General features: G+C 66.4%; 51 protein-coding genes, 4 pseudogenes and 1 riboswitch (2 of these 56 only partly in view). Of the genes and pseudogenes, 23 read left to right on the top strand and 32 right to left on the bottom strand.

Annotated features, from left to right (window positions below; all coding sequences use genetic code 11):
- The 4 genes from AC0LPE_RS21465 to AC0LPE_RS21480 all read right to left on the bottom strand — a co-directional run.
- A protein-coding gene (locus AC0LPE_RS21465; RefSeq protein WP_490605193.1) for a uracil-xanthine permease family protein crosses the window boundary here: on the bottom strand, positions 1–1224 show its 5' portion. 225 nt of this gene lie to the left of the window's left edge; the window shows 1224 of its 1449 coding nt (coding positions 1–1224); it begins with the start codon at positions 1222–1224; its stop codon lies off the left edge, out of view.
- Between the two features lie 177 nt (positions 1225–1401).
- Positions 1402–3105, bottom strand: a complete 1704-nt coding sequence (locus tag AC0LPE_RS21470) for a helix-turn-helix domain-containing protein (protein WP_490605194.1) — start codon at positions 3103–3105, stop codon at positions 1402–1404.
- Positions 3106–3159: 54 nt separating this feature from the next.
- Positions 3160–4260 (bottom strand): XdhC family protein, encoded by a 1101-nt coding sequence (locus AC0LPE_RS21475; RefSeq protein ID WP_490605195.1) that lies wholly within the window; start codon positions 4258–4260, stop codon positions 3160–3162.
- 21 nt (positions 4261–4281) lie between these two features.
- Complete coding sequence (locus AC0LPE_RS21480) at positions 4282–5679, bottom strand: amidase (protein WP_490605196.1); 1398 nt, start codon at positions 5677–5679, stop codon at positions 4282–4284.
- Positions 5680–5820: 141 nt separating this feature from the next.
- Here AC0LPE_RS21480 and AC0LPE_RS21485 point away from each other — a divergent pair, with 141 nt between their 5' ends.
- Positions 5821–6996 (top strand): MFS transporter, encoded by a 1176-nt coding sequence (locus AC0LPE_RS21485; protein WP_085470107.1) that lies wholly within the window; start codon positions 5821–5823, stop codon positions 6994–6996.
- On the opposite strand, the gene AC0LPE_RS21490 is transcribed toward AC0LPE_RS21485, so the two are convergent.
- Both AC0LPE_RS21490 and AC0LPE_RS21495 read right to left on the bottom strand, forming a co-directional pair.
- Positions 6966–7904 (bottom strand): alpha/beta fold hydrolase, encoded by a 939-nt coding sequence (locus AC0LPE_RS21490; RefSeq protein ID WP_088898665.1) that lies wholly within the window; start codon positions 7902–7904, stop codon positions 6966–6968. The genes AC0LPE_RS21485 and AC0LPE_RS21490 overlap by 31 nt on opposite strands.
- Positions 7905–7992: 88 nt before the next feature.
- Positions 7993–8964, bottom strand: coding sequence for an LLM class F420-dependent oxidoreductase (locus AC0LPE_RS21495; protein ID WP_016692502.1), 972 nt, complete (start codon positions 8962–8964; stop codon positions 7993–7995).
- Positions 8965–10305: 1341 nt separating this feature from the next.
- Here AC0LPE_RS21495 and AC0LPE_RS21500 point away from each other — a divergent pair.
- Both AC0LPE_RS21500 and AC0LPE_RS21505 read left to right on the top strand, forming a co-directional pair.
- Positions 10306–11520, top strand: coding sequence for a cytochrome P450 (locus tag AC0LPE_RS21500; RefSeq protein WP_490605197.1), 1215 nt, complete (start codon positions 10306–10308; stop codon positions 11518–11520).
- Positions 11521–11617: 97 nt separating this feature from the next.
- A complete protein-coding gene (locus AC0LPE_RS21505) occupies positions 11618–12658 on the top strand; it encodes an NADH:ubiquinone reductase (Na(+)-transporting) subunit F (protein WP_186455069.1) in 1041 nt (346 codons plus the stop codon).
- Between the two features lie 656 nt (positions 12659–13314).
- Here the strand turns inward: AC0LPE_RS21505 and AC0LPE_RS21510 are convergent.
- Both AC0LPE_RS21510 and AC0LPE_RS21515 read right to left on the bottom strand, forming a co-directional pair.
- A protein-coding gene (locus tag AC0LPE_RS21510; RefSeq protein ID WP_490605198.1) for an IS3 family transposase occupies positions 13315–14735 on the bottom strand; the annotation gives its coding sequence in 2 pieces (ribosomal slippage) (positions 13315–14372 and positions 14372–14735; 1422 coding nt in all).
- A 119-nt stretch (positions 14736–14854) separates the two neighbouring features.
- Positions 14855–15295, bottom strand: a pseudogene (locus tag AC0LPE_RS21515) (IclR family transcriptional regulator); the annotation flags it as partial.
- Between the two features lie 364 nt (positions 15296–15659).
- On the opposite strand from AC0LPE_RS21515, the gene AC0LPE_RS21520 reads away from it, so the two are divergent.
- The 11 genes and pseudogenes from AC0LPE_RS21520 (at position 15660) to AC0LPE_RS21570 (ending at position 25302) form a co-directional block, all read left to right on the top strand.
- On the top strand, positions 15660–15968 hold the full coding sequence (locus tag AC0LPE_RS21520; protein ID WP_490606406.1) for a hypothetical protein: 309 nt from the start codon (positions 15660–15662) through the stop codon (positions 15966–15968).
- A pseudogene (locus AC0LPE_RS21525) lies at positions 15923–16030 on the top strand (ATP-binding protein); the annotation flags it as partial. The gene AC0LPE_RS21520 and the pseudogene AC0LPE_RS21525, both read left to right, overlap by 46 nt.
- 441 nt (positions 16031–16471) lie before the next feature.
- Positions 16472–16992: pseudogene (locus AC0LPE_RS21530) on the top strand (general stress protein).
- Between the two features lie 3 nt (positions 16993–16995).
- Positions 16996–18876: a molecular chaperone DnaK gene (gene dnaK, locus AC0LPE_RS21535; protein WP_039584650.1), complete on the top strand. Its 1881-nt coding sequence runs from the start codon at positions 16996–16998 to the stop codon at positions 18874–18876.
- 8 nt (positions 18877–18884) lie between these two features.
- Positions 18885–19409 (top strand): nucleotide exchange factor GrpE, encoded by a 525-nt coding sequence (locus AC0LPE_RS21540; protein ID WP_064851695.1) that lies wholly within the window; start codon positions 18885–18887, stop codon positions 19407–19409.
- Between the two features lie 5 nt (positions 19410–19414).
- The gene (locus tag AC0LPE_RS21545) at positions 19415–20335 is read left to right on the top strand and encodes a DnaJ C-terminal domain-containing protein (protein WP_006930779.1); all 921 of its coding nucleotides are present in this window, start codon (positions 19415–19417) and stop codon (positions 20333–20335) included.
- On the top strand, positions 20332–20661 hold the full coding sequence (locus AC0LPE_RS21550) for a chaperone modulator CbpM (RefSeq protein WP_006930777.1): 330 nt from the start codon (positions 20332–20334) through the stop codon (positions 20659–20661). Before AC0LPE_RS21545 ends, AC0LPE_RS21550 begins: the two co-directional genes overlap by 4 nt.
- Complete coding sequence (gene clpB / locus AC0LPE_RS21555) at positions 20643–23273, top strand: ATP-dependent chaperone ClpB (RefSeq protein ID WP_006930774.1); 2631 nt, start codon at positions 20643–20645, stop codon at positions 23271–23273. The genes AC0LPE_RS21550 and clpB overlap by 19 nt, the downstream gene beginning before the upstream one ends.
- A gap of 14 nt (positions 23274–23287) precedes the next feature.
- Positions 23288–23740, top strand: coding sequence for a thioredoxin (trxA, locus tag AC0LPE_RS21560; RefSeq protein WP_029540149.1), 453 nt, complete (start codon positions 23288–23290; stop codon positions 23738–23740).
- Positions 23737–23913: pseudogene (locus AC0LPE_RS21565) on the top strand (UBP-type zinc finger domain-containing protein); the annotation flags it as partial. The gene trxA and the pseudogene AC0LPE_RS21565, both read left to right, overlap by 4 nt.
- Positions 23914–24048: 135 nt before the next feature.
- A complete protein-coding gene (locus AC0LPE_RS21570; protein WP_430715646.1) occupies positions 24049–25302 on the top strand; it encodes an IS256 family transposase in 1254 nt (417 codons plus the stop codon).
- Between the two features lie 261 nt (positions 25303–25563).
- On the opposite strand, the gene AC0LPE_RS21575 is transcribed toward AC0LPE_RS21570, so the two are convergent.
- The 3 genes from AC0LPE_RS21575 to AC0LPE_RS21585 all read right to left on the bottom strand — a co-directional run bounded on the left by AC0LPE_RS21575 (position 25564) and on the right by AC0LPE_RS21585 (position 30342).
- A protein-coding gene (locus tag AC0LPE_RS21575; RefSeq protein WP_490605199.1) for an IS3 family transposase occupies positions 25564–26783 on the bottom strand; the annotation gives its coding sequence in 2 pieces (ribosomal slippage) (positions 25564–26474 and positions 26474–26783; 1221 coding nt in all).
- 604 nt (positions 26784–27387) lie between these two features.
- A complete protein-coding gene (gene thiC, locus AC0LPE_RS21580) occupies positions 27388–29172 on the bottom strand; it encodes a phosphomethylpyrimidine synthase ThiC (protein WP_145690714.1) in 1785 nt (594 codons plus the stop codon).
- Positions 29171–29280: riboswitch (TPP riboswitch) on the bottom strand. (Overlaps the previous gene by 2 nt.)
- Positions 29281–29802: 522 nt before the next feature.
- Positions 29803–30342 carry an ATP-dependent DNA helicase RecG gene (locus tag AC0LPE_RS21585; protein ID WP_143533417.1) on the bottom strand — a complete coding sequence of 180 codons (540 nt, stop codon included), beginning with the start codon at positions 30340–30342 and terminating at the stop codon, positions 29803–29805.
- Positions 30343–30537: 195 nt separating this feature from the next.
- Between AC0LPE_RS21585 and AC0LPE_RS21590 the strand changes: the two genes are divergently transcribed.
- Positions 30538–31266, top strand: coding sequence for an MOSC domain-containing protein (locus AC0LPE_RS21590; protein WP_473242884.1), 729 nt, complete (start codon positions 30538–30540; stop codon positions 31264–31266).
- Positions 31267–31272: 6 nt separating this feature from the next.
- Here the strand turns inward: AC0LPE_RS21590 and AC0LPE_RS21595 are convergent, their stop codons facing one another.
- Positions 31273–32703, bottom strand: coding sequence for an acyl-CoA synthetase (locus AC0LPE_RS21595; RefSeq protein ID WP_490605200.1), 1431 nt, complete (start codon positions 32701–32703; stop codon positions 31273–31275).
- A 138-nt stretch (positions 32704–32841) separates the two neighbouring features.
- Between AC0LPE_RS21595 and AC0LPE_RS21600 the strand changes: the two genes are divergently transcribed.
- The 3 genes from AC0LPE_RS21600 to AC0LPE_RS21610 all read left to right on the top strand — a co-directional run bounded on the left by AC0LPE_RS21600 (position 32842) and on the right by AC0LPE_RS21610 (position 34596).
- A complete protein-coding gene (locus AC0LPE_RS21600; RefSeq protein WP_490605201.1) occupies positions 32842–33579 on the top strand; it encodes an IclR family transcriptional regulator in 738 nt (245 codons plus the stop codon).
- Between the two features lie 124 nt (positions 33580–33703).
- On the top strand, positions 33704–34378 hold the full coding sequence (locus AC0LPE_RS21605; protein ID WP_443209345.1) for a hypothetical protein: 675 nt from the start codon (positions 33704–33706) through the stop codon (positions 34376–34378).
- Entirely contained in the window at positions 34378–34596 is a 219-nt protein-coding gene (locus AC0LPE_RS21610) for a helix-turn-helix domain-containing protein (RefSeq protein WP_016932798.1), read from the top strand. The genes AC0LPE_RS21605 and AC0LPE_RS21610 overlap by 1 nt, the downstream gene beginning before the upstream one ends.
- A 98-nt stretch (positions 34597–34694) precedes the next feature.
- On the opposite strand, the gene fahA is transcribed toward AC0LPE_RS21610, so the two are convergent.
- From fahA to AC0LPE_RS21660, 10 genes are all read right to left on the bottom strand, one after another.
- The gene (gene fahA, locus AC0LPE_RS21615) at positions 34695–35879 is read right to left on the bottom strand and encodes a fumarylacetoacetase (RefSeq protein WP_490605202.1); all 1185 of its coding nucleotides are present in this window, start codon (positions 35877–35879) and stop codon (positions 34695–34697) included.
- Complete coding sequence (locus AC0LPE_RS21620) at positions 35876–36757, bottom strand: hypothetical protein (RefSeq protein WP_230824990.1); 882 nt, start codon at positions 36755–36757, stop codon at positions 35876–35878. Before AC0LPE_RS21620 ends, fahA begins: the two co-directional genes overlap by 4 nt.
- Positions 36754–37956, bottom strand: a complete 1203-nt coding sequence (locus tag AC0LPE_RS21625; RefSeq protein ID WP_490605203.1) for a homogentisate 1,2-dioxygenase — start codon at positions 37954–37956, stop codon at positions 36754–36756. Before AC0LPE_RS21625 ends, AC0LPE_RS21620 begins: the two co-directional genes overlap by 4 nt.
- 116 nt (positions 37957–38072) lie before the next feature.
- Positions 38073–38600, bottom strand: coding sequence for a MarR family winged helix-turn-helix transcriptional regulator (locus AC0LPE_RS21630; RefSeq protein ID WP_016692512.1), 528 nt, complete (start codon positions 38598–38600; stop codon positions 38073–38075).
- A gap of 52 nt (positions 38601–38652) precedes the next feature.
- Entirely contained in the window at positions 38653–39057 is a 405-nt protein-coding gene (locus tag AC0LPE_RS21635; protein WP_145690707.1) for a hypothetical protein, read from the bottom strand.
- Between the two features lie 132 nt (positions 39058–39189).
- On the bottom strand, positions 39190–40521 hold the full coding sequence (locus AC0LPE_RS21640) for an MFS transporter (protein ID WP_490605204.1): 1332 nt from the start codon (positions 40519–40521) through the stop codon (positions 39190–39192).
- Between the two features lie 35 nt (positions 40522–40556).
- Positions 40557–42017, bottom strand: coding sequence for an FAD-dependent oxidoreductase (locus AC0LPE_RS21645; protein ID WP_490605205.1), 1461 nt, complete (start codon positions 42015–42017; stop codon positions 40557–40559).
- The gene (locus tag AC0LPE_RS21650) at positions 42014–42811 is read right to left on the bottom strand and encodes an SDR family NAD(P)-dependent oxidoreductase (RefSeq protein ID WP_026061203.1); all 798 of its coding nucleotides are present in this window, start codon (positions 42809–42811) and stop codon (positions 42014–42016) included. The genes AC0LPE_RS21645 and AC0LPE_RS21650 overlap by 4 nt, the downstream gene beginning before the upstream one ends.
- Positions 42804–43634 carry an SDR family NAD(P)-dependent oxidoreductase gene (locus AC0LPE_RS21655; protein ID WP_490605206.1) on the bottom strand — a complete coding sequence of 277 codons (831 nt, stop codon included), beginning with the start codon at positions 43632–43634 and terminating at the stop codon, positions 42804–42806. The genes AC0LPE_RS21650 and AC0LPE_RS21655 overlap by 8 nt, the downstream gene beginning before the upstream one ends.
- A gap of 48 nt (positions 43635–43682) precedes the next feature.
- Positions 43683–44111: a nuclear transport factor 2 family protein gene (locus AC0LPE_RS21660; protein ID WP_016692518.1), complete on the bottom strand. Its 429-nt coding sequence runs from the start codon at positions 44109–44111 to the stop codon at positions 43683–43685.
- 179 nt (positions 44112–44290) lie between these two features.
- On the opposite strand from AC0LPE_RS21660, the gene AC0LPE_RS21665 reads away from it, so the two are divergent.
- From AC0LPE_RS21665 to AC0LPE_RS21675, 3 genes are all read left to right on the top strand, one after another.
- A complete protein-coding gene (locus AC0LPE_RS21665) occupies positions 44291–44953 on the top strand; it encodes an IclR family transcriptional regulator (protein ID WP_172414985.1) in 663 nt (220 codons plus the stop codon).
- A 109-nt stretch (positions 44954–45062) separates the two neighbouring features.
- Positions 45063–46568 (top strand): YhgE/Pip domain-containing protein, encoded by a 1506-nt coding sequence (locus AC0LPE_RS21670; protein WP_006554660.1) that lies wholly within the window; start codon positions 45063–45065, stop codon positions 46566–46568.
- A 132-nt stretch (positions 46569–46700) separates the two neighbouring features.
- On the top strand, positions 46701–48266 hold the full coding sequence (locus tag AC0LPE_RS21675; protein ID WP_172414984.1) for a bifunctional 3'-5' exonuclease/DNA polymerase: 1566 nt from the start codon (positions 46701–46703) through the stop codon (positions 48264–48266).
- On the opposite strand, the gene AC0LPE_RS21680 is transcribed toward AC0LPE_RS21675, so the two are convergent.
- From AC0LPE_RS21680 to AC0LPE_RS21695, 4 genes are read right to left on the bottom strand one after another with little or no spacing between them, the layout of a single operon-like run.
- A complete protein-coding gene (locus AC0LPE_RS21680; RefSeq protein ID WP_490605207.1) occupies positions 48239–49135 on the bottom strand; it encodes a DNA-3-methyladenine glycosylase 2 in 897 nt (298 codons plus the stop codon). The two genes, AC0LPE_RS21675 and AC0LPE_RS21680, sit on opposite strands and share 28 nt — an antisense overlap.
- The gene (locus AC0LPE_RS21685) at positions 49132–49728 is read right to left on the bottom strand and encodes a methylated-DNA--[protein]-cysteine S-methyltransferase (protein ID WP_006554657.1); all 597 of its coding nucleotides are present in this window, start codon (positions 49726–49728) and stop codon (positions 49132–49134) included. The genes AC0LPE_RS21680 and AC0LPE_RS21685 overlap by 4 nt, the downstream gene beginning before the upstream one ends.
- A complete protein-coding gene (locus AC0LPE_RS21690; RefSeq protein WP_490605208.1) occupies positions 49716–50231 on the bottom strand; it encodes an RNA polymerase sigma factor in 516 nt (171 codons plus the stop codon). The genes AC0LPE_RS21685 and AC0LPE_RS21690 overlap by 13 nt, the downstream gene beginning before the upstream one ends.
- Complete coding sequence (locus AC0LPE_RS21695; protein WP_088898651.1) at positions 50218–50748, bottom strand: methylated-DNA--[protein]-cysteine S-methyltransferase; 531 nt, start codon at positions 50746–50748, stop codon at positions 50218–50220. Before AC0LPE_RS21695 ends, AC0LPE_RS21690 begins: the two co-directional genes overlap by 14 nt.
- A 108-nt stretch (positions 50749–50856) precedes the next feature.
- Between AC0LPE_RS21695 and AC0LPE_RS21700 the strand changes: the two genes are divergently transcribed.
- Positions 50857–51579, top strand: a complete 723-nt coding sequence (locus AC0LPE_RS21700; RefSeq protein WP_088898650.1) for a ribulose 1,5-bisphosphate carboxylase large subunit — start codon at positions 50857–50859, stop codon at positions 51577–51579.
- Positions 51580–51621: 42 nt separating this feature from the next.
- Here the strand turns inward: AC0LPE_RS21700 and AC0LPE_RS21705 are convergent, their stop codons facing one another.
- Entirely contained in the window at positions 51622–52242 is a 621-nt protein-coding gene (locus tag AC0LPE_RS21705) for a TetR/AcrR family transcriptional regulator (RefSeq protein ID WP_490605209.1), read from the bottom strand.
- A gap of 95 nt (positions 52243–52337) precedes the next feature.
- Here AC0LPE_RS21705 and AC0LPE_RS21710 point away from each other — a divergent pair, with 95 nt between their 5' ends.
- Entirely contained in the window at positions 52338–53717 is a 1380-nt protein-coding gene (locus AC0LPE_RS21710) for a cytochrome P450 (RefSeq protein WP_490605210.1), read from the top strand.
- A gap of 4 nt (positions 53718–53721) precedes the next feature.
- Here AC0LPE_RS21710 and AC0LPE_RS21715 read toward each other — a convergent pair whose 3' ends face one another.
- From AC0LPE_RS21715 to AC0LPE_RS21735, 5 genes are all read right to left on the bottom strand, one after another.
- A complete protein-coding gene (locus AC0LPE_RS21715) occupies positions 53722–54456 on the bottom strand; it encodes an SDR family NAD(P)-dependent oxidoreductase (RefSeq protein ID WP_088898648.1) in 735 nt (244 codons plus the stop codon).
- Entirely contained in the window at positions 54453–55481 is a 1029-nt protein-coding gene (locus tag AC0LPE_RS21720; protein ID WP_490605211.1) for a phosphotransferase family protein, read from the bottom strand. Before AC0LPE_RS21720 ends, AC0LPE_RS21715 begins: the two co-directional genes overlap by 4 nt.
- Positions 55478–56689, bottom strand: a complete 1212-nt coding sequence (locus AC0LPE_RS21725; RefSeq protein WP_088898706.1) for an acyl-CoA dehydrogenase family protein — start codon at positions 56687–56689, stop codon at positions 55478–55480. Before AC0LPE_RS21725 ends, AC0LPE_RS21720 begins: the two co-directional genes overlap by 4 nt.
- Positions 56690–56782: 93 nt before the next feature.
- Positions 56783–57409 carry a TetR/AcrR family transcriptional regulator gene (locus AC0LPE_RS21730; protein ID WP_088898646.1) on the bottom strand — a complete coding sequence of 209 codons (627 nt, stop codon included), beginning with the start codon at positions 57407–57409 and terminating at the stop codon, positions 56783–56785.
- A gap of 66 nt (positions 57410–57475) precedes the next feature.
- Positions 57476–57671: the final stretch of an NDMA-dependent alcohol dehydrogenase gene (locus AC0LPE_RS21735; RefSeq protein WP_006554686.1), read on the bottom strand. 932 nt of this gene lie beyond the right edge of the window; only the last 196 of its 1128 coding nucleotides appear in the window; its start codon lies beyond the right edge, outside the window; it ends in the stop codon at positions 57476–57478.

The raw sequence follows: 57671 nt of genomic DNA on the forward strand, positions 1-57671 counted from the left end.
GATGATCAGACCGGCAGCGACGGGCATGAGGTTGCGCGGGTCGCCGAAGTCGACGCCGTTCTCCTTCCAGATCTTGGCGCCGAGCAGGCCGATGATGCCGTAGAGGACCACGGTGATGCCGCCGAGCACGCCGCCCGGAGTCGCGGAGATGACCGCGCCGAACTTCGGGGAGAAACCGAGGAGCATCGCGATGACACCGGCCGAGGCATAGGCGGCCGTCGAGTACACGCGGGTCGCGGCCATGACGCCGATGTTCTCCGCGTAGGTCGTCGTCGGGGAGCCGCCGACGCTCGTGGCGAGGGCCGTGGCGAGACCGTCACCGGCCAACGCGCGTCCCATCATCGGATCGAGGTCGGTCTTGGTGATCTCGGCGACGGCCTTGACGTGTCCGGCGTTCTCCGCGATCAGGGCGATGACGCCGGGCAGCACGAGCACGATGAAGGTGAGGCTGAACGACGGGGCGTGGATGCCGACGACACCGGCCGCTTCGTCCGTGAACGGCGGCAGACCGAACCACGGAGCGGAGACAACGCCGTCCCAGTTCACTCGGAAGTGTTCGGTGACGGCGTCGGCACCGGCGTCGTAGGAGGTGATCGGTCCGCTGATGCGGTCGAGGACCCAGGACAGGGCGTAGCCGAACAGCAGCGCCAGGAAGATGGCGACGCGACCGAGGAAGCCGCGCAGCACGACACTGCCCACGATCAGCGCGATCATCACCGTCAGCGCGACCCACTGGTCCTGCGGCCAGTAGGTGCCGGCCACCACCGGTGCCAGGTTGAAGCCGATGAGCATGACCACCGCGCCGGTGACGACCGGCGGCAGGATCTTGAAGACCAGCGAACCGCCGAGGAAGTGGATCACCACGCCGATCGCGGCGAGCACGAGCCCGGAGACCATGATCGCGCCGGTGACCTCCGACGGCGAACCGCCCTGGGCGTAGATCGCGGCGATGCCGCCGACGAAGGCCGCGGAGGTTCCCAGGTAGCTGGGGATCCGGCCCTTGACGACCGCGAGGAAGAAGAGAGTGCAGAAGCCCGAGAGCATCACTGCCAGTTGCGGGTTGAGACCCATGATGATCGGGAAGACGAAGGTGGCGCCGAACATCGACACCACGTGCTGGCCGCCCAGACCGATCGTGCGGCCCCAACTCAGGCGCTCCATCGGCGCCACGACCTGACCCGGTTCTATGTTCTTACCGTCTCCGTGCACTGTCCAGATGGGCATATCGGACCTTTCAGCAGGGTGTGGGTGCCGATAGAGTTCACGTGGATTGTTACGCCTGTGTTGCCGATCACACGTGTACTTCGGTAGCCGCAAACGCTAACGGAGCAGCTCCGGCCCGGCGTGGGAGGAATCTGCCAGGAGCGACCCGCCGAAATTGGCAAGATCGGTGGTTGATCGTCAGGAATCGATTCCGCGCATCGCGATGATCTTGAGCGCGAGCGAAAGGTCCAACCGCAGTTCGGGCTGCTCGGTGAAGGGACCGAGGATCTTTTCGAGTTTCGCCACACGATAGCGCAGAGTGTTGTAATGAAAATGTAACTGGCGCGCGGCTTCTGCGATGTTGATGTTGGTGGCGAGGAGCACCTCGAGGGTACGGCACATGTCCTGCGCCTCAGCCGTGCCGTCGGTCAGTTCCTTGAGTGTCTCGCGCGCGAACGATTCGAGTTCCTCGGTGTCCTCGACGAGGCTCAGCAACCGGTACACACCCAGATCGTCGAAATGGGTCACCGCCCACGGACCGGATATCTTGCGTCCCACCTCGAGTGCCGTGCGCGCCTGGGCGTAGAGCGCCGGCAGGTCGTCGGTGGACGACGACGCACGCGAGACCCCCACACCGAACGGGCGACGCCCTCCCCCACCGGCGCCGCGCACCTGGGCGACGAGCTCGTGCACGAGGGTCATCGTGTCGCTGCCCTCCCCCATGAGCACGACGGTCTCGGTCGCCAGAGCCGTGACGGACGCACCCGAATCACGGCCGGCCAACGCACCCGCGAACGCGCGGGCCTGCCGTTCCACGACGGGCAGTCGCGCCGGTGCCGCCGAGGAATCGTCGTCGACTCGATCGGGTTCGACGGCGACCACCACCACCGGGCGGTCGAGATTCCAGCCGAACATCTGCGCGTGCACGATCACCTGTTCGGGTTCACCGGCGCGGCCGCGCAACAGGTCCCGGACGAAGTTGGCCCGGTGCTTCTCCTCGACCGCCGACACCGCGAGCTCACGGCTGACGACGAGCGCGCACACCGTCGCTGCCTGCTCCACGAGATACAGATCCGGTGCGGAGAGATCGCGTGCGGGACAGAAGAATACGAGACGACCGTGGTCGATGCCGTTGGCGGATATCGCGGCGATCGCCACGTACTCGTCGCCGAAGCGGTGCAGACCGAGCCCGCCCTCGATCGAATCGGTCCGCACCCGGCCCGTCGGGTCGACCGCCGCCGTCGAGGACAGCCAGGCGAAGTCGGATTCCCTTCCGGCCCTGTAGGTCTGGCGTCCGTCGGGGGTGGTGATGAGGACCGCTCCACCGAGCCGGCGCGAGATGCCCTCGGCCAGCGCCCTGTGTCCACCGCCCGCCATGACGATCTCGAGCAGCCCGCGACGGAGGTGATCCGCCTCGAAGACGGCTTCCACCTGAGCGACGGCCATGTCGCGGAGACCCCGCGCGAGACGGTGATCCGCGACGACCTCCTCCGGCGTCGTCAGCACCGGGAGGGGAACGTCGTCCGTGAGGCCCTGCGGCAGCGAGTGTCCGGTGTCGAGCCGGACCACGAGCGCCGAGACCTCGCTCCGGTCCAGCCGCGCCAGGAAGGCGGCGATCGGCACGGCGAGTCGCGCGAGCACGGTGGTGGAGGTGACGAGCAGCAGCCCCGGACGCAGCCAGGGACCGATCTCGGGGAGCATCATCACCGCGACCCCGGTGACGGACCGCGCCGTGGAGACGTCGCCGGCGAGCACCGTCGGTGCGCCGAGCAGGCCCGAGGAGACGACGTCTGCGAGCGGGCAGGGTTCGGATACGACCGCTGCGCTGTCCTCCGGATCGGCTGCGCTGCGTTCCGGTTCGGCTGCGCTGGGCCCCGGTTTCTCAGCCTTGCGCACCGTCACAGCAATACCCGTCCACCTGCCAGTCGTTCACCCCCGCATGGGAGACACGTGACATTAGAGGGCTGCGGCAACACCGTCAATCGCAGGCGGACAAGCCGCAGGTCGGGCAGCACGTCCCGCCGGGACCCGATGGATGGGTCCGCGCAGTGCCGCGAGGCTGCGCCCGGTGGCGCCGCGCGTGCTCACGAGGATCTCGGCGAGGATCGACACGGCCGTCTCCTCCGGAGTGCGCGCCGCGAGGTCGAGTCCGATCGGCGAGTGCAGCCGTCCCAATTCGTCGGCCGACAGACCGGCCTCGCGCAACAGGGCGACCCGGCGCTCGTGAGTGGAGCGGCTGCCCATCGCCCCGATGTATCCGGCCTCGCAGCGGAGGGCGCGTTCGAGCAGTGGGATGTCGAACTTCTCGTCGTGGGTGAGCACCGCGACGACCGTGGTGGGGTCGATCGGCGCCGACTCGAGGAAGACGTGCGGCCACGCCACCACGACCTCGTCGGCGTCGGGGAACCGGGCGGGGGTCGCGAAGACGGGCCGGGCGTCGATCACCGTCACGCGGTAACCGGCGAACTTCCCCAGCGTGCACAGGGCGGACGCGAAGTCGATGGCGCCGAAGACGTACATCCGTGGGCGCGGCGCGAAGATCTCCACGATCTGCGCACGCTCCTCGTCGACGTAGACCTCCGAATCGCCGTAGGACAGGCGCAGTCGCACCTCGTCCTCGAGGTCGGTGTCGTCCCCGTCGAGGGTGACCACACGATGGCCGGCGGACTCCCGGTCGGTGACGACAGCGACCGGCTCTCCCGCCCCGATCCGCCGTGCCACCTCGGTGAACTCGGGGTAGGTCGCGGCATCGACCCGCTGCACGAACACCTCGATGGTGCCGCCGCAGGTCAGGCCCACGCCGAAGGCATCGTCGTCGGTGACACGGAAGACCTCGGTCCGCGCATGGCCATCGGCGAGCACGTCCCCCGCGATGTCGTACAGGGCGCCTTCGATGCACCCTCCGGACACACTGCCCACCACCTCGCCCGACCGCGAGACGGCCATCGTGGCGCCGGGTTCGCGCGGCGACGACTTCCAGGTGCGCACGACGGTCGCGAGCGCGAACGTCTCACCGTCGTCGAACCATCGCGACAGTTCGTCGAGAATGTCCCGCACAGTGACCTCCTTACCGGTGTGTCACAGACGCGCGGCGACGGCCAGCGCGACGTGGTCGTGGAAGGGGCGCGCGACGATCTGCACGCCGATGGGCATGCCGTCGCTCGTCCGCCCGACGGGGACGACGACGGACGGGAAACCGGTGACACTGATCGTGCGGCAACTCGCCAGCGCCTCCTGCCAGGTGAGCAGCCGATCGTCGACAGCGAAACGATCGTCGCCGAGCGGAGGCGCCCCGATGGACGCGACCGGCAGCACCAGCACGTCGCCCATTTCGTCGAGCAGCCGATGGATCAGCGCGGTGCGCCACGCCCAGAGGCCCTCCACCTCCCGGTGCTCGGCGCGACCGGCCGTGGACAGCAGGTCGCGGATGACAGCACCGAAGCGGTCGGTCCTCGCCAGCGCGTCGATGTCGGCGTGGGTCTGGGTGGCCCGCAACCGGCCGAACAGTTCGTTCCCTTCGACCAGCGCCGACCCGCGATAGGGGCGGGCACCGAGGCGCCGCGCGCTCTCGCGGACGACGTCCACGATCTCGTCGTCGACGGGCACCGTGCCGTCCCCGTCCGCCCAGGTGATCGTCAGCGCATCGACGTCGACACTCGCCGGATCGGTCCACGCGACGTGCGGTTCGGAGATCACGCGCAGGGCGAGGACGAGGTCGTCGAGGTTCCGTGCCATGGGTCCGACGGTCTGCAGCGCGCCGTGCACCGTCGTGGGGTTGGCCCGCACGTGGTCGCCGACGAGCACCCCCGGGTACTGGCCGTCCGCGGACACCCGGCCGACGGTGGGGCGGATGGAGCACAGGCCGGTGCAGTGTGCGGGCCAGCGCACGGACCCGCCGAAGTCGGTGCCCAGTCCGAGGACGCTCATGCCCGACGCGATGGACGCGGCTTCGCCGCCGCTGGATCCGCCGGGTGATCGCGGCGACTCGGGGCTGCCGAGGGGATTGACGGCCGGTCCGAACATCTCGTTGTCGGTGAGCCCTGAGGTTCCGAATTCGGGCGTGTTGGTCTTGCCGACGAGGATCGCGTCGGCCGCCTTCATCGCGGCGACGGCGGGTGCGTCGACGACGGGGACGTTGTCGGCCAGCGCCCTCGAGGCAGCCGTCGTGCGCACGCCTGCGGTGGCGATGAGGTCCTTGACGGTGAATGGCACCCCGGCGAGCGGACCGGCCGTCTCACCGCGGGCGAGACGCCGGTCGAGGGCGTCGGCCTCGGCGAGGGCATGGTCCGCCGCGACGGTGACGATCGCGTTGAGGCGCGTGTTCTGCTCGGCGATCAGGGCGAGGTGGTCCTCGACGACGCGACGGGCGGTGACCTCGCGGCTGCGGACCACGGCGGCGATCGACCGCGCGTCGGCGCCGGTCCACGTTCCGGTGCGCTCGGTGTCGAGCGTCGGGGATCGACCTTCTACCGCCACTGGCCCTCCTCGGTCTGCGTTCGACGAGAACGCTATGGCCGGCTCCGGGCCTCTCCTACGTCCACACTCCACAGGAAGCCGGTCGCCGCGGTGTGAAGAGTTGATACTTTCCCGCCGGAGCGGGCCTGAGAGGATCGGGGAATGATTCCGTCCTGGGCTCGTCTTGCGTTCGCCGTGTTCGCGGTGAGCTGGGGCGCCAATCAGTTCGCTCCGATGCAGCTCGTCTACCGCGATCACCTGGGACTCGGCAGCGACTCGTTCACCGCCATGCTCGGCTCCTACATCCTCGGGTTGATTCCCGCGCTGCTCTACTTCGGGCGCGTAGCCGACCGGATCGGCCGCCGTCCGGTGATCCGGGCGATGATCCCGGTGAGCATCGTGTCGTCGATCGTCCTGCTGCTGGGCGCCGACATCCACGCGCTGTTGTATCTCGGTCGGGTCCTCGCCGGATTGGCATCCGGGATGGCGTTCGGAGCCGGCACCGCCTGGATGAAGGAACTCAGCGAAGGGCCGGGTGTGGGAGCGCGCCGGGCCGCCGTGTCGTTGTCGGCGGGATTCGGCAGCGGTGCCCTGTTCGCCGGTCTCATCGCGCAGTGGCTGCCCGCCCCCGACCGTCTGCCTTATCTCGTGCACATCGCTCTGATGGTGGTCGCGGTGGTGTTGGTGTGGGCCGTCCCCGACGCGCACCGGCCCCGCACCGTGCAGGGCTCGTGGCGCCTGTCGACCCTGTCCACCCGACGCTTCCGGTGGGGTGTCGTGCCGTGGGCTCCGTGGGTCTTCGGATGCGCGACCGTCTCGTTCGCGACGATGCCGCCCATCGTGTCGGATCGCGTGGACAGCGTGGCCGTCGCGTTCACCGGGGTGGTCGCCGCCCTGACCCTGCTCACCGGTGCGTTGATACAGCCCGTGGCCCGGCGCATCACCCGGCACGGCGAGGACCGTGGCGTCTGGACGGGGGTGGGTCTCGGTGTGCTGGGCTTCGTGACCGCCGGCGTCGCGGTAGTCGTGGACGGCCCGGTATCGGTTCTCGCCGTCCTCGTCACCGCCGTCTTCCTGGGTGGCGGCTACGGCATGCTGCTCGTCTCCGGCCTCGTCACCGTCGAGCACATCGCTCCACCGGAGGAGCTGGCACAGACCGTCGCCGTCTTCTACTGCCTGATCTATCTGGGCTTCGCGGTGCCGTTCGTCATCTCGCTCGCCGCGCCGCACGTCGGGTTCGTCGCATGCTTCGCGGTCGCCGTGGCCCTGCTCGTGCTCGCGCTCGTCCCCCGGAAGTTGCTCGCCGATCAGGAAGCAACGCTCGTCGGTACGCGCTGAGCGGGACCCGGGGCGCGGACCTGCCCGAGCAGATCCGAGAGCGCGCGGGCGACCTCCTCGGGACGGTCGGCGAGCACGCGGTGACCGGCGCCGACGAACCGCACGAGGTTCGCGTGCGGCAGTCGCGCCGCCATCGCCTCCGACAACGGCAAGGGCACGAAGACGTCCTCCGTGCCCGCCGCGACGACCACCGGCACTCTCGCGAGCACGTCGAGGGCGGCGGACTCGTCGAGCACCGCGAAGTCGGCGAGCAGCCGCGACCAGGTGACGACGGAGGTCTCGTTCGACAGCGCCGATCCGACCATCCGCAACCACGATTCCTCCGTGCGCCTGCGGGCAGCGACCGTGCACACGCGACCTCCGGCGCGCTTCGACAGCTCCATCACGCGCGGCGCACGCGACACCGCCCGGTGCACGATCGAGGCGGCCGGGTGACGCAGATAGCGTCCGATACCGCCGTCCGCGAGTCCCGATGCAGCGGTGGCGATCAGACCGACACCCACGATGCGGTCGCCGACGGCGTCGGGGTGACGACGGGCGTAGGACAGCGCGACCATGCCGCCCATCGAATATCCCGCCAGCACCACCGGTCCGTCCGGCGCGAGGGTCCGGAGCACCGCATCGAGATCGTCCGACATCCCGGAGACCGTGCACGCGGTGGCGTCGCCGGTCCCGGAACGACCGTGTCCTCGCTGGTCGTAGCGGACGATGCGCAGACCCGGCAGGTCCACCGATTCGCAGACGGCATCCCAGCTCGCGGCGTCCTGGCAGTGGCCGTGCAGGCACACGAGCGTCAGATCCGCATCCCGCGGTCCGGTCACCGTGGCGGCCAACGGCACTCCGTCGTCGGCAACCACGATCACACGAGCGATCGTGTTCGGGTCCGTACTCGACGTCGGCTCGGCCATCTCGCCTCCTGCACAGCGCATCTGCAGGAGTTGTCGCGTCACCGTCGGGCGTCGTTAACCGCCGACATCGAATCGTGACGTCCGGCGGTCAGCGCGGAGCGAGCGCCCGGATCATCGGTGCGGGATCGCCCGAGGGCACCAGGGCGATGGCCGGGGTGGTCACACCCGCCTCGACGTAGCGCTCCACGTGCTCGCGGCACGCCTCCGGTTCGCCGTGGATCACGAGGGCGTCCACGACGTGGTCCGGGATCGCTTCGAGGGCGGCCTTGCGGTCGCCTTCCGCCCACGCCTTCCACATACCGGCGAAATCGTCCGACCGGCCGAGGAATTCGTGGAAGGCCCGATAGACGGGCACGTTCATGTAGGCGGCGATCATGCGACGGCCGATGGCGCGGGCGGTCTCGGTGTCGAAACCGGGGAGCACGAAGATCCGCGCGACGATCTCCTTGTTCTCGCCGCCCTCGTGGACGTAGGGCGCCACGGTGCGGACGTCGTCGGCGGACAGCCAGTTGATGATGGCGCCGTCGGCCTCACGTCCGGCCAGACGCAGCATGCCCGGTCGCAGTGCCGCCAGCAGCACCGGCGGCGTCGGGTCGGGTACGACGCCGGCCCGGAAGCCGTCGACGGCGAAGGTGTCGTACTTCTCGGAGACCTTCTCCCCCGACAGGGCGGCGCGCAGGAACCGCAGGGTGTCGCGGGCGCGCTTGAACGGTTCCTCGAAGGGGATGCCGTTCCACTTCTCCACGATGACGTCGGAGGAGGTGCCCACCCCGAGCACGAAGCGGCCGGGTGCGGCGGCGGCGAGGCTCGCGGCCGACATGGCCAGCGTCGCGGGGCCGCGGGTGTAGACGGGGACGATCGCGGTACCCAGGCGCAGGCTGGGAGCCCACACGCTCGCGAGGGTGAGCGGGGTGAACGCATCGGCGGCGCCGGCCTCGGACGACCACACGTCCGTGTACCCGAGGTCGGGGAGCTCTTCGATGATGCGTCGCTGGTCGGGCAGGGGGATGCCGTCGAGCGGGACGGTCAGGCCCCATCGTCGTGTCGTGTTCTCCGTCATGACCGTCACCCTAGCCACACTGTGGTTCAGGTCATATCCGGGCGTGTCCCGCCCCGGGCGATCGAGCCCGCCCCGCGCCCACTCCGGTCCTCGGTGTCCGGTCAGCTGTGTCCAGACTCTGTCCGAAGGTGCGCAAAGGAAGTCACGACGACCGCATCAGCCGATCGGTGCATTGAGGCTAAATCCTGTTGACGGCGCTCGGAAGTCGGACAGTTCCGACCACGCTGATGCCGTCCCGACGGAGGTCCGCGATCTGGATCCGCTAGTCTTCGGGCAGACAGAGGGAACTGATCTCGCGGACGACGAGGCGGTCGAGTGGGGCGACGGTCGTGATCGATCTGCCGTCCCGCTCGAGAATATAGCCGCCGGCCCAACTCCCCGGCGGCAGGTCGGGCTCCAACCTGTCGAGCGACGGTGCGTACGCCCTATCGGCGGGCACACAGCTCGAGGAATCGTCGGGGTTTGGCAGACAGTGGGCGCCGCCCCGCGCCCTATTGACATCTCGAGTCGACGGCACAGCCTCCAGATGTGCAGGTGCGTGTCGCACACGATGGAGTGCGACCACCTCGGGGCCAGCTGCTCACTTTTCGACCGGACCCAACAACGAAGCTCAGGGATGCTCCCCGAATCATCCCTGACACGTCTCATTTCCGGTGCAGCCGAAAATGTCCCGACGATTCACCCTTTCCGTTCGGCTATCCCGAACAGTGCGACGCACAGCCGACGATTCCGACCATCCTCGTGACATCAGACACAAACCGACGCGGTTCGGTGAAGTTGGGAAGCCGGATCCTGCGGGCTCATGCCCGACGCTATTCGTGTGCGCGCCGCCACCCGCCGGCCGCCACACCACCTCTCACTCCGCCGCAGGTGACGAAGGAGAACGACGCATGAGTGACCGCCGCGACCGGTTCGATATCCAATCTCTGGCGCACGCGAAACCACTGAGCCTCCAACCCCGGGGAACTGAGATCGTCTTTACGCGGTTTCTAGGCGTGGACGGGGACTCATAGTGAGGTCCGAGCAGCTTGTCTGCGCTGCTACGAAGATCCGCGCCAGTGGCGTCCGAGGATGAACGAGGCCCCTGACACACGACTCAACCGTGCAGCACTTCGTACCAGCTCTCTCGACGCTCTCGAGCGCAGCACACGCTAGCGATCAGGTCCCATCAGACATCCCGATAATCGGCACATCCAACTGACGTTTGTCGCGGCCAGCTCACACAGACATTTACCAGCGCTTCGCTGACCCGACGATCACCTCCGCCTGGTCAACCGAAGCAGCTCACAGCCGCCTCAGCCCGCCTCCCGGCTCAAAGCACCCGAAATCAGAAGGAGCATGATGACTTCCACCCGCAGCTTCATCGACGAAATCACCATCGAGGAGCTCGAGGCCGATCCATACCCGTTCTACGAGCGCCTCCGCAAAGAGGCACCCATTGCCTACGTTCCCGCCCTCGGCATGCACATCGTCTCGACGAAAGAACTGTGTGCTGAGATCTCCAAAGACGACACAACCTGGCCTGCGGTGATCTCCGCTGCCGGCGGCCGCACCTTCGGCCCTCAGGCATTGCTGAATACCAACGGAGACGAGCACCGCAACCTGAGGGACATGGTCGAACCACACCTGCAGCCCTCAGCCGTCGACAAGTACATCGACGATCTCGTCCGACCGTTTGCGCGACAGCGCATTGCCGAGTTCGAGAACGACGGGCACGCGGATATCGTCGCCGCCTACTGCGAGCCGGTGAGTGTCCGCGCACTGGGCGACCTGCTCGGTCTCGGGGATGTCAGCACCGAAAAACTGCGCGAGTGGTTCCACAATCTGAGCGTGTCGTTCACCAATGCGGCAGTCGACGAAAACGGTGAGTTCGCCAACCCCGAAGGGTTCGCCCCCGGCGACCGCGCCAAAGCGGAAATCATCGCGCATGTCGACCCGAAGATCGACAAATGGATCGTCGAACCGGACCATTCAGCCATCTCGCACTGGCTGCACGACGGGATGCCGGAGGGCCAGACCCGCAGTCGCGACGTCATCTACCCCAACCTGTATGTCTTCCTGCTCGGAGCAATGCAGGAGCCCGGTCATGCCATGGCCACGACCTTGGCCGGACTGTTCAGCCGACCGGACCAGCTCGAACGTGTCATCGACGATCCGACTCTGATCCCCCGCGCCGCATCCGAGGGCATGCGCTGGGTTGCCCCGATCTGGTCCGCCGCGGTCAAGCGTGCCGCGAGAGAAGTTTCCGTGGGCGGGGTCACGCTTCCTGAGGGTTCAATCGTGATGCTGTCGTACGGTTCGGCCAATCAGGACGAAAACGCGTACAACGCCCCCACCGAATACGACCTCGATCGTGCCCTGGTGCCGAACATGACCTTCGGCGGCGGAAAACACGCATGCGCCGGAACCTATTTCGCCAATGCAGTCGTCCGAATCGGACTCGAAGAATTGCTCGAGGCAATTCCGAACATCGAACGAGACGAAACCCACGAGGTGGACTTTTGGGGATGGGGTTTCCGCGGCCCCAAGCAGCTGTTTGTCGAATGGGAAGTGTAGGCGACCTCGACCTCACCCCTCCTGAATCATCTGCACAGATACGGCGAGCATCGGGAACACCCGAGGTTATCGATATTGAATTGGAGCGCTACCGGAAATGTCTGATCAATATTTGGTCCGTATAGAGGGAAAGAACACGGACATTGCCGTTGAAGAAACCCAATCCATTCTCGATGCTGCCCTGCGGGCCAACGAGTGGCTGCCCCACTCGTGCACTCAGGGAACCTGCGGGACATGCAAACTCAAGGTGCTGCGCGGTGAGGTCGACCACCGTCAGACTCCGGAGTACACCCTGACCGTCGAGGAAAGGGCCGAAGGACTGGCTCTGGGGTGTATGGCCACTCCCCGCTCGGACTTGACCGTCGAGCCGCTCGGCAACGTCAGCGATGACGGCGTGCCTCGTCATCCTCTACGCGACTATGAAGGCACCGTCGTCGTGTTGGACGACATCGCTGCCAACACGCGCAGACTGGTGATCGAGTTGGACACTCCGATGCAGTTCAATGCCGGTCAGTACGCCGAACTCATCGTTCCTGAGCACGCAGGGGCGCGGCAGTACTCGATGGCTAATCCTCCGACCGAGACTCGGCGGCTGGAGTTTCACATCAAGCTCACCGCGGGCGGGTTGTCGACCGATGGGTGGATCTTCCGCTCAATGACGCTCGGGGAACGAGTCTCGCTGCGCGGCCCCCTCGGGCAGTTCAATCTCGTCGCGAAACAGGATGAACCGGCGATCTTGATCGGCGGTGGGACGGGGTTGGCTCCACTGAAATCGATCGTCCAACACGCCCTCGTCGAGGACCTCGTCCCAGAACTGTTCCTCTACCACGGCGGCCGCCGGCGGGAAGACCTCTACGATGTCGAATTCTTCCGCGATCTCGAACACCGGCACCCGCATTTCCACTACCGACCCGTTCTCAGCGAGGAGCAGTGGGAAGGGGCAACCGGGCTGGTCACCGATGTCGTGGTCAGCGACTTTCCCTCGTGCAAGGGGATGAGCGCATTCCTGTGCGGCCCACCCGCGATGGTCGATGCGGCAGTCAAGGCACTCAAGCGCAGGCGTATGGCTCCTCGATTGATCTTCCGTGAGGAGTTCACCATCACGCCCGCAACCAGCACAGCGCCGGCAGTGCTCTGACCTTCAGGATCCACCACGACAAGAGTCTGGGGCAGCGCGTATGTACTCGCTGCCCCAGACTTTGTTCGTTGCCAGTTCATTCGCCCGGGGACGTAACCCGCAGATCTTCCGCAAAGCTGGACCCGAAGGCCGTTCTGTAACCCCGCCCCCGTGAACCGCCGAGCATGCAAGAACCCCAATTGCGCGACTTCAGTGACGTCGGCGGATGCACGGTCCTGCGCGGTTAGGCGTCACCGTATCCAGCTCGCGTCCTCGGATGTTCCGAGTCCCGATTTATCGAGCATGGCAAGTGGCGGGAAATATTGCTTTCAGCCCGAGTAATCCGAGGAGGCTGGCTCGCCCGGCAGCTCGCTCTGCGCTCTGCTGCAGTTCACCAACGGTATCGGTCCATCAGTCTTGACCACCGTGTTCACAGGCAATCGCCCCTCCGAACCAGGGGCGGCCATCACCTCGGCCTTCGTCACAATCCTTGGTATCGCGACTGCCGGCCTTTTTCGCATTCCTACCCCTGCCCGCCACAGCTCTAGGCGAGCACAAGCATCTCGTACAGGCCAGTTCTACTGTGCACCAGAGCAATGCACCATCGAATTCGACAGTATGTCTTCACAACTGATGCGGGATACGGAATGTGTCAAGGGGTTTGAGTCCAGTGGGTGTCAGGCGGCTATCGTGGCGTCCTCCACGGTGGCCTCGGGATCATCGCCTGGCCGGTTGATGTAGACGGTGTCGGGCAGGTCGAGGATCTTCGGCGCTGCCGTGGTGCCGAAGCGATGCGGATGCCGGGCACGAGCAGTATCGAGTACCTCTCGGCGTTCGGCCGCCTTGCCGGCGGCCAGACCGAAGTGGACATCGGCGGGTGTGTGCAACCCGATTCCGGTGTGGCGATGTTCGTGGTTGTACCATTCGGTGAACTCGATCATGAACCCCCTTGCCTGACTGAGGGATCCGAAACATTCAGGAAACCCGGGCCCGTACTCGAGGGTCTTGAACACCGATTCGGAGTACGGATTGTCGTTCGACACCCGCGGCCGCGAATGCGAACGGGTGACCTCGAGATCAGCCAGCAACGTGGCGACGGACTTGCTGGTCATCGACGTACCACGGTCGGCGTGCACGACCTGTGGAATGCCGTGTACGGCGAAGATCTGCTCCATCAACTCCCGCGCCAGCACACCCGATTCGTGCGCGTGAACATGGACTCCGACGATGTACCGCGAGTAGATGTCGATCATCACGTACGCATCGAAGTAGCGGCCCTTCTCCGGCCCGGCGAGCTTCGTGATGTCCCACGAGTACACCTGCCGCGGCGCGGTGGCGACCAGCTCCGGGCAGGTCCTCGCCGGGTGCCTCGCGAGCCGGCGACGCTCGCTGACCTGCGCGTTCTCACGCAGCACGCGATACATCGTGGACACCGAACACAGGTAGATACCCTCGTCGAGCAGTTGCGCATAGATCTCGAGCGGTGCCCGATCGACAAACCGATCGCTGTTGAGCACCTCGAGGATGCGACGGCGTTCGAGGTCGGTGAGCTTGTTCGCCGGCGGGGTCGGCGGCACCGACACCACCGGCGGTGTCGGTGCGGTCGCTACGGTACGCCGCCGGACTGCGGTCGAACGCACCACACCGGTCAACGCACTCGCGGTTCTCGTCGACACCCCGGCCGCGGTCAAGTCGCACCACACGGCGGTCAGCGCTTGTTCGGCTTGCCGTCGACATCCGCTCTCTCGGAGAGAGATTCCAAGAGAGCGTGCGCTTTTCCCATGATGCCCAGGGCGGCCTCGGTGGTGGTCAGTCTTTTGTTCGCGCGGGCGAGCTCTTGCTTGAGGCGGGCGATCTCGGCCTGCTCGGCGGTGAGCTTGCCGATCTTCGTGCCGGGTTGCTTGCCGTCGAGCACACCGGCGTCACGTTGTTTGCGCCACTCGCTGATCAGCGACGAGTAGAGGCCTTCACGGCGTAGGTACGCGCCGCCTTCATTCGTCGCGCAGGCCTGCTCGTACGCGACCAGGTGGGCGAGCTTGTCGGCGGGGCTGAACACGCGCCGGCGGGGTCCGTCGGCTCGGGGGTGAGTAGAGGCCATGCGGTCATTGTCCTCGACCGCCGTAGGGGTGGACATCGTCATCGTTGGGTTGATCCGTATCTCGCCCTGCAGGCGGAGTTGCTGTGAACCGCTGGCCTCAACTCAGCCTGACACGCAGGGAGTTGCGCGAGCAGGACCTTGCCCACAGCTGTGGAGTGGGCCTCGAGCCGGGTGCCCACTCGAGCCCCCTGCACGGTGATGTTGTGCGTACCGATCACCTTGTCGACGTAGAGGACACTCCAGCGTTCCATGATGGCCAAGTGTGTCGTTTCTCCATAGTTTTCGACCAGCTCTTCCAACACAGGAGCGGAACAGGACCGTACGTCCACAGTGCTGCGGAGTGTTTCCCCCAATTCGACGATGCGCCAGCCGAGCCGGTATCGGCCGCGATTCCGGCACTGCAACAACCCGGTGTCGACGAGACTGGCCAGCAATGCATGAGCACTCGACCGGGGCACGTCGATGGCCGCTGCAACTTCGGAAACACCCCATTCCGGACGCTGAACTGTGAACAGATCGAGCACCGGACCAATCTTTTGCACTGTTTGCAGACCAGCCACGCCGACAGCCACCTTTCAAAGTTCAATCTGGATGACGGTTGAGCAACCCCGTCGCATCGCTGTGAGGTGGAACACTAGGTGGCCGAGCAGAGAACGAACATGTCCTGAAGCGCACGAATGAATGACCTCGAGCGCACGAGTTCACGACCGACAGCCACCAACCGCGACCTTCGATCCCCCGAGGCGCACAGATATCTCGGCCCGCGTGTCGCTTCCCTCGTCTCCGCTGACCGGATCGAACCATGCGGTTCCTGCGGTTGTCAGCGGTCATGAAATTCCCCATCCGCAAGTACCTGGCCCCTGCGCTGGAGGCGGGGCTGCCCCCGGCGACGGCTACAGATTCGACGAGAACCTGTGGCGCGAGTTGATCGCGGTCTGGTTCCCCGAAGTGGTGGACCCGACGGCGCGGGCGGTGACCTGGCCGGCGATCGCCGCCCACCACACCTGGATCGAAGGCCAGCTCGACGAGTCGGTGACCGTAGCAACGATCGCGCAACGACTGCGCGACGACCACGGTGTCCCGGTATCGGAATCAACTGTGCGTCGCTATATTTCGGCGCGATTCGCCGATCGGGTCGCGGCGTCGAAAGCCACGATGCCCCGCGGAGCGGTCCCGCCGGGCGACGAAGGTCAGGTCGAGTCTTCGGCGATCAGGCCGTCGCCGCCGCGATGATCGACCGGATCGTCCATCACGCCGACGTGTTGACGCTCGAAGGTGCCGGCTACCGCCTTTGAGGACGCGGGATCGACAGTCTTCCCAGGATCAGAATGGAGAATTAGGCAGACTAGCCACACACCGACACGGTGCTCTCGTTCTCCACCGTCGCATCGGCCTCGAATTCGAGCGTTGTCGACACTCGACTCCCGTCTTGCTCTCTTCGTCCCATCCGCACACTTCTCTCCAATCAGCAGGGTTACGACCAATACTTGAACCCGCTGCGTCGATTCCCCCATTCCATGACGGTAGGCACCGTTCTGGGCGATACTGAGAAGTGCCCCGGAGCGAGTAGAGGCCAGGTATATGCAGGACTCACGCAATCCTGACGCGACAATTCTCACTGCGGCCGAACCGCATCGGATGACACTGGGACTGCCCCTACGCAAAACCCCAGGCATCCGCGGCAGCGGCACCACACGGAGATATTCTGGCCGGCCAACCCATCAGGCAGGGAGGTGATGTCAGAGTCCAGTGGCGGGACTACCACGGTACGTCCGCACCGATCTGCCCCTCAAATATAGTAACGTTCGCCAACTTCGCCGAAACTGAGAACGCCGTCGACGACCTCTCCGGCCAGCATTTCGCAGTAGGCAAACTAGCCATCGCGCGCCAGGACATCGAGCCGGTCGAATAGGTCATCGGCACACTGAACTACCGCTGGACCGCGCCCGCGCCGCCGCGGGCGCGTGGACAGCTACACCATTAGGCTGGATCTTTGGATTACTCCACCGAGGCCGGCCGCCGTGTACCCGCCTCGATCTCAGCTTCTACGCGCCGATCTTCGGTGCCGTTGTCGGCGCTCCGTTCGGCCTGCTCATGCACGCATCACAGGACAGGGCAGCCAGCGCGACTTCACCTCGTTCCCAGTCCTTACGACCATGTCCCTACACAACCACGGCACTCCGAAGTCCTCGCCGACGTCGAAGTCGCGGACCGAGCCGTCCGCCGACTCACCGGCCGGACCAATCGAAAGGAATGAATCATGGCAACTGCGGTAGGCATCGACTTGGGCACCACCAACTCGGTCATCGCAAGCTGGCAAGGCGGCGAACCGGTGGTGATCTCCAATGTCGAGGGTGCGCGGACGACGCCGTCGGTGGTGGCATTCACCGATAGCGGCGAGCGCCTGGTGGGTCAGCTGGCCCGACGACAGGCGATCCTGAACCCGAAGGGCACGATCTACTCGGCGAAACGCTTCATCGGACGTCATTTCGACGAGATCTCCGAGGAGGCCAAAGCGGTCAGCTTCGACGTCGTACCGGGCGACAACGGTGAGGCACGATTCGACGTGCGAGGTAAGAAGTACGCACCAGAGGAGATCAGTGCCCTGGTGCTGCGCAAACTCGTCGACGACGCCAGCAAGTTCCTTGGCGAGAAGGTCAAGGAAGCGGTCATCACCGTTCCGGCCTACTTCAACGACGCGCAGCGCAACGCCACCAAGGACGCCGGCCGGATCGCGGGCCTCGAGGTCCTGCGGATCATCAACGAGCCGACCGCGGCGGCATTGGCGTACGGCATGGACAAACAGACCCACGAGACCGTACTGGTCTTCGACCTCGGCGGCGGCACGTTCGATGTGAGCCTGCTCGATGTCGGCGAGGGAGTAGTCGAGGTTCGCTCGACGGCCGGCGACTCCCACCTCGGCGGAGACGATTTCGACCGGCGCCTGGTGGACTACCTCGCCGACGAGTTCCAGAGCGCGGAGAACATCGATCTACGCAAGGATCCACAAGCGCTGCAACGACTCTTCGAGGCGGCAGAGAAGGCCAAGGTCGAGTTGTCCTCGGTAACTCAAGCCCAGGTCAACCTGCCCTTCGTCACCGCAGACGCGAACGGCCCCAAACACCTCACCACCACGATCATGCGATCGAAGTTCGAGGATCTGACGGCAGATCTGGTGGAACGCTGCCTCGGTCCGGTAAAGCAGGCAATGAGTGACGCCAAGATCACCGCCAACGACATCCACGAGGTGATCCTGGTCGGTGGTTCGACACGCATTCCGGCGGTACAGGCACTCGTTCGCCGGCTCACCGGCGGTAAGGATCCCCACATGGGCGTCAACCCGGACGAGGTCGTGGCGCTCGGTGCCGCGGTCCAGGCAGGCGTGCTCAAAGGTGAGGTCTCCGACGTACTGTTGCTCGACGTCACCCCACTGTCCCTCGGCGTCGAGACGCAGGGCGGGGTAATGACCAAGATCATCGAGCGCAACACGACGATCCCCGCCCGACGCAGCGAAGTGTTCTCCACAGCGGAAGACAATCAGTCCGCCGTGGACGTCGTAGTCCTGCAGGGCGAACGCGAACGCGCCGCCGACAACCGGGTGCTGGGCCGGTTCCGGCTGGAAGACATCCGACCTGCGCCACGCGGCGAGGCGCAGGTCGAAGTCACATTCGATATCGATGCCAACGGCATTCTCAACGTCACCGCCCGTGACAAAGACACCGGCAAGGAGCAGAGCATCACGATCAGCGAACAGGGCAACCTCGACCAGAGCGAGGTCGAGCGCATGCTCGCCGAGGCCGAACGGAACCGGCGTGAGGACGAGGAGCTGCGCAAGGCGGTCGACGCACGTAACGCCCTCGATTCGGTTGCCTACCAGGTGGAACGGCGACTTGCCGAACTGGGTGACAGTGCGCCACCGCACGAGAAAGCGCGTGCCGAGATGTTGATCGCCGACGCGAGGAAGGCTGTAGAAGACGGTGCTCCACCCTCGGAGGTAGAGCCACTGACCTCGGAGCTGCAGCAGTTGCTCTACGGGCTTGCAGCGGTTCAAAACGGCGGCGAGGGATACCAGACCGGCGGAAGAGACGCTGCGTCGTCGGATGACGACGACGTGATCGACGCCGAGTTCGATCGGAGCTGAGGCACCTGATGGACAGATCTGCTGATCATTCGACGACCGAGCAGGCTACCGACCGTACTGACACGGACCAGACCGAGACGAGGCCTGATCACACCGATACCGAAGCCAAGCTGGCTCGACTCGAGGACCGCTGGCGCAGAGCACTCGCAGATCTGGACAACCTGCGCAAGCGGTATGCCAAAGATCTCGACCGTGAACGCGCCGCGGAGACAGCGAGGGTATCGGCGGCGTGGCTGCCTGTCCTGGACAACTTGGAGCTCGCGCTGGCCCATGCGGATAGCGATCCTCAGGCCGTCGTCGAGGGTGTGAAGGCAATCCGGGACCAAGCGGTGCAGATACTGTCACGGCTCGGCTTCGAGCGCCACGACGAGGTCGGTGTGCCGTTCACCCCGGAACTCCACGAAGTAGTCAGTGTGGTGACCCAACCCGACCTTCCCTCCGGAACCGTGATCGAGGTCTTGCGGCCAGGTTACGGAGAAAACGGACAGCAGTTGCGTCCCGCCACCGTGGTCGTCAGCCGACCTGAGGAGTGAGCGCCATGGCGCGTGACTATTACGAAGCGCTCGGGGTCCCGCGCAGCGCCGACACCGACGAAATCCAGCAGGCCTACCGCCGACTTGCCCGCAAATATCACCCCGACATCAACAAAGACCCCACTGCGGAAGACAAGTTCAAAGAGATCAATGAGGCCTACCAAGTGTTATCCGACCCAGACACCCGGAAACGCTACGACCGATTCGGGGACGACTTCCGTCGGGTACCCGAGGACTACGACGAACGGGTCCGGGCAAGCGCCGGCGGGTACGGCGGCGGAAGGTACAGCGGTGGGGGCCGGAGGGTGCACTTCGGACACGGCACAGACGGCGAGGGGGGCGTCGACTTCGAGGACCTCTTCGGACAGATGTTCGGCGGCGGTGGCGCGTACGGCCCGATTCCCGGCGCCGATCAGGAAGCGGAACTGGAACTGACCCTGGAAGAGGCGTACCGGGGCGGCAAACGCACTCTCCGTCTGGACGGACGACGATACGACGTCAACATTCCGGTCGGTGTCCTCGACGGCCAAAGAATCCGGCTGGCCGGGCAAGGGGGCCGAGGCAACGGCGGCGCACCGCCCGGGGATCTGTACCTCGTGGTCCGGATCAAACCGCATTCCCGGTTCCGCGTACAGGGCCGGGACATCTACGTCGACCTTCCCGTCTCCCCCTGGGAAGCAGCACTCGGCGCGACGGTCGCCGTTCCCACTCCCGGCGGTGAGGCGAAAGTCAAAGTCGTACCGGGCTCGTCGACAGGTAGGAAGCTGCGCCTGCGCGGAGAAGGCATGCCCAACCCGCGAGGCTCCAACGGCAACCTCTACGCCGAAATCAAGGTGATGGTGCCATCGAAACCGACAGCACGTGAACGCGAGCTGTTCGAACAGTTGGCCGCCGAATCGAACTTCGACCCGAGGAAACAGCCATGAGCACCCCGACCCCGGGCACCCAGTACATATTGGTTCGCCGTACCGGAATGTCGCTGGATGTCTTCGCCGAACGTACCGGGCTGCACCCCGACCTGGCAAGAAAACTCGTGGCTCTCGGCCTGATCGACGCACGCCGCGACCCCGGCGGCGAAATATTGTTCGAACCGTCAGCAGTGGCCCACGCTGCCCGCATCCAACGGTTGCGGACGGGTCTAGGCCTGAACTACTCGGCAATCGGGCTCGTGCTCGATCTGCTGGATCGAATCGAGAAACTCGAAGCAGCGTCCCACGGAAGGAAGACACCCCCATGGACACCGGCAGTCTGACTGAAAGGTCACGAGAAGCCCTGCAGGAGGCCCAGAACATCGCGACCAGAATGGGCCACACCGAGGTCGACGGAGAGCACCTGCTGCTCGCGTTGGTCGATCAGCAGGAAGGGCTCGTACCGCGACTGCTCGAGCAGGCCGGTGCGAACGTCGACGCCCTACGCTCCGATCTGGAACAGGCACTCATGCGTAGGCCGAAGGTCAGCGGCCCCGGTGCGACGCCCGGTCAGGTGATGATCACCCAGCGCCTGGCCAAACTGCTCGACGCCGCCGAACGAGAGGCAAAGCGACTCAAGGATTCCTACGTGTCGGTGGAGCATCTCGTGATGGCCCTCTCCGAGGAGGGGTCGACCAGTGCGGCCGGACGGGTTCTCACCAGCCATGGGGTCACACGAGAGACCTTCCTCGCCGCCTTGACCACAGTGCGCGGCAACCAGCGCGTCACCTCGGCCACCCCGGAGGGGGCGTACGAGGCGCTCGAGAAGTACGGACGCGACCTCGTCTCCGAGGGCCGAGCAGGCAAACTCGATCCGGTCATCGGGCGAGACGCCGAAATCCGCAGGGTAACGCAGATCCTGAGCCGGAAAACGAAGAACAATCCGGTGCTGATCGGCGACCCCGGCGTCGGCAAGACCGCGATCGTCGAGGGACTCGCCCAGCGGATCGTCCGCGGCGACGTGCCCGAGGGCCTACGCGACAAAACGATCTTCTCGCTCGACATGGGTTCCCTGGTGGCCGGCGCGAAGTACCGCGGCGAGTTCGAGGAACGGCTGCAGGCGGTGCTGTCCGAGGTGAAAGCGGCCGAGGGGCGCATCCTGTTGTTCGTCGACGAGTTACACACCGTCGTCGGCGCAGGATCGGTCGGCGGCGAGGGATCTCTCGACGCCGGCAACATGCTCAAACCGATGCTCGCCCGCGGCGAACTGCACATGATCGGTGCCACCACTCTCGACGAGTATCGCAAGCACATCGAATCCGATGCAGCATTGGAGCGTCGATTCCAGACCGTTCTCGTCGACGAGCCCAGTGCCGAGGATGCAATCTCGATTCTGCGCGGACTTCGAGAACGCCTCGAGGTGTTTCACGGCGTGAAGATCCAGGACGGCGCACTGGTGGCCGCCGTGACCCTCTCGCACCGGTACATCACCGACCGTTTCCTTCCGGACAAGGCGATCGACCTGGTAGATGAAGCGTGCGCCCGGCTACGAACCGAAATCGACTCGATGCCCGCCGAACTCGACGAACTCACCCGGAAAGTGACCCGGCTGGAGATCGAAGAGGCCGCCCTGTCCAAGGAAACGGACGCCGCCAGCAAGACACGCCTCGAGGAGTTGCGTAAGGAACTGGCCGATCTGCGGGCCGAGACCGACGCCCGGCACGCTCAGTGGGAGGCAGAGCGCCAAGCGATCCGTCGGGTGCAGGAGCTACGGGGAGAGCTGGAACGATTGCGACACGAAGCCGAGGAGGCCGAACGCAATTACGACCTCAATCGGGCCGCCGAGCTGCGATACGGCGAGATCACCGAACTCGAACGCAAACTCAAGGCGGCGGAGGAGCAATTGGCCACCAGGCAAGGCCGCAATCCGTTGCTGCGCGAGGTGGTCACCGAAGACGAGATCGCAGAAATCGTGGCCGCATGGACGGGTATCCCGGTCGCTCGACTGCAGGAAGGCGAGCGGGAGAAACTGTTGAAGCTCGACGAGATCCTGCACGAGAGAGTCATCGGTCAGGACGAGGCGGTACAACTAGTCGCAGACGCGGTAATCAGAGCAAGGTCGGGTATCCGCGATCCGCGCCGGCCGATCGGTTCGTTCATCTTCCTGGGCCCGACAGGTGTGGGGAAGACCGAACTCGCAAAGACGCTGGCCAGTGCCCTCTTCGACAGCGAAGACAACATGGTGCGCCTGGATATGAGCGAGTACCAGGAACGGCACACGGTGAGCAGACTCATCGGTGCACCCCCCGGGTACGTCGGGTATGACGAGGGGGGTCAGCTCACTGAGGCGGTGCGTCGCAAGCCGTACTCCGTGGTGCTCTTCGACGAGATCGAGAAGGCCCATGCCGACGTCTTCAATACCCTTCTACAGGTGCTCGACGACGGCCGGATCACCGATTCTCAAGGCAGGCAGGTCGATTTCCGGAACACGGTGATCATCATGACCTCGAACATCGGATCCCAGCATCTCCTCGACGGAGTCACAGCGGACGGCGAGATCAAGCCGGACGCCCGGGCGCGGGTGCTGGCGGAACTGCGCGGGCACTTCCGTCCCGAGTTCCTCAACCGGATCGACGACATCGTGTTGTTCACCCCGCTCACGCTGCCCCAGATCGAACATATCGTCGAGCTACAACTCACCGATCTTCGGAACAGATTGTCAGAGAGACAGATACACTTGAATATCACACCGGAAGCACGCCGGCTCATCGCCGAACACGGTTTCGACCCGGTCTACGGTGCACGACCCCTGCGCAGGTATATCGCCCATGAGGTCGAAACCAGGATAGGTCGTGCGCTGTTGCGCGGCGAAATCGAACCGGGCGGCACCATCGATGTCACGGTCGATGACGGCGAACTGTCCGTCGCATATACGGAACCCGCCATCGCGGCCTGAGAAGGGGTGTCGTCATGGGATCCGACAAGGTGAAGTGCCCACACTGCGGCAAGGTCAACAGGGTACCGGCGGCCGGGAACGGGAGACCCCGCTGCGGAAATTGCCACGAGCCGCTGCCCTGGATCGCCTCGGCAGGGGATGGCGACTTCGCGGAGGTCGCCGAGAAATCCTCGGTGCCTGTACTCGTTGACCTCTGGGCGACGTGGTGCGCTCCGTGCCGAATGGTCAGCCCCGCGCTCGAGCAGCTCGCCACAGAACGCGCAGGTCAGATCAAGCTCGTCAAGGTTGACGTGGATGCTGCACCCCAGACGGCCGAACGTTTCACCGTCCGTGCCGTTCCGACGCTGCTGGTGATGGACCGAGGTGAGGTACTCGCTCGTCAGGCGGGCGCCGCTCCGGTACCGGTGTTGCGCACATGGCTCGATCAGGCGCTCTCGGAAAAAGCAGGCAAGGAGGCGAACTCATGACTTTTGCCCACGCGGACCCACATGTGATCGCGATCCGGGCCGTGGCGCCCCGCACTCCACAAGGTTGCGAGGAATGTCTTCGCCTCGGCACCCCGTGGGTACATCTGAGGCTGTGTCTGTCGTGCGGACACGTCGGTTGCTGCGACTCCTCGCCGGGCAAGCACGCGAGCGCACAGTAGTGCCCCATAGAGTGGTGTAACCCGGTGACCAGCAACACAACCGGCAGCGTGTCGCTGCTGGACGTGAAACGGTCACCGCGTGATCCTTCGAGTCAACCTTCCACAGAATCCTCGAACGGAGTCATCACGATGACCGCACCCCACATTGTCGACCCTGCAGGCGTATTGCACCAAGCCCTGACCGACGCGTCGCCCGATCTGATGCGCGAACTGCTGCAAACCATGATCAACGCCCTGCTGTCCGCCGAGGCCGACGCGGTCTGCGGCGCCGAATGGGGCCGACAGTCCACCGAACGAGTCAATCAGCGCAACGGATACCGGCACCGTCCCCTCGACACCCGCGTCGGCACCATCGACGTCGCGGTCCCCAAACTCCGATCCGGAACGTATTTCCCCGAATGGCTCCTCGAACGCCGTAAACGCGCCGAGGCGGCATTGATCACCGTGGTCGCCGACTGCTACCTGGCCGGGGTCTCCACCCGCCGGATGGACAAGCTGGTCAAAACCCTCGGCATCAACGCACTGTCGAAATCCCAGGTCTCACGCATGGCCGAGGACCTCGACGAGCAGGTCGCCGCGTTCCGGCAACGCCGCCTCGATCACGCGGGCCCGTTCACGTTCGTCGCCGCCGACGCATTGACGATGAAAGTCCGCGAGAACAAGCAGGTCGTGAACGCAGTCGCGATGGTCGCCACCGGAGTCAACGCCGATGGGCACCGCGAAGTGCTGGGCTTGCATGTGGCCACCAGCGAGACCGGGCCGGCATGGAACACCTTCTTCGCTGACCTGGTCGCTCGAGGTCTGAGCGGGGTCCGGTTGGTCACCTCCGATGCGCACCGTGGTCTGGTCGATGCGATCGCGGCGAACCTGCCCGGTGCTGCGTGGCAGCGGTGCCGGACCCACTACGCGGCGAACCTGATGAGTGCGTGTCCGAAGAGCATGTGGCCGGCGGTCAAGGCGATGTTGCATTCGGTCTACGACCAGCCGACGGCCGATGCGGTCGATGCTCAGTTCGATCGTCTCGTCGAGTACACCGAGGACCGGCTCCCGGCGGTGGCTGAGCACCTGGGTAATGCTCGCCCGGATCTGTTGTCGTTCAGTGCTTTTCCGAAGGATGTGTGGACTCAGGTGTGGTCGAACAATCCGGCCGAGCGGCTCAATCGAGAAATCCGGCGTCGGACCGATGCGGTGGGGATCTTCCCGAACCGCGACGCGGTCGTCAGGCTGGTCGGTGCTGTTCTGGCTGAGCAGACCGATGAATGGGCGGAGGGTCGGCGGTATCTCGGGCTCGAGGTGCTGGCTCGTTGTCGTGCCGTTGGTGCGGAGCCGGAGTCCTGCGGGGAGGTGGTTACAGAGCCTGCCGCCGCGATTCCTGCTGCATAGTCAGGACAGGAGAAAGGATCACCGTCCTACACCACCTATCGGGGCTTGACCGAGCGCACACGCTCACGCCCTTGGCCATCCGATCGTCCAGTCGATGGAACCCGGTGAAGATTGGCGTTGGTGTTATGTCGACCAGAATTTCGTCTGAGGACGCCCCACGCCTCGGCGACGGTCAGCTCGTCGACGACGAGACTCCGGATGCAGTCGGGGCATTCCCGCGGTTGACGGAGGGCGTTCCCCCCGAGATGTGGACACCAATACCTATGCGGCGGAAGCCATCATAGTCGATCTCTGCTCGAACTCGATAGGACAGATCTGACCGAGAGCGGAATGCCTCCTTCGCGTGTTGTAACGCGTGATCCAACGGAAGACGGCGGTGCGGGCCTCACCTGCGCTGTTCCACCTTTTCCGGCCCTGGAGTGTCTCCCGCTTCAACGTCGCATTCCATGATTCGGCGGCAGCGTTGTCCGCCGACGTTCCGACCGCACCTCGCGACCGGGTCACGCCCAGCTCGCGGCAGACATCCGCGAAGTTCTGCGAGACGTATTGGGCACCGTTGCCGGAGTGGAAGATCGCGCCGTCGAGACCGGCGGCACCGCGGGCGGCGGCCGCTGCCCGCAGGGCGTCGGTGACCAGCTCGGTGCGCATATGCGGTGCGATCGACCACCCCGCCAACCGTTTGGAGTTCAGGTCCAATACTGTTGCCAGATAGAGGAAGTCACCGTCCCCGACGGGGAGGTAAGTGATGTCGCCGACGTACTTGGTGTTCGGTGCGCTCGCGGTGAAGTCCCGCCGGATCAGGTCCGGCACCGGGCTCGCGGAAGGTTCGGGGACTGTGGTGCGCACGGTCTTGCGCAGGTGCACCCCGACGATCCCGTTCGCACGCATCACCCGTTCGACCCGCTTGTGGTTCACCTCGATCCCGGCGTCGCGCAACTCAGCCGTGATGCGCGGGGCACCGTAGGTGCCGTCGAACTCGTCGTGAATCCCACGGATCCGCGTCGCGAGCTCCTCGTCGGCACGGGCACGTTCGGCCCGGGCAGGCGCGGCGGCGAGCCACCGGTAGAAACCGGATCGGGACACCTCGAGGATCTGGCACAGCCACTTCACCGGCGCGGTGTTGCGGTGGTCGTCGACGAACTGGAAGCGGCTCACCAGTTGGTCTCGCCCGCGAAATATTTCGCGGCCCTCCGCAGAATTTCCCGCTCGGTCTCCAGCTTGCGGATCTGCGCTTTGAGCTGCCTGTTTTCCTCTTCCAACACGGACTCGGACGATACCCCGCCCGCCGGTGCCGGCTTCCGGGGCCGGTCCGCTGCGGACGCAGTGCCGGTGCGTTTACGTTCCGCACGCACCCAGTTGCGCAGGGTTTCGCGGCTGACGCCCAGGTCCTTGCCGATGCCCTCGAAGGTGTGGCTCGGGTCGGACAAGTACAGCGCGACGGCATCGGCCTTGAACTCCGCCGAATACGCCTTCATCACCATCGTGACATCACTCCTTCTGGGCCCTTCATGGCCCAGTGTTCAGGATGTCCACACTCCGGGGGGGAATGCCCCTCTCCTCGAACGCGCCCGCCTCGACCGGGCCCGATGCCTTGCCGCCGTGGGCTCCGACAACCGTGACAACATCGCCGTGTCCGTAGCAGCCCACGGAGTGCACTCCGACGCCAGACTCGTCCTCAGAGCCGGCGAACACGAAGCCCTCACCGACACCGGATCCCTCCTCCCGCTAGGGATCACCAGGAATGTCGCAACCTTGAGTGCAACCTTCGTCGTCGCCCGACTGCTCGGTCTCGACGCACACCGTGTGGTAGTCGCAAACGACACGATCCACCTCGAACTCGACGGGTCCTTCGAACAGTTCGTCCTCGCCGCACGACACCATTGCCCCCATGTCACCGGGACAGATGCTCACTACCCCTCGTTCGAGGTACGACTCCGACGAGCGCCTTCGAGGCAGCGCACATCAACATGGCACGAATCCGGAGCCGACAGACAATAGCGTCGACGATTGTCCAGTCATGCAGCGCTGGCGAGTTTCCTCCGTCGCACTGTGACCGCCAGCGACATTGGGAACTCACCCGACTCCTTACGTGGGCACACCGCCCGTTTCGGCTCCAATCGACTCGTGCCCCGCCACATCCTCGAGGGCCGGAACGGTGGGCGCGTTCAAGTACACCGTGCTGCCGGCGGCCCTGAACTGGTCGGACATATGTTGCATCCCGGCGACGGCGGCCTGGTCGGCGGCGTCACCGAACCTGGTCCGGATGTCTTGGGAGATACGCATCGAGCAGAACTTCGGCCCACACATCGAGCAGAAGTGCGCTGTCTTGGCCGGTTCGGCCGGAAGCGTCTCGTCATGGAACTGCTCGGCCGTATCCGGATCCAGCGACAGAGCGAACTGATCCCGCCACCGAAACTCGAAACGCGCCTTCGACAACGCGTCGTCGCGCTCGACGGCACCGGGATGGCCCTTGGCGATGTCGGCGGCATGAGCGGCGATCTTGTACGTGATGACCCCGGTCTTCACGTCGTCCCGATTCGGCAGTCCCAGATGCTCCTTCGGGGTGACATAACACAGCATCGCGGTGCCATGGCGGGCGATCTCGGTGGCCCCGATCGCGGAGGTGATGTGGTCGTAGCCCGGAGCAATGTCGGTCACCAGCGGCCCCAGGGTGTAGAAAGGCGCTCCATGACATAACTTCTGCTGACGCTCCACATTTTCCCGCACCCGATGGATCGGGATGTGGCCAGGGCCTTCGACCATCACCTGAACGTCGTGAGCCCAGGCACGGGTGGTCAGTTCTGCAAGGGTGTCCAGTTCGGCGTACTGCGCGGCGTCGTTGGCGTCGGCGATCGACCCCGGTCGCAGCCCGTCCCCGAGGGAGAATGCCACGTCGTAGCGGGCGAAGATCTCACACAGTTCGTCGAAGTGGGTGTAGAGAAAATTTTCCTCGTGATGGGCGAGGCACCAACCGGCCATGATCGACCCACCTCGGGAGACGATGCCGGTGAGCCGCTCGGCCGTGAGCGGTACGTAGCGCAGCAGCACTCCGGCGTGGATGGTCATGTAGTCCACACCCTGCTCACACTGCTCGATCACGGTGTCGCGGAAGATCTCCCACGTCAGCGCATCGGCCTGGCCGGCGACCTTCTCCAGAGCCTGGTAGATCGGCACCGTGCCGATCGGCACCGGGGAGTTGCGAATGATCCATTCTCGGGTGGTGTGGATATCTTCGCCGGTGGACAGGTCCATCACAGTGTCCGCGCCCCAACGGGTGGCCCAGCGCATCTTGTCGACTTCTTCGACGATGGAGCTGGTCACCGCTGAGTTGCCGATGTTGGCATTGATCTTCACCAGGAAGGACTTGCCGATGATCATCGGCTCGGACTCGGGGTGGTTGACGTTGGCGGGGATGATCGCCCGACCCGCCGCCACCTCCGAGCGCACCAGTTCCACGTCGCAGTTCTCCCGCAGCGCCACGAACCGCATTTCCTGGGTGATGATCCCCGCCCGGGCATAGTGCATCTGCGTGACCGTCCGGCCTGTCTTCGCTCGCACCGGGACAGGTCGGGGCCCCTTCCACTCCTGGGACGCCTCTCCACGCCGCACAGCCGAGCGGCCATCGTCGAGCAGATCCCGTTCTCGCCCCGGGTAGTGCTCGACGTCGCCGCGAGCAGCAATCCAGTCGGCGCGCGTCGGCGGGAGCCCGACCAGCGGATCGCTACCGGGACCTGCAGTGCGGTAGACCTGCAGCGGCGGGTTCGGCACCCCGCCGGGAGAGTCGTTCAAGCGGATCTCTGTGACAGGTACACGCAGGTCGTGTTCCTCGTCGTGGACATAGCTCAGGGCATGCGAATTGGATGCACTCATCGGAATCGTTCCTACTTCCTTCGCCGGCATTACCCGGGCAGGTTCGACGGTCGCAGGCTGCCTCAGCCCGATCTCAGCCCCTGCAATAGGGCTCCCGTGGGGACGTCACAGACCCTAACACCCGACTCGTCTCGCTGCAGATGTAGCTGGTCCGGTCGTCGGAGCGGTGCGGACCGGGGACGGCGTCGCCAACACCTTCTCGTAGTCGGCCAGCGAAGATCGATTCCTACCTCGATAGGGCTGTCGACCAGGGTGATCGCCTCCGCAATGATCCCCCTCGCCGACTCGAGCAGACGGTCGATCAGCCCAAAGTGATGCACAGCGTTCGCTCCTCGAGTCGCCGTGCCCCGGAATCGAAGAACTCCGGGGCACAGGGCGAGCAGCTTCGAGGGGTGAGCGGCCTGCCAGGACTCGACCACTCCAGAAACGGAGTTGAATATTCGTCACCGCAGCCCAGTCGAAGGAGCCACAGCCAGACCGCAACATGCGTGTGGGACGTTGGGGACTGCTGCACGATTCGGCGACAGTTTCGGTCACGCAGCCTGTGCGACTGGTGTGGTCATGATGGTTTCGAACTCGACCGGCGTCGATCGGGGGAGAGGCAGGTCCGGGACACCAGCAGGTCGACGGTCACGCCGAGAGGCCGTAATGCTTCGGCGATCTCTTCGAAGTGTTGCGCCGAGCGAGAATATCGGTCGGGGCCATGAGGACCGCCTGAAAGCCGCCTTCGATTACCAGTAACGCAAACGCAGTGGCTGCCAGGACGGGGGCCTTTCCGGCGCCGACGTCTCCCTGCAGCAGCCGATTCGTCGGCCGGAGGCGGTCATGTCGGTGTGGATATCGGCTATCACCCGCAGCTGTGCACCTGTGGGTGTACGGCAGGCCGGCCAACCATGCATCGAGCAGTCGCCCGGTGGGCTTGTGGGCGATGCCGACTTCTGCGGCTTGTGCGTTTCGAAGCACTCCGAGGGCAAGCTGCGACCGCAGGAGTTCTTCATAGGCCTGTCGGTCCCGTCCCTTTTCTGCGTGCTGTTTGGATGCGGGGACATGGACAGCGCGTAGCGCGGTCAGCTGCGACGGCAGCTTCCGTTGAGCCAGCAAGGTCGAGGGATTCGGGTCATCCAGCTTCGGGAGTCGGCGGCGTGCATCGACCGCGGCACGGCGCAGCATCCACGTGTCCACCTCATGTTTCTGCGATTGGGGTAGATCGCGAGCAGTGGTGCGGTGGATTCGCTCATCGGCTCCAACAGTGGTGAGGTCATCTGCAATGCGCCGTTGAAGAACATGGCGGAGACTCGGGTGTTTTCGTCCGCGAGTTGGAATAGCACGTAACATTTTCCCCAGTTCCCCGTATGCTCACGAGTCGTGCGTATCGATCAGGTGTGGCGTTATCCGGTGAAATCGTTCGGAGGAGAACGGATCGACGCCGCAGCGATCGAAGCGGACGGTGTGCGCGGCGATCACCTGTGGGCGCTGGTCGACGCCGAAACCGGAAACATCGCGAGTGCGAAGCGGTTCCGCCGATACGGACTGCTGTTGACCTGCTCCGCGCGACTTCTGAGCGACGACGAGCCCCGCGACCCGGCGGCACTGGAACTGACGCTGGCCGACGGCACGGTGGTGCGCGGCGACGATCCCGAGGTCGACGACCTGCTGTCGAAGCTGGTCGGTCACGACGTGCGGCTCGAACCGCGCGACCGAACCTACGACGAGGCGCCGTTGCATCTCGTCTCCCGCTCCGCGGTCGAGGCGCTCGGCACCGGCGACCCCACCGATGTGGCGTTGCGGCGGTTCCGGCCGCAGCTGGTCGTCGACACTCCGGACACGACCGGTTTCGTGGAGGACGAATGGATCGGCCGACGGGTGTCGGTGGGCTCGGCAGTTCTCGAACCGCACAAGCGCACCGCGCGGTGCGTCATGGTGACGCTCCCCCATCAGGAGGTTCCCGCGCGGCGCGACATGCTGCGTGACGTGATGACCGCGCATCAGGTGCCCACTGTGCCGGAGGGCAAGCCGATGCCGTGCATCGGCATCTACGCGACCGTCCCGACTCCCGGCGACATCACCGTCGGCGACGAAGTCGGGATCGGGTAGACCGGGTCACTTCCCGGCGAGGTAATCCTCGACGAGGATCTTCTTCTGCACCTTGCCCATGGCGTTGCGCGGAAGTGCGTCGACGGTACGGATCTCGCGGGGACGCTTGTGGACCGAGAGGGTCTGCGCGACGAAGTCCGAGAGTTCGCTCGGATCACGGAGATCCCCGACGACGTAGGCGACGATCCGCTGTCCGAGATCGTCGTCCGGCACACCCACCACCGCCGCCTCCTGCACACCGGGGTGGTTCAGCAGCGCGTGCTCGACCTCGCCGGCACCGATCCGGTAGCCGCCGGACTTGATCATGTCGACCGATTCGCGGCCCACGATGCGGTGGAAGCCCTGGTCGTCGATCACGGCGATGTCGCCGGTCTTGAACCAGCCGTCCTCGGTCATCGACTCGGCGGTCTTCTCGGGATTGTTCAGGTAGCCGTCGAACAGGGTGGCGCCGGAAACCTCGAGCTGGCCGAGGGTTTCGCCGTCGTGTGCCACGAGGTTGCCGGCCTGGTCGCGCAGGCGGGTGGAGACCCCGGTGATCGGCAGTCCCACCCAGCCGGGCCGGCGCTCACCGTCGTGGCGGGTGCTGATCGTGATGATCGTTTCGCTCATCCCGTACCGCTCGATCGGTGCGGCACCGGTGAGGGCGAGCATGCGCTCGAAGACCGGCACGGGCAGGGGTGCACTGCCCGACACGAGGAGGCGCGCGGACGACAGTGCGCGCGCGGAGGATTCGTCGGCGACGACCCGCGACCACACAGTGGGAACACCGAAGCAGAGCGAACCACCCGCTGCCGCATAGGCTTCGGGCTTCGGGCGCACGGTGTGCACGAGCGGCGAGCCCTGCCGGAGCGCACCGACGACGCCGAGGATGAGCCCGTGGACGTGGAACAGCGGAAGTCCGTGGACGAGAGTGTCGTCGGACGTCCAGTTCCACGCCTCGGCGAGGCCGTCGAGACCGGCCGCCACGGCGGACCGCGAGAGCACGACTCCCTTGGGGGCGCCGGTGGTCCCCGAGGTGTACATGATCATCGCGGCACTGCCCGGATCGGCCTCGGCGTGTGAGGACGACGAACGTGCGCTCGCGTCGACGGGGACCGCGGGCAGGGTGACGTCCTCGGGCGCGGCGCCGAGCCACACCTGTGCACCCGAGTCCTTCAGGATGTGAGCGCGTTCGGCCGGGCCGGAATCCGGCGGCACGGGCACCGCGGCCACACCGGCCATGAGGCATCCGGTCGTGGCGATCACCGTCTCGATGCTCGCGGTGGCGTCGATGGCGACCCGCGAGGAACCGGCGACCTCGTCGGCCACCGCGGCGGCGGCCGCGATCAGTTCGGAGCGGGTGAGCGAGACGTCTCCGACGCGGACGGCGCTGCGGTCGTCACCTGCTCCGGACTCGGTGAGCGAGGTCAGCAACGGCACGGGCGTGGTGGTGGTCATCGGTGGGTCCCTTCTCGACGTCCTGCCGGACGGTGTCGCGCAGCGCCTGGTCCACATTGTGGACCGCCGTGCTACGATGCGGTCCGGCTCAACCTATAACCCGTGACGCCTGCCGTCAACGATGCGCGAAAGGTTCCGATGAACAGCGTTCTCACCGCACTCCGCGTGTTCGAGGAGGTCGCGACCACGCAACCAGTCGGGCTCTCGGAGTTGAGCAAACGTCTCGACGTCCCCAAGAGCACCGTGCAGCGGTGCCTGAAGACTCTCGCCGAGGCCGGCTGGATATGCCCCTCGACGGCGAATGCCGGGCAGTGGGTCATCACCGGCCGCGCGTTCAGCCTGGGCAGCGCGATGTCGTCCGGCGACGACCTGCGCGAGGTCGCACTCCCCGAACTGAACCGCCTGCAGGCGGAGACGGGTGAGACGATCCATCTCGCCGTGCCGGACGGCAACGAACTGGTCCTGATCGAGCGACTCGACAGTGCCCATCAACTCCGCGCCTTCCTTGCGCTCGGCACGCGCCTCCCCCTGCATGCCGCGTCCACCGGCAAGGCCTATCTCGCGTCGCTGCCCGACGCGCGGATCGAGGACTTTCTCGCGACCGAACTTCCTTCGCTGACCGAGCACACCGTCACCGACCCGGTGGCGCTGCGCGAGGAGATCGCCGAGATCCGCGCCCGCGGGTACGCCGTGACCGAACAGGGGCTGCACGACGGCATCGCCGCCGTCGCCGTCGCGCTACGTGGGCGCGGCGGCACCGTGCGCGGTTGCTTCAGCATCTCGGGCCCGGCCTCGCGACTGACGCCCGACCTCTTCCCCGACTACGGCGCGAAGGCGCTGGCAGCGCGGGACGCGATCGAGCGTCGCCTACCCTGATCCGCTCCGACCAGGACCGGCGGGAACCCGCCACCTCTGGACATATCGTTTGTCGATAGGTATAACGATTATCGATGGTATCGACAATCGATAAACCCGCCGTCCGGCGAGTTCGGAGACGACCATGAATTCCACCCACGACACCGACCGCCCCCAGGGCCCGGGCGCCGAACCCGACACACTCTCCCCCACCGAGACGTCGAAGAAGGACCGCACCGATCTGTGGGCGTCCCTCACCGTCTTCGCGCTGACGTCGCTGATCGTGCTCTTCACCTATGTCCGCGACCTCGCGAGCTCCCTCGGCGACGGCGTCGTGACCGCGCGGGTCCGGTTCGACGACGCGGCAGCGGCGCCGGTGCTGTCCACCCCGAACGGCGTCGACCTCCAGACCACCTCGACGACGGTGATCGACGTTCCGACCGACACCCTCTCCCCCGTCAGCGTCGGCCTCATACGCGCCGGGGAGGCGGTACAGACGTTCGGTTACCTGACAGCCCTGGCCCTGCTGAGCTGGATCGTCGTGCGATTCGTCCGGGGCCGACTGTTCGACCGTGGTGTCATCCGGCTCGTGTGGATCACTTCCATCGTGGCGATCGCGACCATCATCGTCCCGATGATCCCCCGCACGCTGGGCACCAACATGCTGATCCGTGACGTGGACATGAATTACGTCCTCTCGAACGCGCCTCTCGGACCGGAGTTCTGGTACGCCTATGTCTTCTGCATGGTGATCTCGGCCGTGGGCGTGGTGCTGCGGATCGGCAGCCGCATGGCGCGCGACAACGAAGGACTCGTCTGATGCCTCCGGAAACCGAGCATGCCGTCCGGTGTCATCTCGACGAGCTGCTGGCCGACCGGGGCATGACGCTCACCGAGTTGGCCGAGAAGGTCGGCGTCAGCGTGGTGAACCTGTCGGTACTCAAGAACGGACGCGCCCGCGCGATCCGCTTCTCGACCCTCACCGCCCTGTGCCGCGTACTGGATTGCTCTGTGGGCGACATTCTTTCGGTCGACTGACCGAACCGAGAAACGGCGATGCCCGGAACCTCGTGGGTTCCGGGCATCGCCGACGGTCCGGCCGGTGGCGCTCCGGCTGACGCACGGACCTGTTTCTTCTATTCCCCGATCGCGGGAAGAATGCGGGTGCGGACCTCACCGAAGCCGATGCGGGTCCCGTTCGGGCCGGGCGCGGTGGCCGAGATGGCGATCTCGTCGCCGTCCTCGATGAAGGTGCGCGTCGCGTCGCCGACCTGCACGGGTTCTGCTCCGCCCCAGGTGAGTTCGATGAAGGCGCCGCGTTGGTCCTTCTCCGGGCCCGAGATGGTGCCGGAACCGAACAGATCACCGGTGCGGGTCGCGGCACCGTTGACGGAGGTGTGGGCGAGCATCTGCGCCGGCGACCAGTACATCTGCGCGTACGGCGGGCGCGACACGACGTGCCCGTTCCACTCGACCTCGAGATCGATGTCCAGGCCCCACTTCTCGGTGCCCTTCAGGTACGGCAGCGGCTCCGGGTCCTGCACCGGGGTGTCGATGCGGGCGGCCTCGAGTGCGGCGAGCGGAACGACCCACGGCGAGATCGACGTCGCGAAGGACTTTCCGAGGTTCGGGCCCAGCGGCACGTACTCCCACGCCTGGATGTCGCGGGCCGACCAGTCGTTGAGGATGACGGCACCGAAGCAGTGGTCGGCGAACTCGTCGGGAGTGATCTGCGAACCCATCGGGGAGCCGACACCGACGATGAAGCCCATCTCGGCCTCGATGTCGAGGCGGATCGACGGCCCGAAGACCGGCGCAGCATCGTTGGGGCCCTTGCGCTGTCCGCACGGCCGCACGATGTCGACACCCGAGGTCACGACGGTGCTCGACCGGCCGTGGTAGCCGACGGGCAGGTGCTTCCAGTTCGGCATCAGCGGGTCGGGATTCTGCGGGCGGAACAACCGGCCGAGGTTCGACGCGTGGTTCTCCGACGCGTAGAAGTCGACGTAGTCGGCGACCTCGATGGGCAGGTGCATCGTCACGTCGGCGACGGCGAAGACGGCCTCGTCGGCGACATCACCGGCGACGAGTTCCTTGATCGCAGCGCGGACTTCGTCCCATCGGGTGCGGCCCTGGGCCATGAACGCGTTGAGCGACGGCTCGGCGAAGACGACGTCGTCCTCGAAGACACGGCTCAGGTCGAGGACCGAATCTCCGACGCGGACACCGACACGGGGTTCGCTGTCGGCCGTGGAGAAGATGCCGTACGGCAGGTTGTCGAGACCGAAGAGCGAACCCTCCGGAATGGCGATGGTGGTCATGCGTTCGTTCCTTCGGTGATCGGGGAAACGGTCGACGGCACCAGACCGAGGCCGAGCAGATCCTCGAGCGGTTCGGCGATGCTGCAGGTGCCGTACGACAGGAAACGGCGCCGGACCTCTGCGGCCCGGTCGTCGGACAGGGCGCCGAGGCGCGCGGAGAGCACTGCCCCGTCGCGCTCGGCGAGCACGGAGGCGACCTCGTCGGTGTCTGCTCCGGACAGCACCGCGTCCACCGCGGCCAGCAGGTTCACGAACCCGTGCTGCTCGAAGCCGGTCTTCGGGTCGGTGTTGCGCACCGCATGGTGCAGACCGGCGGTCGCCTTGAACGGAACACCCGTGGTGACGACCGTGCCGACAGCCGCGGCGAGTTCGGCTTCGTCGGGATAGGCCTCGGCGACGATGCCGCCGGTGCGGAACTTGGCCGCGTAGGGCGTACCGACCATGCGGGCGAGGATCTCGGCGCGACGCTCGTCGCGCGGAACCTCCACGAAGACATCGACATCCGGGCGGTCCGTGGAGATCTCGCCGAGTGCTGCGAACAGCTCGTCGACGGATTGCTCTGCGGGGACCGCGATCTCGAGTGCCACCACGGACACCGAGTCCATCGCGTCGACCTGTTCGAGTGCGGGCCGGACAGCTGCGGCGCCGGTCGGTGCGGTCAGGCTCAGGGCCAGCTCACCGGGATACGGGTGCTGCGCGAGATGATCCGCGAGTTCACCGAGGCGACCCGCCGGGAAGACGAACGCTCCGACGAGCGGTGCGTGCGCGGACGAGCGGTGCCCGGCGTGGGCGGGGACGGCGACGGGCAGCGGGGCGTTGCCCGGAGGGAACAGCGCAGCGTCGTCGCACAGTCCGGTCAGAAGAGGTCCGAAAGTCACTTGGCTGCTCCTGCATTGCGGTTCCAGCTGCCGGCGTAGGCGGCGTCCTCGCACGCGAGCGCACCCTCACCGAGTTCGAGCGGACGGAAGGTGTCGACCATGACGGCGAGCTCGTCGAAGAACTCCACACCGATGCTGCGCTCGTAGGCACCCGGCTGCGGACCGTGCGCGTGACCACCGGGGTGCACCGAGATCGACCCCTGGCCGATACCCGATCCCTTGCGGGCCTCGTAATCGCCGCCGCAATAGAACATGACCTCGTCGGAGTCGACGTTCGAGTGGTAGTACGGCACCGGCACGGCCAGCGGGTGGTAGTCCACCTTGCGGGGCACGAAGTTGCAGATGACGAAGTTGTTGCCCTCGAACGCCTGGTGCGCCGGCGGCGGCTGGTGGACACGGCCGGTGATGGGCTCGTAGTCGTGGATCGAGAAGGTGTACGGGTACAGGCAGCCGTCCCAGCCGACCACGTCGAAGGGGTGGTGCGGCATCAGGTAGCGGGTGCCGACGACGCCGTGCGAGGTGCGGTGCTTGACGAGCACCTCGACGTTCTCCTCCTCGACCTGCATGAGTTCGGTCGGGCCGTGCAGGTCGCGCTCGCAGAACGGCGCGTGCTCGAGGAACTGCCCGAACTTCGACAGGTAGCGCTTCGGCGGCACGATGTGGCTGTTGGCCTCGATCGTGTAGGCGCGCAACGGTGCGTCGCCCTTGGGCACCCAGCGGTGGGTGGTGGCCATCGGCAGCAGCACGTAGTCGCCGGCCTTCGCCTCGAGCGGACCGAAGACCGTCTCGACGGTGGCCTCACCGGACTCGACGTAGACCATCTCGTCGCCGACGACGTTGCGATACAGCGGCGAGGGCTTGGACGACACGATGTACGAGATGCGGACGTCGGCGTTGCCCAGGACCAGACGACGACCGGTCACGACGTCCGTCTCGGCCCAGATCGTCTCGGGGAACAGATCGTGCAGCTTCAGGTGTCGCGGCTTGAGCGGGTGGTTGGGCGTGGTGGTCTGATCGGGCAGCTTCCACTCGGTGGCGTCGACGATCGCCGACGGGATGTACCGGTGGTAGAGCAGCGCCGAGTCGGACGAGAAGCCCTCCTCGCCCATGAGCTCTTCGTAGTACAGGTTGCCGTTCTCGTCACGGTGCTGGGTGTGACGCTTCGGTGGGATGACGCCGAGCTGTCGGTAGAACGCCATGATCTGACTCCTCGCGGATCTCGGGCGTGCGAGGGAAGGTCGCTCGCCTGGAATTAGTAAACACATTAACTAACCGGAGGGCGTGAGCGCAACCACAGAGTGGTCACGAGGCTGTGTCAGTTGCGTCCGCGCACGTCGAACTGGCTGCGGTTGGTGATCAGCTTGTTCAGGAGCATCACGAGGATCTGCTGCTCGGTGGGGGTGAGCACCTCCACCCAGGCCTCCTCGCGCTCGTTCTGCGCGCGGAAGCTGTCGCGGATCTCCTTCTCCCCCGCTTCGGTGAGCGACAGCTGCACCGAACGTGCGTCGTGGCTGACCGGCGTCTTCTCCAGAATTCCCGCTTCGACCAGCGGTTTCGCGAGGTTCGAGACGGCGGCGCGGCTCATCCCGGTGAGCCGCGCGGCGACGTTCGGCTCGATCGGGCCCGCGAGCCAGATGACGAACATGAGCCGATAGGCCGACCACGACCGGCCACGCGGACGGTGGACCGCGGCCTCGAGGTCGTAGGTGACGATATCCGAGGCCCGATTGAGGGTGAGCAGGACTTCGGTCGCACTGCGGTGATGTTCGCCGAACTTGCTGTTCAGACGCTCCTGCGCGAGTTCGACGAAGGACCAGTAGTCGAGGTCGCGGGGTCCGGACATGCGGTCACAGTACCGCAGATCCGGGATAATTCATCCATTTACTATCTTGGGTTCAGAAGAGCGGATACACGAAGTGCCCGACACCTCCGCCGGGTGCACTCGACCCCGTCACGTTGGGCAGGTTCGCGGGCAGACGCTGAAGCTTGTGTGGACGGCCTTCGAGGTCGGCCTGCCAGCAATCGGTCGTCACGCCGTGGAAGCCCTGACACACGATGCGGGTGTTCGTGCCGAAGGGCGAGGTCAGCCGCGGCTCGTTCACCAGCGGATTCCAATAGGCGAGTTCGTCCGGGGTGAGCCAGTTGGCGGGGTCCACATCCGACACGGAGATCGGACTGTTCGGTTGCTGGACCGGCCACTCGTCCTGCGCCGACGCGATGCCGGCGCCGCCGAGGACGATGCCTCCTGTCACTGCGGCGACCGCTCCGGCCCGCAGTACCCGTCGAAATCCGTTCGCCATCGTTCCCCTCCGGCCGTGTCTCCGGGACCCGTGTCCCCTGGACATCGAAACACGGACCGGGCGGTCCGGATATGGGAATGCCGGAATTGTCGGCCCCCGACGGGTTCCGACAATTCCGGCTGCACCACAGGACTAGTCGGTGCGGAGTTCGATGCCCTTCGTCTCCTCGATGAAGAAGACCGCACCGAGGGTGAGCAGCGCACAGAACACGAAGTACCCGGCCGGTGCCAGCGAGTTCCCCGTGACGTCGATCAGCCACGTCGCGATGAACGGTGCGGTGCCGCCGAGGCACATGTTCGTCACGTTGTTCCCGAGAGCGATACCGCTGTATCGCACGGACGCCTTGAGCATCTCGACGTAGGTGACGAAGGAGGCGCCGTTGACCACCGACACGCAGATGAACAGCACGGACTGGCCGACGACGGCCTGCCAGACGGTTCCGCCGGACATCAGCATGAACATCGGAACACCGACGATCGCGGATGCGGCGCTACCGGCGAACAGCACCGGCTTGCGTCCGTACTTGTCGGCGAGATAACCGGCGATGGGCAGCGTGATCACACCGAGTACGAGAGCGAGACAGGTCGACAGGAACGCGACGGAGGCCGACAGCCCACCCGTGGTCTGCAGATAAGTCGCGGCATACACGGAGGCGATGTAGTAGCCACCGATGATGAGCGCACCGAGCAGGATGATCTTGACGACGCTTCCGCCCGATGTCTTCAGCAGCTCGGCGATGGGCAGCTTCTTCGTCTCACCCTTGTCGGCGAGTTCCTCGAACTGCGGGGTGTCCTCGAGGTGGTTACGGATCCAGACGCCGATCACGCCGATGACCACGCTGAGCAGGAACGGAACACGCCATGCCCATTCGAGGATCTGCTCCTCCGAGAAGGTGGACGTGATGCCGAGCGCCACGAGAGACGCCACCAACGACCCCAGGTAGGTACCCGAGTTGACCATGGACGTCTGCGTCGCGCGCCAGCGTGCCGGTGCGGATTCGGAGACGAATGCGTTCGCGCCGCCGAGTTCACCGCCGGCCGCGAAGCCCTGCAGGCAGCGGGCGAGCACGAGCAGAACCGTCGCCCACACGCCGAGAGTTGCGTAGGTGGGCATCAGACCCATGGCCGCGGTCGCCACGACCATGAGCAGAATCGTCCACGACAGTGCGTTCTTCCGGCCGTACTTGTCACCGATGTGCCCGAAGAAGATACCGCCGGGCACCCGGAGGAAGAACGCCACGGCGAAGGCCGCGAACGTACCCAGCAGAGCAGCCGTCTCGTCCTGCGAGACGAAGAACAGGGTGGCGACCATCGTCGCCATGTAGCCGTAGATACCGAAGTCGTAGTACTCCACGATGGTGCCCACGACGGCAGCACGAATGACCTTCGCCGTCGACTGCTTCGGCTGCGGAGTGCCGACCTGGGGTGGACTCACTGCGGGGGATACCGCGTCCGATCCGAGCATGTTCGTGTCCTTTTCGAATGTGAGTGGAGGAGGCGCTACACGCCGGCAACGCCGAGTGCGGTGCGTGGAGCGGCGCCGGATGCAGCCGACCGGGCCGCGTTGAGGCCGGCGATGCGGCCCATGGTCAATGCGTTGGCGACGGCGTTGCCGCCGCCCACATAGCGGAGGCCGAGGATGCCGGCGCCCGCTTCTCCGGCCGCGTACAGGCCGGGTACGACGTTCCCGATGGTGTCGAGAACTTCCGCGTTCGGGTTGATCTCGAGCCCGGCGTGGGTGCAGACCAGTTCGGCGGGCAGCATACGTGCCGCGTAGAACGGTCCCTCCGCGATGGGGTCGGGGTTCGAGGTCGATCCCTTGTTGGCGAGGGTGCGATGCCGCAGGAAGTCGGGATCGATCCCATTGGGCAGCTGGGTGTTCCAACGGTCGATGGTGGCGACCAACGCATCGACCGGTACGCCGATGAGGTCGGCGAGTTCGGGGAGGTTGTCGGCACGCAGGGTACGACCGGCGTCGGCTTCCTCTGCGATCCGGTCAGCGTCCCAGTCGGTGTAACCGCCGGGCAGCCCGGTGCGCGCCTTCTCGTCGAAGATCGCCCACACCGACCCGTCCTGACGATCCATGAGACCACCGGAGACCGCGTACGAGGCGTCCTCGTCCATGAACCGCCGACCGGACTTGTTCACATACACCCGCGACTTGGGCGGGAAGCCTGCCTGCCAGTGGTGGTAACGCTGGAAGTAGGCGGTGGGCATGGTCAGCCCCCAGTCCTTGCCGGCGATGGCCGAGTCCACCTGTTCGCCGAAGCGGAAGTGGTCGCCACGGCTACCCGGGGCGGCGACGACGAAGAGCGACTCGCCTGCTCCGAGCGGATACGGGTAGTACTGCTCGAGCAGGTCGCGGTTCTGCGCGAAGCCACCGGACGCGACCACGACGGCATGGGCACGGACCTCGATGTCGTCGGCGACGACACCGACCACACGTCCGTCCTCGACGAGCAGCCGCTGGACCCGGGTGCCGAGCACGGCTTCCACACCGTGTGCGCGACGTGCACGGTCGAGGGTCTGCACGAGTCCGTAACCCTGGTCCTTCGGCACGTGCCCGCGCCACACGTCTTCGACGCCGGCCTGGCACAGACCGGGCATGTGCGCGTTCGACGATTCCCGGGCGGGGATCTCCACACCGAGACCGATCAGCCACTCGAGGGTGGGGCCCGCGTTCTCGCAGAACGCACGGACCAACCCGGGTGTGAGGACCCAGTGGTTCAGATCCATGTAGTGCTGGAAGAACTTCTCGGCGGAGTCCTCGATACCGAGACCGCGCTGCACACTGGTGCCTGCCGCAGTGAACAGTCCCGCGGAGAGTTGCGTCGACCCACCCAGTTCGGTTTCGGATTCGAACAGCAGGACGCTCGCGCCGGATTCGGCAGCGGACACTGCGGCCGCGAGACCGGCACCGCCACCACCGATCACCACGACGTCGATGATGTCGTCATTCATGAGAGTTGATCTCCCGTCTCCGCGATGATGCGGTGATAGAGGCCGTTGGACGTCATGCCGCCGTCGACGGTCACTTCGCTGCCGGTCATGTAGCTCGAACGATCCGACAGCAGGAAGAGCACAGCGTCGGTGATCTCGTCGACGGTGGCCATCCGGCCGGCCGGAACGCTGTTCAATGCGGCACCGACGAACGCGTCGGCGCCGCCGAGCAGGGCCGTGCCCACGAGGCCGGGATGAACCGAATTGACGCGGATACCCCAGCGCGCGAAGTTCCCCGCCGCCGATTTGGACAGGCCCCGCAGACCCCACTTGCTCGACGAATAGGCCGGAGAGAAGTAGCCGATCTGCCCCGAGATCGACGAGATGTTGACGATCGAGCCGCCACCGCTGTCGCGCATGAGCGGAGCCACCGCCTTCATCCCGTAGAACGGGCCGAACAGGTTGATCCGCATGGTCTTCTCCCAGACGTCGTCCGGGGTGTCCATGAATTCGAGACGTCGGGAGATGCCGGCGTTGTTGACGAGTCCGCCGAGTTCACCTCGCTGGGAGCGGATCTCGTCGACGACTCGCTCCCATGCCGCGGCGTCGGACACGTCGAGCGTATGCGCCGATGCGGAACCACCGGCCGCCTCGATCTGTTCGACGACCTCGGACGGGTCGTGGATATCCGCAAGGCACACATGCGTTCCCCGCGCAGCAAGCGCACGGGCATGATTGGCGCCCATTCCCCCGGCCGCGCCCGTGACGAGCACGACCGAGGGGTACGACACGGATTCGACGACGCTGTCAGACATGACGCGATCCACCGTCGACGGCGATCGAATGTCCGGTGACGTAGCGGGCGCTGTCGGAGAGCAGGAACAGCAACGGTCCGAAGACCTCCTCGGGGGCACCGAGCCGGTGCAGCGGGACGACGTCGAGCGCGTGCTTCAGTGCGGCCGGGTCCTCCTGGACCCACCGGGTCATCTCGGTATCGATATAACCCGGAGCGATCGAGTTGACACGGATTCCCTTGTCGCCGAACTCGACTGCCAGCGATTCGTTCAGATGGGCGACGGCGGCCTTGGAGGCGCAGTATGCACCGCGGCCCTTGCGCACACGCAGCGCCGAGACCGACGACATGTTCACGATCGCGCTACCGGGCTCCATGTGCCGCGCCGCGGCCTGCGAACCGAAGAGCACGCCTTCGACGTTGACGTCCAGGGTCGCCGCGATCTGGTCCTTCGAGATCTCCTCGGCGAGGGCGAACGGGAAGATGCCGGCGTTGTTGATCCAGAAGTCGATGCGACCGAACTCCTGCAGCGCGACCTGCGCGAGCGCCTCGTGCTCCGCCGGATCGGTCACGTCGACACGTGCTCCGATCACCGTGCCGGGCGTCTCGACGAGGGCTTCGACGGCGAGATCGGTGTTGATCTGCTCCGCGGTCTCCTTCATCTGCACGTCGTTGATGTCGCCGCCGACCACGTGCACGCCGCGCGTGGCCAGACCGCGCGCGAACTGGGCACCCATTCCGCGGGCCGCGCCGGTGACGACGGCAACCTTGCCGGCCATCTCCGGGTAGAGGGCGACGATCTGGGTGGTGACGGTACGGCCCGGGTTCTGGGCGTCAACGGTCATGGGTGATTCCTCCGAAAATGTGGAACGAATAGGAAAGAGATGCGACGGTCAGCTGTCGTCGCGGGAGACGACGCGGCGGGCTATGCGCCATTCGCCGCCGGTGCGCACGACGCGGTCGTCGATGGTGGTGAACCGGACGAGCCTGGATCCGCCGCCACGAACGGTGGCCACGATCTGCAGATAGGCCCGCACACGAAGGGTGTCGTCGTCGACGCGGTAGACGGCCAGATTCGTGACGACGTGCCGATGCACTTCCCCTGCAGCCTGCGCGCCGGCGTGGAAACGCTCGGCGAAAGCCGCGAGGTCGTCGGTTCCTGCCACGGGGGCGGGGTAGCTGGGCGAGCAGAACTCGCCGTCGGCGGTGAACGTCTCGGCCCACTCGCGCGCAGAGCCCTCGTCGATGAGGTGGCTCTGCCGGCCGTAGAGCTGGTGGATGTGGGCGAGAACCGCCGCGTCCACGTAGTCGGTCCGTGTCATGTCGTACGAAAACCATCCGTCGTGTGTGCGATAATCGCACTCAGTGTGCGATTAACGGAAATGCTAGGTGTTACAGTTCACAGACGTCAAGGGAGGTAACGGGGGTCATGACACAAATGCGGGATGTACCTGCACAAACGGGGGATCTGAATCTGCCGCGGATCGAGCCGGATGCCGGCATGTCCAAGACGCTCCACAACGGTCTCGAGATCCTGGAACTGCTCGCGCGGAACCCTCACGGCCTGTCGGTCAGCGAGATCGCCGAGAGCCTCGACGTACACCGCACGGTCGCCCACCGACTCGTCCGGACACTCGAGGCGCACCGACTGTGCCGCCGCGACGATCACAAGCGCATCTCACTGGGCACCGGCCTGGTGACACTCGCCGAATCCGTCGAGCAGGACCTACGGACTCTGGCCCGCCCCATCCTCGAGGACCTCGCCGACAGCGTCGAGGCCACCGCCCACCTCGTCGTCCGCGAATCCGACACCATGGTGCGCGCGATCATGGTGATCGAACCCCGGCGATCCGATGTCCACATCGCCTTCCGCCCGGGCCAGGTCCATCCGCTGGATCGAGGCTCGGCCGGTCTGGCAATCCTCGGATCCATGCCGCCACGCCCCGACGAGCGCCCGGAAGTGACCCGAGCGCGGCAGACAGGCTATGCAGTCTCTACCGGCGAGGTCGTATCGACCACTATCGGAATCTCGGCAGCAGTGCCGACGCGTCCCGGGGGTACACAGGCGGCGATAGGCGTCTCGGTCTTCGACGCCACCGATGAAGCCCACCTTGCGGCAGCCGTGGTCTCTGCGGCGTCGGCTCTCGGCGAGTTGCTCCGGTGACCGATGTCGGAATGAGCAGGGTCGGAGTGACAGATCACGTAGCCCGACTTCGCGTGCATTCGAGCACTCGACACCTCCGACAGCACACACCTGTGTGCACAATCGACAGGTGAGTTCAACCCAGTCGACCACCGATCCGCACCACGGCACCCTTCGCAGCCCGCGCTTCTGGCTCGCGCCCTTCGCTGTCGTCGCAGCGATGATGAGTGCCCTGGCCTACTTCTATCTCGGCGCACTCCTCGATCCGAGCGAGAACCTGAGACAGTTCCCGATGGCCATCGTCAATCAGGACGTCGGCGATGTGCTGCCCGGATCGGACGAGCGACAGAACTTCGGCGACCAGATCACCGAGGGCATCCTCGACGGCATCGATCCCGAGGAGATCGACCTCCGACGGATGGGAATCTCGGCCGCCAACCAGGGCCTCGACGACGGCAGCCTGTACGGCGCGATCGTCATCCCGAGCGACTTCACCAAACGCATCTCGATCCTCGCGCAGGCCTCGGTCGTTCCCGGTGACATCGAGAAGCCGATCATCACCCTCTACACGAATCCCCGGACGGGCGCGTTCGCGACGGGCATCGTCACGACGATCGGCGACCGCGCGCTGACCCAGGTGAACGACACGGTCGGGCAGCAGCTGACCGAGACCGTCACCGCGACGCTCGCAGAGTCGGCACCCGACCTGCAATTGTCCGGAGCATCCAGCCTCGTCCTGACCCAGCCGATCGATGCACTCACCGTCGAGCACAAGCCGCTGCCCGACGGGACGGGCGCCGGCCTGTCCGCCTTCTTCTACACCCTGCTGCTGATCCTGGCCGGCTTCACCGGCGCCACGATCATCAACGCGGTCGTCGACAGCGCCCTCGGTTTCGTGCCCACCGAATACGGCCCCCTCTACATCGCGCGGGAGACCACCCGGATGTCGCGCCTGCAGGTGCTGGCACTCAAGTGGGGCATCACGGTGGTCATGTCGTTGATCGTCTCGGCGTTGTATGTGTGGATCGCCACCGCACTCGGCATGCCGGCGCCGCGCGCGCTGCTGCTGTGGGAGTACGGGGCGCTCGCGATCTCGGCCGTGGGCATCACGTCCCTCGCGGTGATGTCGATCTTCGGCGCGGCGGGCCTGCTGGTGAACCTGATCGTGTTCATCGTGCTCGGCCTGCCGTCGTCCGGTGGCACCATTCCGATCGAGGCCACCCCGCGGATGTTCGAATGGTTGTCGACCTTCGAGCCGATGCACCAGATCTATCTCGCGGTGCGGTCCATCCTCTACTTCGACGGACGACCCGACGCCGGGCTCGGCCACGGCGTGACGATGACGATCGTCGGCGTCGTGTTCGGTCTCGTCGTCGGCGCCCTGGTGACGTGGATCTACGACCGTGTCGGTTTCCACCGGGCCGCGGACGCACCCGTGCGTCTGCCCTGGCGGCCGTCGCGACAGCAGGTTCGGGATTCTGCGGTCGCGACCGACACGGTTCGTTCGAACGACAGCGTGGACGCCGGTGAGGACGATCGTGACGATACGGGCGAATCCTCCGGCAGCTCCGAGCATGCGGGCGAAAGCGACGGGCCCACGAACGAAATGGGGGACCCCGCCGCGCGTCGGGGGTAGCGGCGGAGTCCCGCCACTACCACGGTAGTGGCGGTTCTCGCGGGGATCGCTCTCGATACGGGTGAATTCGAGGGTGAATCGGGGGGTCACCGCGCGTCGGGGTCTGTCGCCGTGATGGAGCACACTGTATGGGTGCGCACGGTCGTCGTTCCTCATCCTGCGGACGGCCGGGGCCGTCGCGGTGCAAGCATCGTCGAGGTCGACGCATTCGGTGCGCCGCTCAGCTCGGTGCGGGAGTACCCCGGATTCGCGGATGCAGTCGCTGCGATCGAAGCCGAATCGCGACCGCGCTGGGTGTGGACCTCGACGGCATCGGTCTATCCCGAGCTGCTCCGCGCCGATGTTCGGGTGCAGCGATGCCACGATCTCGCCACCACCGGCGCCATCCTTGCCGTACGCGAGGGCCTACCCCCGCCCACTGCGGAGGAGCCGGTCGACGAGCGGCCCGGCCTCTTCGATGCGGCTCCCGCGATCGACGTCGAGGCGGTGGTCGAGCAGTTCGCCGAGCAACGTCGCCGCATCTCCGGCGACGCCCGCCTCGAGTTGCTCACCGCCGCCGAATCGGCCGGCACTCTCGCAGCGGCCGAGATGGGTTTCGACGGGTTGCCGTTCTCGGCGCAAGCGCATCGTCGCCTCCTCGAGGACACCCTCGGGCCGCGCCCGACCGGCTACGACCTGCCGAGCCGTATCGCCGAAGTGGTCGAGGAGGTCAGCGCGGTCTTCGGCCGCCCCGTGAATCCCGCCTCCCACAGCGAGGTGCTCGAGGCGTTCCGTCGCGAGGGCATCACCGTCGAGTCGACCCGCAAGCATGTGCTGCAGCGGATCGACCATCCCGCGGTGCCTCTGTTGCTGCGGCACCGCGAGCTGTCGAAGTTGTACAGCACGAACGGCTGGCACTGGCTCGACACCTGGGTCCGCGACGACCGGTTCCGTCCGGTCTATGTTCCCGGCGCGGTCGTATCGGGCCGGTGGGCGAGTCGCGGCGGTGGCGCTCTGCAGATCCCCAAGGCGCTGCGGTCGAGTGTGATCGCCGATCCGGGCCGGTCGTTCGTCGTCGCCGACGCGGGCCAGCTCGAACCGCGCATCCTGGCGGCGATGTCGGGCGATCGGCGCATGGTCGCGGCTGCCGGTTCGGACGATCTGTACGCCCCGGTCGCCGCGGCGTCCTTCGGCGGCGACCGCGCGAAGGCGAAGGTCGCGGTGCTCGGTGTTCTGTACGGCGCCACGTCGGGCGACGCGCGTGCCCTGCTGACGGTGCTGCGTCGCAGCTTCCCGACCGCCGTCGACTTCGTCGAACGTGCCGCCCGTGCGGGTGAACGTGGCGAGGTGGTGCATTCGTGGCTGGGCCGTGCGTGCCCACCCGCTCCGGAAGGCTTCCACTCCCACGGTGATGCGCATGCGCGGGGCCGGTTCACGCGGAACTTCGTCGTGCAGGCCACCGCGGCCGAGTGGGCGCTGTGCGTGCTTGCGGAACTGCGACGGCGGCTGACCACCGATCCCGACCCGACGGCCGGCGATCTCGTGTTCTTCCAGCACGACGAGGTGGTGGTGCACACCGGCAACCCGGAACTCGCGTCGTCGCACATCACGGCGTCGGTCGAGGTGGCGACGCGCCTGATGTTCGGCGACACGCAGGTTCGTTTCCCGATGGACACCGCCGTGCGCAGCGTCTACGCCGAGGATGCGGGCGGCGAGTAGGTGGCGTGTGTCCACAGATGCATGACGGCGTAGGCCCGCCACGGCCGCCATTGTTCGGCGCGCTCGGCGGCTTCGCGCGCACTCTCCACCTGCAGGGCTCGTCGGAGAACGAGGTCGCCGGACGGATACGCGTCGCGGTCGCCGAGTCGTAGAGCGAGATAGTCGACGGTCCACGGTCCGATCCCGGGAAGCGCGAGAAGGTCTGCCGCGAACGACAGATGCTCCGGCGCCACCCCGTCGGCTGCGACCCGGGCCAGTTCGGCGACGGTGCGGGCGCGCGACTGCGTCGTGCCGATGACGGCACGCAGCTCGCTCTGCTCGACCGTCGCGAGTCGGTGCGGCGTAGGGAAGCATCGCAACCCACCGGGTGCACCGTCGCCGAAGGCTGCGACGAGTCGTCCTGCGAATGTGCATGCCGCAGCGACGCTCACCTGCTGCCCGAGCACTGTCGACACGGCGGTGGCGAACCAGTCGGTGGTGCCGAGCACGCGCAGACCGGGGTGGGTCTGCACAAGAGGCCCGAGCACGGGATCGGGCTCGAATGCCGCATCCACGACGGACGGGTCGACGCCGAGATCGAGCCACTTCCGGACCCTCTCTTCGATCTCCTCGACATCCGCACGACCTGCGGTCTCGACGTGAACCTCGAGATGTCGCACGTCCCCGCCTCTCCCGCCGTCGGGTGTCGCCGGGTCGTCGAAGCGGACAGCGACGTGCGCGACTCCGCCGGTCATGCGGATCGCGCGGTGATGGGTGCCGGTAGCGCTGTTGTGGTGTTCACAGCCGGGGACGGTGTGGCTTCGCAGCGACGCGAGCATCGGCCCCACCGCAACGGGTTCGGCCACCGGGATCCGGAGGGTGGTGATCATGCCACCGACTCGAGTTGCAGCAGCGCCCTCTTCGCCTCGACTCCCCCGACGTACTGCCCCATGCTGCCGTCGCTGCGCACCACCCGATGGCACGGCACCACCACGGGCAGCGGGTTCTTCGCGCACGCCGTACCGACCGCCCGCACCGCGCGCGGGCTCCCGGCCGCGGCGGCGATCTCGGCATAGCTCGCCGTGCGCCCGTATTCGATCTCGGGCAGACGCGTGATCACTTCACGACGGAATCCGTCGGCGAGACGCAGATCGAGCGGAACGTCGAAATGTGTCCTCGTACCGGCGAAGTACTCGTCGAGTTGCCGGACCACCGGGTCGAGTCGCCGCGGCGCGTCGAGCACGCGCGGGCTGATCCGGCGGGAGAGTTCGTCGAGCACGGCGTCGGATCCGTCGGCGACGTAGGCGACCCGCACGAGTCCGACGGGGGTGGTGGCCAGCAGGAGCGGACCGACGGGGGTGTCGACGACGCGGAACGCGACATCGAGCAACCCGGCCGCCTCGGCGTCGAGTACGAGCTTCTCCCGCAACCACGCGAGATCGGCCGATCCGACCGAGGGTTGTGGAAAGTTCATGAGCGACATCCTGTTCCGTGTTCGATCCGACGACGCAACGCAGCCCGACCGTCGGCCGCTGCGCGACGTGCCGCGGCCGGACTGTTGCCGAGGATCGTGCCGATCTCCGCGTAGGGCAAGCCCCCGACGTAGTGGTAGACCAGCGCCGCGCGCTGCGTGAAGGGAAGCTCGGCGACCGCGCTCCACAGTTCGTCGTCGCCCTCACCGGGGTTTCCCGTGGCCGACGCGGGTTCGGGGAGGTTCTCGGTGGGGACCGGCGCCCGCCCGCGCACCCGGTGGATGTCGACGGCCTTGCGGTGCGCGATGGTCACGAGCCACGCTTCGATGTTGCTGCCCGGTGGCAGGTCGGGATAGGCGCGCAACGCCGCGAGGAAGGTCTCGGACCAGGCGTCGTCGGCGTCGACGGCTCCGAGCAGTGCGCGGCAGACCCGGAGGACCGTCGCGCCGTGGCGGCCGACCACCTCCTCGAAAGGAGGCAGGCTCGCCCGCGGTAGGTGATCAGGCAGGGACATGGGTATCGCCGGCGACATCGGGCTCGGCGGAACTCAGCACCCGTGCCTCCTGGTCGAGCAGGAAGCGTTTGCGCTCGAGGCCACCGGCGTAACCGGTGAGCTTGCCGCTGCTGCCGATGACGCGATGGCACGGCACGATGATGCAGAGCGGGTTGCGGGCATTGGCCGCAGCGACCGCCCGTACCGCGGTGGGCCGGCCGAGGGCGAGAGCGATCTCCGAGTAGGTGCGCGTGGTGCCGTACTCGATCGTCGTCAGCGCCTCCCACACCTCGCGTTGGAACGGGGTCCCGACGGGAGCGATGGGGACGGTGAACCGGGTACGGCGACCCGCGAAGTACTCGTCGAACTGGGTGATCGCCTCGTCGAACCCCTCGGTGACCTGCTCGCCGAAACCGGTGCGGTCGGGCGCGGGGTGATGCTCGGCCATGTACACGCCGCTCAGGACGCCGTCGGTGTTCACCAACGTCAGCTCGCCGATCGGTGTGTCGATGACGGTGTGGGTGCGCAATGCGGTCACGGCCTCGATCCTTCCATCCGGTGTGTGCTCTGTACCGGGTAGACGAACGGGACGCCGAAAATGTGAGGTCCGTGATCACGACGATCGGACGTACTGCACTATGACGACATGATCTCGCTGCCTGTGCCCGCGCTCGGACTCTCGGTCGCCGGTTCCATCGTCGACGTCACCCGGACCGTGCTCGGACGCACCCGCGAGACCGCCGAGTTCGCGCTGTCGATCCCGGCGCGGGTGGAAAGCCTGCTCGGCGAGGCCGAATCGCTCATCGACTCGGTCGAATCGCTGATCCGCCGCATCGACAGCGTGGTCACCGACGCCACCGACATCGTCGAGGGAGCATCGGTCGCCGTCGCGCAGGCCACGCAGGTGATCGCCTCGACCATCGGCGTGGTGGAGGAAGCCGCCGACGCGGTCACGCGCGCCACGGAGATCATCGACTCGACGGGCGGGGTCGTGCGCGACGCGACGGCGGTCGCGGCGGACGCGCGGGTCGTCGTCGAATCCGCGGGCCGCAGCTCCGACGCCGCCGGGGAACTGCTCGAGACCTACAAGCCCCTCGCCGACCGGGCCGCTCCCCTGGCCACCCAGTTCGTCGAGGAGTTCTCACCGGAAGAACTGCGCGCGGCGATCAAGCTCATCGACCGGCTCCCCGAGATCACCGAGCGGGTCGACTCGGTCCTGCCCATCATGGCGACGCTCGACACCGTCTCCCCCGAGATCCACGAACTGCTCCTCGTCGCGAAGGACGTCCGACAGGCCATCGTGGGCGTGCCCGGCTTCAACTTCCTGCGCCGACGCGGCGAGGAGAAGGAGATCCAAGGTGATGACTGACCGCACCGCGGTCGGCGACGACTGACAGACCCCCGGAAGGCTCTACCGGTGGGCCGTCGAGAGGAACTGGTGCGTCGCCGCGTCGACGATCTCGTCGGGCGAGATGGTGATCTCGTCGTTCAACCACGCGGTGACCAGTTCGGCCAGACCCCCGACGAACAGCAGTCCGTTGATCTCACCCCGCTCCGGCGGCCACGCCCGGTCGCCGTACATGCGGGTCGCTTCGTCGGCGACCATCTGGGCGAAACTCCGTAGCGACGCTCGTCTGTGGGTGCGCAGGGGTTCGAAGCCGGCGGACTCGATGAGCGAGACCCGGCCCTTGCGCGGGTCGTCGGTGAGGATCGCGACGAACGACGCGATGGCGTTCCGCACGAGGTCTTCGAGTGTGCCCGTGTCGGCGCGGAGGACGGCGAGCACGGCCTCGCGCACCTCGTCGGCGATCTTGTCGAGGACCTGCTGCAGCAGATCGTCCCTGCTGGTGAAACTCTCGTAGAAGTACCGCTCCGTCAGCTTGGCGTGTGCGCAGATGGCGGTCATGGTGGCGCCGCTCTTCCCCGAGGCCGCGAACAGTTCCAGTCCTGCTTCGAGCAGGGCTTCGCGCCGCAGCGCGACACGCTGTTCGCCGCTCAGACCGGCGTAGCGGCGGGGCGCGGGGGAAGTCATGGGACCGATCTTGACAGACGCGATCGATGTGACGCAGACTACACCCCAATCTGACAGGGTCTCCTGTCAGATGTCCGCAGAACTGGAGGTTCGTCGTGACCCGGATCCTGGCGGCTCCCCCCGCCCACTCCCAGTTGCGCCCGGTCCCGGGACGATCGGGAATACCCGGTATCGGGCACGTCCTCGAATACATCCGCGATCCCCTCGCGATGATGCAGAAGCACTGGGACCGCTACGGCGAGGTCTCCTGCTTCTCGGCGGCCGGTCGACGCTGGATCTCGGTCCTCGGACCCGACGCCTGCCAGGAGGTGCTGCAGAACAAGGACCGGGCCTTCGCCAACGGCGACGGTTGGTCGGCACTGATCGGGCCGTTCTTCCACGGCGGCCTCATGCTCCTCGACTCGGAGGAACATCACCGGCACCGCCGCATCATGCAGCAGGCGTTCACCCGATCACGCCTCGAGAAGACCGTCGACGCCATGAACCCGTCGATCGCCGAGAAACTCGACAAGTGGGTTCCCACCGACGGATTCCGCGCCTACACGGCACTGAAGACACTCACGCTCGATCTCGCCACCGACATCTTCATGGGCGGCGCCGAGGACTCCACACCGGCCGAGATCGAAGCGGTGAAGAAGGCATTCATCGACTGCGTGCAGGCCGCGACCTCGATCGTCCGGTATCCCGTCCCCGGCACCAGATGGAAGCGCGGACTCGACGGGCGCCGGGTGCTCGAGGATTTCTTCCGGCACTATCTCCCGGCACGACGCTCGCGCGAGACGGACGACCTCTTCTCGGTGCTGTGTCACATCGAATCCGAAGCGGGACAACGGTTCAGCGACGACGAGATCGTCGATCACATGATCTTCCTGCTGATGGCCGCGCACGACACGTCGACCATCACGATCTCCACGATGATGCAGTATCTCGGGCAACACCCGCAGTGGCAGGACCGGTGCCGGGCCGAGTCGCTCGCGCTGGGCACCGCCGCACCGAGTCACGCCGATCTCGACGCGCTCGGCAGCCTCGATCTGGTGATGAAGGAATGCCTCCGGCTGGTCTCCCCGGTCCCGGTCCTGGCGCGACGGGCCGTGCGCGACACCGAGGTCCGGGGACACTTCGTGCCGGCCGGTACGTATGCCTCCGTGGCACCGCACTTCACGCACCACATGCCGGAGTACTGGCCGGAGCCCGAACGTTTCGACCCCGAACGCTTCGCGGAGCATCGACGCGAGGACAAGGTCCACCGCTACGCGTGGGAGCCGTTCGGTGGGGGCGTCCACAAGTGCCTCGGCATGCACTTCGCCGGGGTCGAGGTCAAAGCGATCGTCCACCAACTGCTGCTGCGCTTCGACTGGCACGTCGACCCCGGCTACGTCGCCCCGCTCGACTGCACGTCGTTGCCGTTCCCGTCCGACGGGCAGCCGGTCGACCTGCGACTGCGGTCGACCGACTCCGAACGTCAGGCCGTGTAGAGCATCAGGCGGTGTAGAGACCTGCGCCCGCGCGGCTGAGCACGAGCTTGGGCACCACGGCCCGCGACGACAGCTTGAGCAGCGCGTCGACGATCTCGACGACGTCGTTCACCTCGATCATGGACTCGGCCGGGATCTTGTCCTTGATCCAGTCGGACATGTCGGTGTCGACGTAGGCGGGTGCGAGCGCCGACGCCGAGATGCCGTTACCGGACTCCTCGGCGTTGAGCGTCTCCACCAGCGAGATCAACGCGGCCTTCGTCGCACCGTAGGCGGCGAGACCGGCCTCGGCGTAGACACCCGTGATCGACGAGAGCGCAACGATCTTCGATCCGCGGGCCGGATCGCTCTCCGCCTCGGCGCGCAGCAACGGCAGCGACGCCTGGATGAGCGCGAACGGAGCATTGAGGTTCACAGCGACCGTCTTGTCGAACCGCCGGGCCGGGAACTCGGCGATCGGGCCTGCCGTGCCGACACCGGCATTGAGGATCAGCGCCTTCATCGAACCGAACGCCTCGCGATGCGTCTCCACGACGCGGGCGGTGGCTTCCGGATCGGCGAGATCGGCTGCGACGGCACGTACCTCCTTGGCACCCGCCTCCCGCAGACGCTCGGCGACGCTCTCGAGGCGGTCCGCGCCGCGAGCGCTGATCGTCAGCGCGTAGCCGCGTTCGGCGAGGCGGGTTGCGATACCGAGGCCGATTCCTCTCGAGGCTCCGGTCACGAGCGCGCTGGTCACGCGTGTGCTCCCTTCAGTGCTGCGAGTCCTGCTGCCACCAGATCCGGCACGGCTTCACCGGCACGGTCGAAACCGTCGCCGACGGTCGCTCCGGCACGCCACCGATGGTTGATGCCCTCGGCGATGACGGCGAGCTTGAGGTAGGCCAGACCCATGTAGAAGTTCCAGTTGGCGATGTCGCGACCCGACGCCGTGGCGTAGCGCTGCACCAGATCGTCCGCCGCCGGCAGGCGGTCGCTCGACCATGCCGCCGGGAAGCCCAGGATGTCGTCGAGCGCCGGATGCCGGTACACGCACATCATGGCGAGATCGGTGAGCGGGTCGCCGAGGGTGGACAGTTCCCAGTCCACCACGGCGACGACGCGTGCCGGGTCGGCCGGGTCCAGGATGGTGTTGTCGATGCGGTAGTCGCCGTGGACGATCGACGGGGCGGGCGACTCCGGGATCGACTCGGCGAGCGCGGCGTGCAGTCGTTCGAGATCCGGCAGTTCGCGGGTCTTGACCCGGCCCCACTGGCTCGCCCACAGCTTCACCTGCCGGGTCACGTAGCCGTCCGGCCGGCCCAGTCCCCCGAGACCGACGGCCTCGAAGTCGACGTTGTGCAGTTCGGCGATGATGCGCACGAGTTCACCGACGCAGCGGTCGATCTCGTCGTCGCCGAGCGCGTCGAGGTCGGCTTTGCTGCGCACCACACGTCCGTCGACGAACTCGACGACGGTGAACGGCGCGCCCATCACCGAGTCGTCCTCGCACTGGACGACGGTGGGCGCGACCGGCACACCGGTGCCCTTCAGTGCCGACGTGATGCGGAACTCGCGGGCGACGTCGTGCGCCGACGGCGTCAGACCCGTGGTCGGAGGGCGACGCAGCACCCAGTGGGACCTGTCGTCGCGCAGCCCGTAGGTGAGGTTGGACTTGCCGCCCGAGATGAGCTCCGCCCGGAGTTCACCGTGGACGGTCACACCGGAGTCGGCGAGGAAACGCTCGAGAACGGCGAGGTCGAGTCCCTCGTGCACGGCGGTCATTTCGCGGCCTCGCGGGCCGCCTTGCGGACGGCGCCGACGGCACGCTTGGCGATGGCCCAGCGGTGCACCTCGGACGGGCCGTCGTACACGCGGAACGGCCGGACCTCGCGGGTGAGGCGTGCGATCGGAAGGTCTTCGGAGACACCGAGACCGCCGCACATCTGAGCGGAGCGGTCGACGATGCGGAAGATCGCTTCGGCGGCGAAGGTCTTGGCGATCGACGTGGCGTTCGAGGCGTGCGAACCCTGGTCGAGTTCCCAGCACGCCTGCACGAGCAGCGCACGGGTCGCGGCGATGTCGATCTCGTTGTCGGCGATCATCTTCTGGATCATGCCGAGATCGCCGAGGCGGGAGCCGAATCCTTCACGTTCCGCGACGTAGCGGACGGCGGTGTCGTGACCGCGGCGGGCGGCACCGAGCCAGCGCATCACGTGCGTCATGCGGGCAGGGCCGAGGCGCACCTGCGCGTAGGCGAAGCCCTGGTCGACCTCGCCGAGCACGGCGGAGTCGGGGACGAACAGGTCCTCGAAGTCGACCTCGCAGTGACCGCCGATCATGGAGCGGTCGAGGGTGTTGATATGGCGGCCGACCTTCAGGCCCGCGGTGTCGGCGGGGGCGAGGAACATGGTCGCGCCGCCGCGCTGGCCGGGCTCGCCCGAGGTGCGGGCCATGATGATGAAGAATCCGGCACCGTCGGCGCCGGTGATGAAGTGCTTGCGGCCGTTGATCTTCCAGCCACCGGAGACCTTCTCGGCGCGTGTATTCAGCGCGTTGGGATCGGCGCCGGCGCCGGGGGCGGGCTCGGTCATCGCGAAGGCCGAGCGCACGTCGCCGGCGGCGAGGGGCGCGAGGAACTGCTGCTTCTGCTCGTCGCTGGCGATGTGCGCGAGCATGTGCACGTTGCCCTCGTCGGGGGCGGCGATGTTGAGCGCGGTGGGACCGAAGAGCGAGTAACCCGCGGCCTCGAAGACCGGGGCGCGGTCGGACATGTTCAGGCCGTGGCCGCCGTATTCGACGGGTGCGTGCGGGGCGAAGACACCGGCAACCTTGGCGGCCTTCTGCAGATCCGCCCGGATCGCGTCGCCACCGGCCGCGGTGATGTCGCCACCGTGGGCGTCCTCGACGGGAAGCACCTCGTCGCGGATGAACTGTTCGGTCCGCGCGATGAGGTCCCGGACGTGGTCCGAGTAGGACAGGTCGACCGCCATGCTGAGCTCCTTCCGTACCGACCGATCGATCGCTCGGTCGAGTTCACGGTGGCATATCCCCGCCACCGGGTCAAGCCCGGAAGGCGCGCTCGGCTACTTCGCTCCGACCGCGCTCCGCGCGACCTGCAGGTAGCGGTGCACGATCTCGTCGGGCGACAGCGAGCCGTCCGGTCGGTACCAGCTCGCCACCGCGACGCACATCGTCGTCACGGCGCGACTGGCGTCCTGTGGGTAGGGGGTGGAGAAGGTGCCGTCGGCGACACCGGCCTCGACGATCTCGTCGATCATGCGCTGCTGCTCGTCCCGCAGGGCAACGAACGCGCGGCGGGCCTCGGGTTCCATGCTGCGCATCTCGGTCGACGCCACGAACGCCTGGTCGCGGCGGAACATGTGGAAGCGCAGCAGTGACTCGACGACGGCGTCGAACTTCTCGGAGGGGGTGGGTCCGGCTTCATCGATCGCCTGCCGGCTGCGCGCGAGCAGGTCGTGCAGCACGGTGGTCGTGAGCGAGACGAGCAGCGCCTGCTTCGATGGGTAGTGGTGGTACAGCCCCGGCACCGACAGGCCGGATCGCGACGCGACCTCGCGGATGGACGTGCCGTCGTAGCCGCGTTCGGCGAACGCCTCGAGTGCAGCGGCGAGCGGCTTGGGCAGGTCGGTCGGGCCGTAGTCCCGCCAAGAGCCGACGTCGCCGGAAACCGAATCCTCACGCGTGTCCATGCTCAACACCGTAAGGGACGGTTCCGGCGACGTCGGCGCTCGCAGGATCGAGAGCCGCTCGCAGGATCAGTAATCGTCCTCGCCGTAGAGGACGAGGCCGCGGAGGTTCTTGCCGGCGTGCATGTCGGCGTAGCCCTCGTTGATGTCCTCGAGCTTGTAGGTCTTGGTGACGAGGTTGTCGAGGTCGAGCTGCCCGTTGCGATACAGCTCGAGCAGCTTCGGGATCTGCGAGCGCGGGCCGGTGCCACCGAAGATGGCCCCT

Source organism: Rhodococcus sp. S3 (assembly GCF_058211795.1).

Excerpts from the sequence above, each read along its gene's own strand:
- AC0LPE_RS21595 (WP_490605200.1), bottom strand. The coding sequence starts at position 32,703 with ATGACCACCACCACGCCCGTGCCGTTGCTGACCTCGCTCACCGAGTCC.
- fahA (WP_490605202.1), bottom strand. The coding sequence starts at position 35,879 with ATGACCACCATCGCCATTCCGGAGGGTTCGCTCTTCGGTCTCGACAAC.
- AC0LPE_RS21625 (WP_490605203.1), bottom strand. The coding sequence starts at position 37,956 with ATGGCGTTCTACCGACAGCTCGGCGTCATCCCACCGAAGCGTCACACC.
- AC0LPE_RS21650 (WP_026061203.1), bottom strand. The coding sequence starts at position 42,811 with ATGTCTGACAGCGTCGTCGAATCCGTGTCGTACCCCTCGGTCGTGCTC.
- dnaK (WP_039584650.1), top strand. The coding sequence starts at position 16,996 with ATGGCAACTGCGGTAGGCATCGACTTGGGCACCACCAACTCGGTCATC.
- AC0LPE_RS21680 (WP_490605207.1), bottom strand. The coding sequence starts at position 49,135 with ATGATCACCACCCTCCGGATCCCGGTGGCCGAACCCGTTGCGGTGGGG.
- AC0LPE_RS21665 (WP_172414985.1), top strand. The coding sequence starts at position 44,291 with ATGTCCAAGACGCTCCACAACGGTCTCGAGATCCTGGAACTGCTCGCG.
- AC0LPE_RS21660 (WP_016692518.1), bottom strand. The coding sequence starts at position 44,111 with ATGACACGGACCGACTACGTGGACGCGGCGGTTCTCGCCCACATCCAC.
- AC0LPE_RS21720 (WP_490605211.1), bottom strand. The coding sequence starts at position 55,481 with ATGACCGCCGTGCACGAGGGACTCGACCTCGCCGTTCTCGAGCGTTTC.
- AC0LPE_RS21630 (WP_016692512.1), bottom strand. The coding sequence starts at position 38,600 with ATGTCCGGACCCCGCGACCTCGACTACTGGTCCTTCGTCGAACTCGCG.
- AC0LPE_RS21685 (WP_006554657.1), bottom strand. The coding sequence starts at position 49,728 with ATGTCGCTCATGAACTTTCCACAACCCTCGGTCGGATCGGCCGATCTC.
- AC0LPE_RS21540 (WP_064851695.1), top strand. The coding sequence starts at position 18,885 with ATGGACAGATCTGCTGATCATTCGACGACCGAGCAGGCTACCGACCGT.
- AC0LPE_RS21505 (WP_186455069.1), top strand. The coding sequence starts at position 11,618 with ATGTCTGATCAATATTTGGTCCGTATAGAGGGAAAGAACACGGACATT.
- AC0LPE_RS21600 (WP_490605201.1), top strand. The coding sequence starts at position 32,842 with ATGAACAGCGTTCTCACCGCACTCCGCGTGTTCGAGGAGGTCGCGACC.
- thiC (WP_145690714.1), bottom strand. The coding sequence starts at position 29,172 with ATGAGTGCATCCAATTCGCATGCCCTGAGCTATGTCCACGACGAGGAA.
- AC0LPE_RS21730 (WP_088898646.1), bottom strand. The coding sequence starts at position 57,409 with ATGGACACGCGTGAGGATTCGGTTTCCGGCGACGTCGGCTCTTGGCGG.
- AC0LPE_RS21700 (WP_088898650.1), top strand. The coding sequence starts at position 50,857 with ATGATCTCGCTGCCTGTGCCCGCGCTCGGACTCTCGGTCGCCGGTTCC.
- AC0LPE_RS21570 (WP_430715646.1), top strand. The coding sequence starts at position 24,049 with ATGACCGCACCCCACATTGTCGACCCTGCAGGCGTATTGCACCAAGCC.
- AC0LPE_RS21705 (WP_490605209.1), bottom strand. The coding sequence starts at position 52,242 with ATGACTTCCCCCGCGCCCCGCCGCTACGCCGGTCTGAGCGGCGAACAG.
- trxA (WP_029540149.1), top strand. The coding sequence starts at position 23,288 with ATGGGATCCGACAAGGTGAAGTGCCCACACTGCGGCAAGGTCAACAGG.
- AC0LPE_RS21495 (WP_016692502.1), bottom strand. The coding sequence starts at position 8,964 with ATGACGGAGAACACGACACGACGATGGGGCCTGACCGTCCCGCTCGAC.
- AC0LPE_RS21500 (WP_490605197.1), top strand. The coding sequence starts at position 10,306 with ATGACTTCCACCCGCAGCTTCATCGACGAAATCACCATCGAGGAGCTC.
- AC0LPE_RS21645 (WP_490605205.1), bottom strand. The coding sequence starts at position 42,017 with ATGAATGACGACATCATCGACGTCGTGGTGATCGGTGGTGGCGGTGCC.
- AC0LPE_RS21610 (WP_016932798.1), top strand. The coding sequence starts at position 34,378 with ATGCCTCCGGAAACCGAGCATGCCGTCCGGTGTCATCTCGACGAGCTG.
- AC0LPE_RS21485 (WP_085470107.1), top strand. The coding sequence starts at position 5,821 with ATGATTCCGTCCTGGGCTCGTCTTGCGTTCGCCGTGTTCGCGGTGAGC.
- clpB (WP_006930774.1), top strand. The coding sequence starts at position 20,643 with ATGGACACCGGCAGTCTGACTGAAAGGTCACGAGAAGCCCTGCAGGAG.
- AC0LPE_RS21550 (WP_006930777.1), top strand. The coding sequence starts at position 20,332 with ATGAGCACCCCGACCCCGGGCACCCAGTACATATTGGTTCGCCGTACC.
- AC0LPE_RS21585 (WP_143533417.1), bottom strand. The coding sequence starts at position 30,342 with ATGCTGCGCCGTGCCGCGGTCGATGCACGCCGCCGACTCCCGAAGCTG.
- AC0LPE_RS21655 (WP_490605206.1), bottom strand. The coding sequence starts at position 43,634 with ATGACCGTTGACGCCCAGAACCCGGGCCGTACCGTCACCACCCAGATC.
- AC0LPE_RS21490 (WP_088898665.1), bottom strand. The coding sequence starts at position 7,904 with ATGGCCGAGCCGACGTCGAGTACGGACCCGAACACGATCGCTCGTGTG.
- AC0LPE_RS21640 (WP_490605204.1), bottom strand. The coding sequence starts at position 40,521 with ATGCTCGGATCGGACGCGGTATCCCCCGCAGTGAGTCCACCCCAGGTC.
- AC0LPE_RS21605 (WP_443209345.1), top strand. The coding sequence starts at position 33,704 with ATGAATTCCACCCACGACACCGACCGCCCCCAGGGCCCGGGCGCCGAA.
- AC0LPE_RS21725 (WP_088898706.1), bottom strand. The coding sequence starts at position 56,689 with ATGGCGGTCGACCTGTCCTACTCGGACCACGTCCGGGACCTCATCGCG.
- AC0LPE_RS21635 (WP_145690707.1), bottom strand. The coding sequence starts at position 39,057 with ATGGCGAACGGATTTCGACGGGTACTGCGGGCCGGAGCGGTCGCCGCA.
- AC0LPE_RS21690 (WP_490605208.1), bottom strand. The coding sequence starts at position 50,231 with ATGTCCCTGCCTGATCACCTACCGCGGGCGAGCCTGCCTCCTTTCGAG.
- AC0LPE_RS21545 (WP_006930779.1), top strand. The coding sequence starts at position 19,415 with ATGGCGCGTGACTATTACGAAGCGCTCGGGGTCCCGCGCAGCGCCGAC.